Origin of the sequence: Porphyromonas somerae (genome assembly GCF_022845615.1) — a bacterium.
Classification (GTDB): domain Bacteria; phylum Bacteroidota; class Bacteroidia; order Bacteroidales; family Porphyromonadaceae; genus Porphyromonas_A; species Porphyromonas_A somerae.
Genome location: NZ_AP025559.1, coordinates 518,177 through 575,847 on the forward strand (window position 1 = coordinate 518,177; position 57,671 = coordinate 575,847).

General features: G+C 47.4%; 49 protein-coding genes, 2 tRNA genes and 3 rRNA genes (2 of these 54 running past the window's edge). 39 read left to right on the forward strand and 15 right to left on the reverse strand.

Annotated features, from left to right (window positions below):
• The 5 genes from MWL85_RS02230 to MWL85_RS02250 form a co-directional block, all read right to left on the reverse strand.
• Positions 1 to 150: the 5' portion of a HesA/MoeB/ThiF family protein gene (locus tag MWL85_RS02230; protein WP_018029250.1), read on the reverse strand. The gene continues 615 nt to the left of window position 1, outside the view; 150 of the gene's 765 nt are visible here — the first part of the coding sequence; the start codon lies at positions 148 to 150; the stop codon falls past the left edge of the window.
• 344 nt (positions 151 to 494) lie between these two features.
• Complete coding sequence (locus MWL85_RS02235) at positions 495 to 1,655, reverse strand: cytochrome d ubiquinol oxidase subunit II (protein WP_244401250.1); 1,161 nt, start codon at positions 1,653 to 1,655, stop codon at positions 495 to 497.
• A gap of 12 nt (positions 1,656 to 1,667) precedes the next feature.
• Positions 1,668 to 3,251: a cytochrome ubiquinol oxidase subunit I gene (locus MWL85_RS02240; RefSeq protein WP_244401251.1), complete on the reverse strand. Its 1,584-nt coding sequence runs from the start codon at positions 3,249 to 3,251 to the stop codon at positions 1,668 to 1,670.
• Between the two features lie 61 nt (positions 3,252 to 3,312).
• Positions 3,313 to 3,636 carry a DUF4492 domain-containing protein gene (locus tag MWL85_RS02245; RefSeq protein WP_244401252.1) on the reverse strand — a complete coding sequence of 108 codons (324 nt, stop codon included), beginning with the start codon at positions 3,634 to 3,636 and terminating at the stop codon, positions 3,313 to 3,315.
• Positions 3,637 to 3,830: 194 nt separating this feature from the next.
• On the reverse strand, positions 3,831 to 4,457 hold the full coding sequence (locus tag MWL85_RS02250; RefSeq protein WP_244401253.1) for a porin family protein: 627 nt from the start codon (positions 4,455 to 4,457) through the stop codon (positions 3,831 to 3,833).
• Positions 4,458 to 5,248: 791 nt separating this feature from the next.
• Between MWL85_RS02250 and MWL85_RS02255 the strand changes: the two genes are divergently transcribed.
• The 9 genes from MWL85_RS02255 (at position 5,249) to MWL85_RS02295 (ending at position 18,548) form a co-directional block, all read left to right on the forward strand.
• Positions 5,249 to 7,525: a TonB-dependent receptor family protein gene (locus tag MWL85_RS02255; protein ID WP_244401254.1), complete on the forward strand. Its 2,277-nt coding sequence runs from the start codon at positions 5,249 to 5,251 to the stop codon at positions 7,523 to 7,525.
• 67 nt (positions 7,526 to 7,592) lie between these two features.
• Positions 7,593 to 10,985 carry a SusC/RagA family TonB-linked outer membrane protein gene (locus MWL85_RS02260; RefSeq protein WP_394802109.1) on the forward strand — a complete coding sequence of 1,131 codons (3,393 nt, stop codon included), beginning with the start codon at positions 7,593 to 7,595 and terminating at the stop codon, positions 10,983 to 10,985.
• A 5-nt stretch (positions 10,986 to 10,990) separates the two neighbouring features.
• On the forward strand, positions 10,991 to 12,526 hold the full coding sequence (locus MWL85_RS02265; protein ID WP_021903585.1) for a RagB/SusD family nutrient uptake outer membrane protein: 1,536 nt from the start codon (positions 10,991 to 10,993) through the stop codon (positions 12,524 to 12,526).
• Positions 12,527 to 12,531: 5 nt separating this feature from the next.
• The gene (locus MWL85_RS02270; protein ID WP_244401255.1) at positions 12,532 to 13,536 is read left to right on the forward strand and encodes a putative zinc-binding metallopeptidase; all 1,005 of its coding nucleotides are present in this window, start codon (positions 12,532 to 12,534) and stop codon (positions 13,534 to 13,536) included.
• A complete protein-coding gene (locus MWL85_RS02275) occupies positions 13,533 to 14,570 on the forward strand; it encodes a DUF4302 domain-containing protein (RefSeq protein ID WP_244401256.1) in 1,038 nt (345 codons plus the stop codon). The genes MWL85_RS02270 and MWL85_RS02275 overlap by 4 nt, the downstream gene beginning before the upstream one ends.
• Before the next feature lie 11 nt (positions 14,571 to 14,581).
• Positions 14,582 to 15,205 (forward strand): hypothetical protein, encoded by a 624-nt coding sequence (locus tag MWL85_RS02280; RefSeq protein WP_244401257.1) that lies wholly within the window; start codon positions 14,582 to 14,584, stop codon positions 15,203 to 15,205.
• Positions 15,202 to 16,404, forward strand: coding sequence for a DUF4856 domain-containing protein (locus MWL85_RS02285; RefSeq protein WP_244401258.1), 1,203 nt, complete (start codon positions 15,202 to 15,204; stop codon positions 16,402 to 16,404). Before MWL85_RS02280 ends, MWL85_RS02285 begins: the two co-directional genes overlap by 4 nt.
• Positions 16,405 to 16,431: 27 nt before the next feature.
• Positions 16,432 to 17,607 (forward strand): hypothetical protein, encoded by a 1,176-nt coding sequence (locus MWL85_RS02290; RefSeq protein ID WP_244401259.1) that lies wholly within the window; start codon positions 16,432 to 16,434, stop codon positions 17,605 to 17,607.
• A 14-nt stretch (positions 17,608 to 17,621) separates the two neighbouring features.
• Entirely contained in the window at positions 17,622 to 18,548 is a 927-nt protein-coding gene (locus MWL85_RS02295) for a hypothetical protein (RefSeq protein WP_244401260.1), read from the forward strand.
• Positions 18,549 to 18,937: 389 nt separating this feature from the next.
• Here MWL85_RS02295 and MWL85_RS02300 read toward each other — a convergent pair whose 3' ends face one another.
• On the reverse strand, positions 18,938 to 19,282 hold the full coding sequence (locus tag MWL85_RS02300) for a PAS domain-containing protein (RefSeq protein WP_018029307.1): 345 nt from the start codon (positions 19,280 to 19,282) through the stop codon (positions 18,938 to 18,940).
• Between the two features lie 179 nt (positions 19,283 to 19,461).
• On the opposite strand from MWL85_RS02300, the gene MWL85_RS02305 reads away from it, so the two are divergent.
• The 15 genes from MWL85_RS02305 (at position 19,462) to MWL85_RS02375 (ending at position 33,577) form a co-directional block, all read left to right on the forward strand.
• Positions 19,462 to 20,592 carry a mannose-1-phosphate guanylyltransferase gene (locus MWL85_RS02305; RefSeq protein ID WP_021903579.1) on the forward strand — a complete coding sequence of 377 codons (1,131 nt, stop codon included), beginning with the start codon at positions 19,462 to 19,464 and terminating at the stop codon, positions 20,590 to 20,592.
• A gap of 3 nt (positions 20,593 to 20,595) precedes the next feature.
• Positions 20,596 to 21,348 (forward strand): JAB domain-containing protein, encoded by a 753-nt coding sequence (locus MWL85_RS02310; protein WP_244401261.1) that lies wholly within the window; start codon positions 20,596 to 20,598, stop codon positions 21,346 to 21,348.
• Between the two features lie 39 nt (positions 21,349 to 21,387).
• Positions 21,388 to 21,945 (forward strand): FHA domain-containing protein, encoded by a 558-nt coding sequence (locus MWL85_RS02315; RefSeq protein WP_021903577.1) that lies wholly within the window; start codon positions 21,388 to 21,390, stop codon positions 21,943 to 21,945.
• 180 nt (positions 21,946 to 22,125) lie between these two features.
• Entirely contained in the window at positions 22,126 to 23,124 is a 999-nt protein-coding gene (locus MWL85_RS02320) for an AAA family ATPase (RefSeq protein WP_021903576.1), read from the forward strand.
• Positions 23,125 to 23,134: 10 nt separating this feature from the next.
• Complete coding sequence (locus MWL85_RS02325; protein WP_018028775.1) at positions 23,135 to 24,007, forward strand: DUF58 domain-containing protein; 873 nt, start codon at positions 23,135 to 23,137, stop codon at positions 24,005 to 24,007.
• A 35-nt stretch (positions 24,008 to 24,042) separates the two neighbouring features.
• Positions 24,043 to 25,011, forward strand: coding sequence for a hypothetical protein (locus tag MWL85_RS02330; RefSeq protein ID WP_244401262.1), 969 nt, complete (start codon positions 24,043 to 24,045; stop codon positions 25,009 to 25,011).
• Positions 25,008 to 25,988, forward strand: coding sequence for a vWA domain-containing protein (locus MWL85_RS02335; RefSeq protein WP_244401263.1), 981 nt, complete (start codon positions 25,008 to 25,010; stop codon positions 25,986 to 25,988). The genes MWL85_RS02330 and MWL85_RS02335 overlap by 4 nt, the downstream gene beginning before the upstream one ends.
• On the forward strand, positions 25,988 to 27,025 hold the full coding sequence (locus tag MWL85_RS02340; protein ID WP_244401264.1) for a vWA domain-containing protein: 1,038 nt from the start codon (positions 25,988 to 25,990) through the stop codon (positions 27,023 to 27,025). Before MWL85_RS02335 ends, MWL85_RS02340 begins: the two co-directional genes overlap by 1 nt.
• Positions 27,022 to 27,762: a tetratricopeptide repeat protein gene (locus tag MWL85_RS02345; protein ID WP_244401265.1), complete on the forward strand. Its 741-nt coding sequence runs from the start codon at positions 27,022 to 27,024 to the stop codon at positions 27,760 to 27,762. Before MWL85_RS02340 ends, MWL85_RS02345 begins: the two co-directional genes overlap by 4 nt.
• Positions 27,762 to 29,564 carry a BatD family protein gene (locus tag MWL85_RS02350; protein WP_244401266.1) on the forward strand — a complete coding sequence of 601 codons (1,803 nt, stop codon included), beginning with the start codon at positions 27,762 to 27,764 and terminating at the stop codon, positions 29,562 to 29,564. Before MWL85_RS02345 ends, MWL85_RS02350 begins: the two co-directional genes overlap by 1 nt.
• A 4-nt stretch (positions 29,565 to 29,568) precedes the next feature.
• Positions 29,569 to 30,327 (forward strand): tetratricopeptide repeat protein, encoded by a 759-nt coding sequence (locus tag MWL85_RS02355; RefSeq protein ID WP_244401267.1) that lies wholly within the window; start codon positions 29,569 to 29,571, stop codon positions 30,325 to 30,327.
• Positions 30,328 to 30,333: 6 nt separating this feature from the next.
• A complete protein-coding gene (locus MWL85_RS02360; protein ID WP_244401268.1) occupies positions 30,334 to 31,029 on the forward strand; it encodes a phosphatase PAP2 family protein in 696 nt (231 codons plus the stop codon).
• Between the two features lie 5 nt (positions 31,030 to 31,034).
• Entirely contained in the window at positions 31,035 to 32,135 is a 1,101-nt protein-coding gene (locus MWL85_RS02365; protein ID WP_244401269.1) for a phosphotransferase enzyme family protein, read from the forward strand.
• A 3-nt stretch (positions 32,136 to 32,138) separates the two neighbouring features.
• A complete protein-coding gene (locus MWL85_RS02370; protein WP_244401270.1) occupies positions 32,139 to 32,516 on the forward strand; it encodes a diacylglycerol kinase family protein in 378 nt (125 codons plus the stop codon).
• Positions 32,513 to 33,577, forward strand: coding sequence for an adenosylcobinamide amidohydrolase (locus tag MWL85_RS02375; RefSeq protein WP_244401271.1), 1,065 nt, complete (start codon positions 32,513 to 32,515; stop codon positions 33,575 to 33,577). Before MWL85_RS02370 ends, MWL85_RS02375 begins: the two co-directional genes overlap by 4 nt.
• A 6-nt stretch (positions 33,578 to 33,583) precedes the next feature.
• Here the strand turns inward: MWL85_RS02375 and MWL85_RS02380 are convergent, their stop codons facing one another.
• Genes MWL85_RS02380 through queC form a run of 3 tightly spaced genes read right to left on the reverse strand, consistent with a single transcriptional unit; the run spans position 33,584 to position 35,279 of the window.
• On the reverse strand, positions 33,584 to 34,189 hold the full coding sequence (locus MWL85_RS02380; RefSeq protein WP_244401272.1) for a 7-carboxy-7-deazaguanine synthase QueE: 606 nt from the start codon (positions 34,187 to 34,189) through the stop codon (positions 33,584 to 33,586).
• On the reverse strand, positions 34,186 to 34,632 hold the full coding sequence (locus MWL85_RS02385; protein WP_244401273.1) for a 6-pyruvoyl trahydropterin synthase family protein: 447 nt from the start codon (positions 34,630 to 34,632) through the stop codon (positions 34,186 to 34,188). The genes MWL85_RS02380 and MWL85_RS02385 overlap by 4 nt, the downstream gene beginning before the upstream one ends.
• A complete protein-coding gene (gene queC / locus MWL85_RS02390) occupies positions 34,629 to 35,279 on the reverse strand; it encodes a 7-cyano-7-deazaguanine synthase QueC (RefSeq protein WP_244401274.1) in 651 nt (216 codons plus the stop codon). The genes MWL85_RS02385 and queC overlap by 4 nt, the downstream gene beginning before the upstream one ends.
• Before the next feature lie 1,235 nt (positions 35,280 to 36,514).
• On the opposite strand from queC, the gene MWL85_RS02395 reads away from it, so the two are divergent.
• The 3 genes from MWL85_RS02395 to MWL85_RS02405 are packed head-to-tail and all read left to right on the forward strand — an operon-like array spanning position 36,515 to position 38,644.
• Positions 36,515 to 37,348: an enoyl-ACP reductase FabI gene (locus MWL85_RS02395; protein WP_021902994.1), complete on the forward strand. Its 834-nt coding sequence runs from the start codon at positions 36,515 to 36,517 to the stop codon at positions 37,346 to 37,348.
• 6 nt (positions 37,349 to 37,354) lie between these two features.
• Positions 37,355 to 38,002 carry a DedA family protein gene (locus tag MWL85_RS02400; protein WP_244401275.1) on the forward strand — a complete coding sequence of 216 codons (648 nt, stop codon included), beginning with the start codon at positions 37,355 to 37,357 and terminating at the stop codon, positions 38,000 to 38,002.
• Between the two features lie 6 nt (positions 38,003 to 38,008).
• Complete coding sequence (locus MWL85_RS02405) at positions 38,009 to 38,644, forward strand: DsbA family oxidoreductase (RefSeq protein WP_244401276.1); 636 nt, start codon at positions 38,009 to 38,011, stop codon at positions 38,642 to 38,644.
• On the opposite strand, the gene menA is transcribed toward MWL85_RS02405, so the two are convergent.
• The 5 genes from menA to MWL85_RS02430 form a co-directional block, all read right to left on the reverse strand.
• Positions 38,636 to 39,520 (reverse strand): 1,4-dihydroxy-2-naphthoate octaprenyltransferase, encoded by an 885-nt coding sequence (menA, locus tag MWL85_RS02410; protein ID WP_244401277.1) that lies wholly within the window; start codon positions 39,518 to 39,520, stop codon positions 38,636 to 38,638. The two genes, MWL85_RS02405 and menA, sit on opposite strands and share 9 nt — an antisense overlap.
• Positions 39,520 to 40,872 (reverse strand): aspartate kinase, encoded by a 1,353-nt coding sequence (locus MWL85_RS02415; protein ID WP_244401278.1) that lies wholly within the window; start codon positions 40,870 to 40,872, stop codon positions 39,520 to 39,522. The genes menA and MWL85_RS02415 overlap by 1 nt, the downstream gene beginning before the upstream one ends.
• Before the next feature lie 16 nt (positions 40,873 to 40,888).
• Positions 40,889 to 41,578, reverse strand: a complete 690-nt coding sequence (locus MWL85_RS02420; protein ID WP_070708011.1) for a cell division ATP-binding protein FtsE — start codon at positions 41,576 to 41,578, stop codon at positions 40,889 to 40,891.
• 61 nt (positions 41,579 to 41,639) lie between these two features.
• Positions 41,640 to 42,974, reverse strand: coding sequence for a tRNA lysidine(34) synthetase TilS (gene tilS, locus MWL85_RS02425; RefSeq protein WP_244401279.1), 1,335 nt, complete (start codon positions 42,972 to 42,974; stop codon positions 41,640 to 41,642).
• A 4-nt stretch (positions 42,975 to 42,978) separates the two neighbouring features.
• On the reverse strand, positions 42,979 to 43,878 hold the full coding sequence (locus tag MWL85_RS02430; RefSeq protein ID WP_244401280.1) for a M48 family metallopeptidase: 900 nt from the start codon (positions 43,876 to 43,878) through the stop codon (positions 42,979 to 42,981).
• Between the two features lie 96 nt (positions 43,879 to 43,974).
• On the opposite strand from MWL85_RS02430, the gene MWL85_RS02435 reads away from it, so the two are divergent.
• Together MWL85_RS02435 and MWL85_RS02440 are read left to right on the forward strand one after the other, a co-directional pair.
• Positions 43,975 to 44,502: a hypothetical protein gene (locus MWL85_RS02435; RefSeq protein WP_244401281.1), complete on the forward strand. Its 528-nt coding sequence runs from the start codon at positions 43,975 to 43,977 to the stop codon at positions 44,500 to 44,502.
• 22 nt (positions 44,503 to 44,524) lie between these two features.
• Entirely contained in the window at positions 44,525 to 45,121 is a 597-nt protein-coding gene (locus MWL85_RS02440) for a cob(I)yrinic acid a,c-diamide adenosyltransferase (protein WP_244401282.1), read from the forward strand.
• Between the two features lie 8 nt (positions 45,122 to 45,129).
• On the opposite strand, the gene MWL85_RS11560 is transcribed toward MWL85_RS02440, so the two are convergent.
• Positions 45,130 to 45,264: a hypothetical protein gene (locus MWL85_RS11560; RefSeq protein WP_262914450.1), complete on the reverse strand. Its 135-nt coding sequence runs from the start codon at positions 45,262 to 45,264 to the stop codon at positions 45,130 to 45,132.
• A 9-nt stretch (positions 45,265 to 45,273) separates the two neighbouring features.
• Between MWL85_RS11560 and MWL85_RS02445 the strand changes: the two genes are divergently transcribed.
• From MWL85_RS02445 to MWL85_RS02490, 10 genes are all read left to right on the forward strand, one after another.
• The gene (locus MWL85_RS02445) at positions 45,274 to 45,465 is read left to right on the forward strand and encodes a hypothetical protein (RefSeq protein ID WP_244401283.1); all 192 of its coding nucleotides are present in this window, start codon (positions 45,274 to 45,276) and stop codon (positions 45,463 to 45,465) included.
• A 77-nt stretch (positions 45,466 to 45,542) separates the two neighbouring features.
• On the forward strand, positions 45,543 to 46,235 hold the full coding sequence (gene trmD / locus MWL85_RS02450) for a tRNA (guanosine(37)-N1)-methyltransferase TrmD (protein WP_244401284.1): 693 nt from the start codon (positions 45,543 to 45,545) through the stop codon (positions 46,233 to 46,235).
• A gap of 17 nt (positions 46,236 to 46,252) precedes the next feature.
• Positions 46,253 to 47,767, forward strand: coding sequence for a glutamine-hydrolyzing GMP synthase (guaA, locus tag MWL85_RS02455; RefSeq protein WP_244401285.1), 1,515 nt, complete (start codon positions 46,253 to 46,255; stop codon positions 47,765 to 47,767).
• Positions 47,768 to 49,108: 1,341 nt separating this feature from the next.
• Positions 49,109 to 50,645: ribosomal RNA gene (locus MWL85_RS02460) — 16S ribosomal RNA — on the forward strand.
• A gap of 255 nt (positions 50,646 to 50,900) precedes the next feature.
• Positions 50,901 to 50,974: transfer RNA gene (locus MWL85_RS02465), tRNA-Ile, on the forward strand.
• A 68-nt stretch (positions 50,975 to 51,042) separates the two neighbouring features.
• Positions 51,043 to 51,116 (forward strand) — tRNA-Ala (locus MWL85_RS02470).
• A gap of 298 nt (positions 51,117 to 51,414) precedes the next feature.
• Positions 51,415 to 54,306: ribosomal RNA gene (locus MWL85_RS02475) — 23S ribosomal RNA — on the forward strand.
• 173 nt (positions 54,307 to 54,479) lie between these two features.
• A 5S ribosomal RNA gene (rrf, locus tag MWL85_RS02480) occupies positions 54,480 to 54,588 on the forward strand.
• The 16S, 23S and 5S rRNA genes sit together here with 2 tRNA genes alongside, the layout of an rRNA operon.
• A gap of 592 nt (positions 54,589 to 55,180) precedes the next feature.
• Positions 55,181 to 56,809, forward strand: coding sequence for an ABC-F family ATP-binding cassette domain-containing protein (locus MWL85_RS02485; protein WP_244401286.1), 1,629 nt, complete (start codon positions 55,181 to 55,183; stop codon positions 56,807 to 56,809).
• Between the two features lie 23 nt (positions 56,810 to 56,832).
• Positions 56,833 to 57,671, forward strand: the 5' portion of a protein-coding gene (locus MWL85_RS02490; RefSeq protein ID WP_070707054.1) for an N-acetyl-gamma-glutamyl-phosphate reductase. Its footprint extends 142 nt past the window's final position; the window shows 839 of its 981 coding nt (coding positions 1–839); its start codon is at positions 56,833 to 56,835; its stop codon lies beyond the right edge, outside the window.

Below are 57,671 nucleotides of genomic sequence, written 5' to 3' on the forward strand. Positions count from 1 at the left end.
GACCAATGTGATAGTTTCAAATCCTATGCGCAATAGCGTTTCTGCGATATTACTTCCTATCCCTGCACCAGCAAGTAAGACTCGAAAATCTTTGATTCTCATTTGCTCTTCATCGGATATGTAGATTCGATTTCGTTCGTAGCGTTTCATTTGAATACTATTTTGATTACTTGTTTATGCGGGCAAAGTTCTTATTGTTTGCTTTTCTATGCAATACCCAAAAGGGTAATTCTTCGTGCATTTGCAATATATTAACCATTTGTCTGCTTCAGCCTATGATTTGTGGCGTCAATTGATAGCTGATTGTAAAGGAAATGTTTGATACGAGAAACAAAAATATTTGATACGAGAAACAGAAGCGTTTGATACAAGAAATAGAAGCCGTCTTTATTGGGAGCAAAGTCCTGGACACCCTTTTTCAGACAGCTACATAAAAAGGAAGGGGCTCAGCCAATACGGCTGAGCCCCTTTGAACTATCTAAGCGAGTGAGATATTAATAGTGGTTACCATTCTTCATCTCCTCTTCGTCAAACTTATGGAAGTCTAGCTTACGCCATGCATAGAAGATGTAAGCCAGTACGAATGGGATCACTAGCGATGCGTAAGCCATTACCTCTAGTGTGTATTGGCTAGAGCTACTATTGCGAATCGTTAGTGAGCTCTGTAGGTCAGCAGTAGTTGGGTAGTAAGCTGTATTGTTCCAACCTGCCATCAGTAGCAGCACCGTCACTACGAGCACTACACCGATGCCCTCGTACCAAATTCCCTTATTAAAGTGAGGCTTGAAAACGGTCAGTAGGATACCCGCCAGTACTCCCACTACTCCTAGAAGCATTACTACCAGTAATACTGGCTGCTGTAGGAGGTTATTAAGATACTTGTACTTCTCCATAAACACCTCTCCAGTAGCAGGGTCTACTGCAAAGCCTTGAGTGGTTAGTAAAAAACCAAGGAAGGCGAGGAAGAATACGAGGAAGATAATCGCATTTGGAAGGATACGCTTGCGAGCCGCCTGATTGAGCTCCTCATCGCGTACGTTATTGACGAAATAGAGTAGCCCAGTGGTACGGGCAAGGAATAGCACTGCAAGTCCTAGAACAAGGTTCCAAGGATTGAGCACCGCCTCAAGTCCGTGAAGCATCACGCCATTGTAATCCTGCCATGTAGAGACAGAGAGGTTGCCACCAAGATTGGTGAGGTTGGTTCTATCCACTACGAAGTTGGCACCAGTGAAGAAGGTACCTACGGCAGCACCGATGAGCAATGGGCCGAGTACTCCATTGAGGAATAGTGCCCACTGATAGGTCTTCTTGCCAAATACATTACCCTTCTTATTTTGGTACTCATAGGATACTGCCTGAATAACGAAGCAAAATAGAATGAGCATCCACACCCAGTATGCTCCGTAGAAGCTAGTGGAGTAGAAGAGTGGGAAGGATGCAAAGAAGGCACCTCCAAAGGTGACTAGTGTAGTAAAGGTGAACTCCCACTTACGACCTGTAGAATTGACCAGCATCCTCTGCTGTAGTGCGTTTTTGTGCAGTGAAAAGACGAAAGTCTGACCACCCTGTACAAAAAGTAGAAACACGAGAAGACCGCCAAGCAGTGAAATGATGAACCACCAGTAGTCTTGTAGAAAAATTAACTTATCCATACTGTATCCCGATTATTTCGCCTCGTTTTGAGAGTCGTTTGAAACATGATTTTTTGGTCCCTTCTTGATCGCATGGATCATAATACTTAGCTCGGCAATGAGCATCAGTGTAAAGAGGACGAGGAAGAGGGTAAAGGTGGTCTTCACTGCACCTGCTGCAATGTTGGAGACAGCGGCCTGTACAGGAAGAGCATCCTGAATAGTCCATGGTTGGCGACCAACCTCTGCTACTACCCAGCCTGCTTGTGAAGCGATATAGACTAGTGGGATACTAATGATCATTACCCAGTGGTACCAACGCATATTCACAAATTTCTCCTTATTGCGTCGGAGCATAATCAATGGCACTAGGCAGACCAAAATAAATAGCATTCCTAGCCCTACCATGATGCGGAAGCTGTAGTAAAGCATTGGGATATTGGGGATCAGGTCCTCAACATTATCGAAGTAACCATATCCAAAGTGCTCATAATTGGCATCTAGGATCTCTTTCTGAGCAGCTGCCTCAGCCTCGTTGCCAGCCTCTTTGGCAGCACGATAGTCGGCAAGTGCTTGGATAGCGATCTTACCTCTCTGGATGCGCTCCTCGGCAGATAGCGCAATGGTACCATCGGGCTTGGTATAACCACCCTCTAGTATGTTTTTGATACCAGGTACATAGGCGTTGGGGTCGTTGAAAGAAAGAATTGAAAGCCCGCTAGGAAGTGCAATATTAAAAGCGTAGTCGCTCTTATCACTTGCCCAGTCGGCTTTTTTCTTGTCGCTATTCACGATACCAATGACGCTAAGAGGTGCCTTTTCGCTACCCTCATACATGTTCTCCATAGCAGCGAGCTTCATAGGTTGGTAGGTAGCTACATGACCTGCAGAGAGGTGACCTGTGGCGATGGTAAGAATCGCTGATACCAAACCAAGGGTGGCTGCTAGCTTGATGCTCTCAAGTGCAAACCTTTGATTGCGCTTGCGGAGTAGGTAATAGCCGCAGATACCCATAACCACGATAGAGCCTAGCATCCAGCTAGAGATCACTGAGTGGAAAAACTTTGAGACAGCCACAGGAGAGAGGGCTACATCGCTGAAGCTGATCATTTCGTGACGCACTGTGTCGGGATTGAGTGCTGCACCGGTAGGATATTGCATCCACGCATTGGCCACCAAGATCCAAACGGCAGATAGTGTAGCACCACCAATGGTGAGCCAGGTAGAGGCGAGGTGGAACTTCTTCGACACCTTGTCCCATCCAAAGAACATCACTGCAAAGAAGGTGGCCTCCATGAAGAAGGCAAACATTCCCTCAATCGCTAGGGGAGCTCCGAAGATATCACCAACGAAGTAGCTGTAGTTGGACCAGTTGGTACCAAACTGAAACTCTAGAATAAGACCAGTGGCAATACCTGCTGCGAAGTTGATTCCGAAGATCTTTTGCCAAAACTTGGCAGTCTCCTTCCAAAAGTCGTCCCCAGTACGGTAGTACTTAGTCTCGGCGAGTGCCATAATGAATCCCATTCCTAGTGTGAGCGGAACGAAGATCCAGTGGTACATCGCTGACATCGCAAATTGTAATCGCGACCAATCGATAAGTGCACTTAGTAACATAGTAGGTAAAAATAATGCTTATATATTGTTGTTGTATTATATTATTTAATGTGTGTGGCGACTACTCCTCACCTCCCTCAGGTGTGATCGTAGGGGTAGCAGTTGGCTCAATAGCCCTATTCACAAGCTCATTCCGCACATACTCTTGTCGGCCCTCCTTAGTCTTGGACTGCTCCTTGAGAAAGTTGGGGAAGAAAAATAGCCTGAGTACGCCAAAGAGGATCAGCAACTTAATGATATTGAGTATCCAGAGAGGCTTACCCCACGTCATACTCCTTAGCCCTTCTTTCCATAGCTGTATCAGTTTGGGAAAAAAGCCTTTCTTGAGGGGGACCAAGCTCTCTCCACTAGTGGCTTGCTCATTATTATTAACTATCTCTTTCACGGTAGGCTTGTTATTTCTTTTTCTTATGGTAATGAATTCGTGTGCTAAATTATAAAACATTATGCACACTACCAAATAATAACCCCCTTATTTTGTTGTTTTTTCACATTGTCGCCTATCTTGTTATACAAAACGGGGCTTTTCAGACGAAAAGCCCCGCATGCTAACAACTATAGGTTAGCCGATAGTATCACTTAGAATAGGACTCTAGCAGTTACAGAGAATCCCTTTTCCTTGGTGTTGATGTAGTCATTAAAGACCTTTGCTGCTCCCTCAAACTTATAGCTATCGCTCATTGCTGCATTGAATGTAGCAGAGATCTGTAGATACTTGAGCACCTCTACGCCGATACCAGCATTGAGACCAATTCCTAACTTATTAGCCTTGATATCGTTTGAGTTTTCAAGCTTGATATCACCGATATTGGTGTTAAATGCATAGTTAAAGCTAGGACCAGCAAGAATGAAAAAGCGAGCTGCAGGGATGCTGAATACATAGCCTTTCACATTGACAGGTATCTCAATAAGGTTGCTCTTTAGGCTTAGAGCATCCTTACCTGCCATATCAAAGTTAGCACCCTTTTGTGCATAAAGTACGCCAGCCTCAAGTGCTAGTGGAAATATGGGGAGCTCGTATTCAACCATAGGGCCGATGTGGAAAGCGGTGAATAGGTCGCTCTTGTAATCATCTGCCTTGGTGCTGAACTTGCTGAAGTTGGCACCACCCATCACGCCCCAGCGGAGGCCGCCTTGAGCTTGTGCCGTGAGTGAGCTAGCAAGTCCTAGGATAATAACCGAAACAACGGTATAAATTCTCTTCATAATCGTTCTATATTTATGATTAATAAACTATTTGTCGTCGCAAAGATATTCAATTTTTATGAGCCGATAAAACGAATAGTCAAGGTCGACACATTATAATAAGGTATTATCCAGTGGTATTCATTGGAGAGCCTATGGGGAGAGCCCCCCTTGTCTAGGCAAGAAAAAGCGTAGGTTCAAAACCACCTCAAAGCACCTCCAAATTCCTCTATGCTAGTAAGGCTAAAGTGGAGATGCAACTAAGCAATCGGTTAGTTGCAACTAAGCATTTGCCGAGATGCAACTAACCGATTGCTTAGTTGCATCTCGGCAAACGCCTTTGTATGGCATTGATTTACAATCGGTTGTAAATGGGGCTACAAACACCCCGTTTTAGCTAGGTTTTTCACTTTGCTCATTTAATGCGTAACCACTATCTGATAATCAGGGCTGAAATGTTAGGATAAACTTGCCGTATGGCAGGCCCTCTTCCAAGTGCCTATTAGGGTTCCCAGACCTCTAATGCTTGCCTAGGTGGTATTGCCTATTTTACTTTGTGCATCATTCTCATAAAGCACGTCATTCAGCAACGTCAAGTAGGGGATATCCCAAATCATTTGACCATTCTAGTTATATTGGTTGTGTAGACTATCCGCATTAATCATCGTGACATAAGAGAATAAAATACCTATATGTGGGTATTGTGGGAATATTGTTGCCTTTATATCTTTGCAGTGCTAAATAATTTTTGAATATATATCTCAGATAATTGGGATATTTTTATTAAGAACCATATTCGCCATACGCTAGTTATGCTTTTTCGACGTTCGACGATTATTCTCATTTTATTCTTTTCTTGCGGTTTAGTTTATGCCCAAGAAAAAGACAGTAATACTGTTTCTCAACAGACTTCTCAATCAGTTGATACCCTTGGAGCTATTAGAGATGATGGCCTTATTGATGAGGTGGTAATTTACTCTCGTCCGATATTAGGTAGCAAGTTTCAAGCAAGGAACCGCACTGGTTCTGCTTACTTTTTGTCTCCTAGTGAGCTAGCTAAGTTCAATTATACCGACATCAATCGCATGCTCAAGAGTGTGCCGGGCGTCAATATGTATGAAGAGGATGGCTTTGGTCTTCGCCCCAATATCAGTTTGCGTGGAACCAAGGCCGAGCGGAGTGAGCGCATTTCACTTATGGAGGATGGTATTCTGATTGCTCCCGCTCCTTACTCTGCACCAGCAGCTTATTACTTTCCGAGTGTAGCGAGGATGAGTGCTGTGGAGGTGCTGAAAGGGAGTAGCCAGGTGCAGTATGGTCCTTTTACCACGGGCGGTGCCATCAACATGCTTTCGACTCCTATCCCTACCCACTTTACCGGGAAGTTCAATGCCTCTTACGGTAGCTTTGATACCGCCAAGGGACATATCATGATCGGTGACCGTAGGGGTATATTCGGATATATGGTGGAGTATCTTCGCCATCAATCCAAAGGATTTAGGAGAGATGAGCCTGATGAGCGTATTGGTTTTAAGCGCAATGATGTAGTGGCGAAGTTCGGGATTAGTACCGATCGTTTTTCGGGTGTTAATCATAATGTAGAGCTGAAGTTGGGCTGGGCGAATGAGGATTCTGATGAAACCTACCTTGGACTTAGTAGTGAAGACTTTGCTCTACGCCCTTATTTCAGGTATGCAGGTGCCGATAAGGATCACCTCAAGACACAGCACTTTCAGAGCGTTTTGAGCCACATATTGATGGCAGAGAATGGTCTAAAGATTACCTCCAACCTATACTATAATTACTTTTTCCGTAATTGGTATAAGTTGAATGACGTGAGGGTAGGTTACCTGAAAGAGGAAAAGCGCTCCATTGGTCAGGTGCTGGCCGATCCAGAGACCAATCACGAATACTTTGAGATCCTTACGGGGCAGCGTGATTATATTGGTGAAGCACTTATGGTGCGTGCCAATCGGAGGAAATACTTCTCTAGAGGCATTCAATCCAAAGCAGAGCATAAGTGGCGCCTAGGAGAGAGCTACCTTACTGTAGAGGGCGGCATTCGGTATCATGAAGATGGTGAGGATCGCTTCCAAGAGGACGACGGTTACTCTATGCAGTCGGGTGAGATGAAGCTCTTCCGCCCAGGAGACCCTGGAAGTCAGTCTAACCAAGTAACGACAGCCCGTGCATGGAGCGGTTATATCTTAAATACATGGGCATGGAACAATCTAACGATTACCGCAGGTTTACGCTATGAAGATGTGGTTTTGGAGAAGCGGAATTATACCAAGCAGGATCCAAGGCGGTCAGGTCGTATTCGTATTGAGACCCCTAATTCGGCTCGAGTGTGGTTACCTGGGGTGGGGGTGAACTACAAAATCATCCCCGAAGTATCGGTATTTACAGGCGTACATAGAGGTTTTGCCCCTCCAAGTGCCGTTTTGGATCAAAAGCCTGAGAGCTCCACCAATGTGGAGGCTGGTTTGCGTATAGCTATATCTGGCTTGCACTTTGAGGTGATTGGCTTTAATAATAACTATCAAAATATGCTTGGAAGTGACCTTACAGCAGCCGGTGGGCAGGGGACGATGGATCAATTTAATGTCGGTGCCGCACTGGTCAGGGGTGTAGAGGCATTACTCAGCTGCGACCCTATGCCTCATCATTGGTTGGTACGTGTCAATACGCAACTCTCCTATACCTATACCGACACCAAAATGAAGAACGACTTTACCAGCTCCGCGTGGGGTGATGTCCATGCAGGTGATGAAATACCCTATATTTTTAAGCACTCATTCAATGGGCAATTGGGGGTCACCTCCAAGTGGGTAGATCTCAATGTGGGTGTGCGTTTCAATGGAGATATGCGTACGGTGCCAGGGCAAGGGCCAATGGCACTTAGGGAGACTATTCCGCACCATACTATTTGGGATGCCACCATTCGAGCAAAGGTATATAAGGGTGTTACACTCACGCTAAATGCCATTAACTTAGCGAATAAAGCCTACGTGGTATCGCGTCATCCTTCAGGGATGCGTGCCGGTCACCCAAGAGGTATTTATGGGGGCGTGGAGGTGAAGTTTTAATCAGCTAATTTGTAGTATAAGTATATTCAGTGGGTTGGTATGATGCCACTGTGAGTGATCAATAGATATGATGATGAAGAAGATATTCCAGCGACAGCACCTCTCAATGCTTCTAATCCTTTTGCTCTTTTGTAGCCAAGGGACCCTCTTAGCACAAGAGAGCAATGAGAGAGAAACCGTTACTGGGGTGGTGAGTGACCAAACAAGCTTACCCCTTCCTGGCGTGCTTGTGGAGAATAAAAGCAATGGGAGTAGGGCGGTTACCAATGCAGAGGGTAGATACAAGGTGTATGGCACCAAGGGGGATAAGCTAAGTTTCCGCTTCGTAGGCATGGTAACTAAGGTGGTCACTGTAAGTGGATCCATTATGAATGTACAGCTGAAAGAAGATCAGACTCAGTTGGACGAAGTGGTGGTGACTGGTTACCAAAAAGTGCGTAGCAGAGTCTACACCGGTGCCGCAACCGCTGTGAAAATGGCGGAGATAAAGCTTGATGGCGTGCCTGATATGTCGAGGATGTTGGAAGGGCGTATCCCTGGTCTATCGGTACAAAATATATCCGGCACCTTTGGTGCTGCCCCAAAGATTAGCATCCGTGGTGGTGCCACCATCCTAGGTGATGCACAGCCTCTCTGGGTGATAGATGGTGCTGTGTATGAAAATATGGTACCACTGACTATGGATCAATTGGCCTCTGGTGATGCTGTGACGCTGATAGGTTCGGCGGTATCTGGTCTCAATCCTTCCGATATTGAGGATATTCAAGTGCTCAAAGATGCCTCTGCCACTTCGGTCTATGGTGCGCGAGCCCTTAATGGGGTGATAGTGATCACTACGAAGTCGGGCAGAAGGGGGATGCCACTAAGCGTTACCTATGCCACCGAAAATGCCTTTAGGCTAAAGCCCTCCTATAGGGAGTACGACCTCTTGGATTCGCAAGAGACGATGTCGCTCTACCAGGAGATGTGGGATAAGGGTTACTTTGGCGTCAAAGAGTCTTTATATGGCCGAAGGGGCGGTATATACCATCAGATGTATCGAGATATTCTAACCGTAGACCCTAATACCGGCAGTTATCTCCTGCCTAATACTCCAAAGGCGAGGCTAGAGTTTTTGCAACGCGGTGAGTATGCCAATACCGATTGGTTTGACCTCCTCTTTACCTACCGCCCCACCACTCGACACACCGTTACTCTATCGGGAGGTGGCGACCATGTAGCTACCTATGCCTCTATTGGTTATTACCATGATGGCGGTTGGACCATTACGGATGGGGTGCAGCAGCTCACTGCCTACCTCAAGAGCACCTTTTACCCAAAAGAGGAGCTTAAGCTGACTCTTAGTGCCAATGGCAATATCCGTAATCAGAGAGCCCCGGGTACCATGCCACTAAGGCGGAATAGCCGGATCGGTGCCTACGAGCGCGACTTTGATATCAATCCATTTGCCTATGCGCTTAGCACTAGCCGTACATTAACCCCTTATGATGCCAATGGAAATAAGGCCTACTACCGTAATAATTGGGCTCCTTTCAATATCCTATCTGAATACGAAAATAATCAGATGCAGATGCGGGTGATAGACTTCAAGTTGCAAGCCGAAGGGAGTTATAAGCCTATCCAAGAGCTTGAGGTGGGAGGCCTCGTCTCTATTCGAAGGGCAGCAACCAGTACCCAGCATGAGGTGAAGGAGCAGTCTAATGTGGTATTGGCCTATCAGGCAGCAGAGACTCCTACAGTAGCCCATGAAAACTTCTACCTCCTTAACGACCCAAATAACCCTGCCTTGCAGCCAAAGGTGGCTCTTACTCACGGTGGTATCCTCAATAAGACCGAGGTGGGGATGACCAGTTTTTTGGGTCGCTTATCGGGCGACTACAATAAAAAGGTAGATGAGCACGATATCCGACTCTTTGGTTTCAGTGAGTTGCGTAGTACCGAGCGCTTTATCACCCCTTTCCAAGGTTATGGAATCCAGTACGATAAAGCCAATCAGGTCTACCCCAACCCCAAAGTCTTTGATAAGCTCGCGCAGGAGAATACACCCTACTTCTCGCACAGAAGCATGGTGGATAGGGGCGTTACCTTCTCGCTCAATGCCACTTATGGCTATGCAGGTAAGTACATCTTTAATACGGTGCTCAATTACGAAGGTGCCAATACTTCGGGCAAGGGAGCTAAGGCTCTCTGGTTGCCCACTTGGAATATAGGTGCTAAGTGGAATCTCGATCAAGAGGAGTGGCTCAGAAACCACCCAACCATCTCCAAACTGGCACTCCGCGCTAGCTACGGCCTTACAGCCAAGATGAATGAGGAGGCGATCAATACCAGCAATATCTTCCGGATGGGCATCACCAATCGGCTCCACTTGGAGGATAGAGAGAATGCACTCTTACTTGACCAATTGGAGAATAGAGACCTCACGTGGGAAAAGATGTATGAGCTCAATGTGGGGCTCGAAGTGGGTATGCTAAATAACCGCATCAGCGGTACATTGGACCTATACCAGCGCAATACCTTTGATCTTATCGACCTCGTCCGTACCTCAGGGGTAGGGGGGCAGTACTATAAATATGCCAATTTTGGTGACATGACCACCCGAGGTGTGGAGCTAGGGATTCACTCCAAAAACATTGTTACAGAAAAGTTTTCCTGGAGCAGTAGTCTCACCATTAGTGGTATGAGCCAGATGATTACCCGTCTACTCAATTCGCCTAATGCCTTTGATATGGTAGCAGGTCGGGGTAGGGGCAATCTAGTGGGCTATCCCAAAGGCTCACTCTTCTCTTTCAACTTCCAAGGTCTTGACCCCAATGGATTACCTACCTTCGACTTTGGCCTTTACCAAAATAGCCAAGAGCATGCCCGGATTGTTGGTGCCGACTTTTTGGATACAGAGTTCAATAAGAGCTATCTCCTCTATCACGGCCCTATAGAGCCACAGGCAATGGGAGGTCTAATGAATACCTTTAGGTACAAAGAGTGGGAGCTCTCTCTTTTCATCACTATGCAGGCTGGGAATAAGATTCGGATCAATCCTACGTTTGACCCCCTCTATGCCGATCTCAACATCTTTTCTCGTGACTACCGTGATAGGTGGCTGAGCCCAGGCGATGAGTACCATACCGAGGTGCCAGTACTCCCATCGCAATCTCTTATAGGAGCCATTGGGAGGGAAAATATTGAGCGAGCCTATAACACCTACAACTTCTCGCAAAATAAAGTGGCCGATGGTAGTTTTGTTCGCCTGAAGAGTATCTCACTATCTTACACTGCCCAAAAGGAGCTTCTTGAAAGAATTCGCTTGAAAGGCCTATCAGTTAGGCTGAATGCCACCAATCCGCTGATGCTTTATGCCGATAAAAAGCTCAATGGACAAGACCCTGAGTACTACCGTACTGGTGGAGTATCCCTCCCCACACCCAAGCAGGTAACCGTATCAATGAGCATAACGTTTTGAAAATCATGAATAGATATCCATGGATCATAGGTGCCCTGCTAGGGCTAATCACATTCGCTAGCTGTACGAAGTACCTAGATAAGAGCCCCAATTCCGACCTCAATATAGAGGTCGACAACGAGGAGAAGATCGCCGAGCTACTCACCGGTGCCTATCCCACAGCTAGCTATATTCCATTCCTTGAGCCCCGAACAGATAATGTGGGCTTCCGACCTTATGGTGAGCAGAATAGGCTCAATGAGGCAATGTACTTTTGGGAAGATTATGATCAAGAGGACCTGGATACGCCGTTAAATTATTGGAACGCTTGTTATCGAGGTATAGCTCAGGCCAATATTGCACTCGAGCTACTCACAAAGTACCCCAAGACAGAGCGTGTCAAGGCACTCTATGGCGAAGCTTTTTTACTAAGAGCTTATCTCCACTTTATGCTGGTGAATATTTGGGCAGAGCCTTATAGAGGAGCCGATGACCTCCATCCTGGTATCCCCTATCTGAAAAGCCCAGAGAAGCATGCCATGGTCGATTATGATAGAGCAACTGTAGCAAAGGTGTATGAGGAGATCGAGGCCGATCTCAAGCTGGGTATTACGCTGGTCAACGACCGCTTTTACCGCCACCCCAAGTTTCACTTCAATAAAAAAGCTGCCTATGCCTTTGCCTCCCGCTTTTATCTGCACAAAGGGGAGTGGCAAAAGGTGGTAGACTATGCCAATTATGTCTTGGGTGGAGACCCAAAAAGAGAGTTAAGACATTGGACGGAGTATCAAAAGCAGTACGAATTTGCACGCCCACAGCTATTCAAAAGCTATGCAAGTGCATTGGAGCCTGCCAATCTACTCCTCTCCACTACCGAGTCGAGGTGGGCTCGTGAGCTTCCACGAGTGCAGTATGGACCTACTAAGGAGAGCGTAGAGGCCATCTTTGATAAGAAGGGGATTGAAAATGGTGGTAACTTCAAGCGACTCAACCAATCCAGTAGCTACCTCTTTACCCCCTCCCCCTTGCCACTGAAGGTGGGCCGATACATCTCCAAGTTTGATGAGGTGAGGAGTAACCTCGATAGTGGGCTCAAGCCGAGAGGGCTCTATGTGACCAATGTGTTATTTACTACTGATGAGGTGCTGCTCAATCGTATGGAGGCATTGGCGATGCTCGGTGAGTACAATAAGGCCATTGACGACCTACAAGAGTACACACGAGGGAAGTTCGGCTTTACCCCCTACGTAGAGCGTTCTATCTACCTGACCACCAACCCCCAAAATTATCAGGTCTATAGCCCCTATTATCCCCTTACCATCAAGCAACTTGCATTCGTAAAGCTAGTGCTCGACTTTAGGCAAAAAGAGTTTTACCAAGAGGGGCTTCGGTGGTTGGATATTCGTCGCTTCCACCTCTCTGTGGCTCGTGATAGCAAGAGTAAGTATTACTTTCCCCTTGAGAAAGACGACCCACGCAAGCTTCTACAAATACCCAATGAGGCCATCAAACGAGGGCTCCAGCCCAACCCACGTGAGCGAAAAGAGTTAGATAGAAAGTAATTGATATGAGACCCAATAAGCAAACCAATAAGCAAACCAATAAGCAGCTAATCACCCTGCTGCTCCCATTGATGATGATAATTGCTGGGTGCCAAAATGCAAAGCTAAGCGATACAAGCGTATTGGCTCCTGCAGCAGAGACCACCAATGAGAGTGAGCTAGACCAATGGATAACCCAATCCATTACCCAGCCCTATCAGATAGAAGTGCTCTACCGCTGGAATGAGAAGGAGCTACTTGGTACCTACGTTTACCCTCCCCAAGAGGAGAAGGTCAAGAGCGTGCTAGAGACCGTGAAGTATCTATTCCTAGAGAGCTTCGAGCTACCAGCCATCGGAGACCTTCACTACCTCAAGGGCAAACTCCCCATCCGTATCAAGATGTATGGCGGTTCCAACCTTGATCCTAATGGGGTAGAACTGCTCTACAACCCCCTAGGCACACCTGTAGAGATGTGTATCTACAATGTCAATAGCTTCGACCCGAGTGACCCCGAAAAGGTCTTCCTACTGATGCGAAGTGTCTTTCATCAGTTTGCCAAGCGGATGCTAGAGCTCTACCCCTACGATAGAGACAAGTTTTACCGAATTAGTGGGCATAGATACCTATCCTCTACCGAGCCAATAGCCATCCCACTAAGCTACCAGCAGAGCTACAAGGAACGGTTTGGTCTGGATACCTATGCCGGTAGGCGAGGATGCTACACAATGTACGCCTTGCTCTCTCCTGAAGACGACATGGCTGAGATGATAAGTGCCACCCTGCTCTCTACACCCCAAGAGATTGAGTATCTTTTTGAGGAGACAAGTATCCCTGACGGCGACCCCAACCCTGAGGTAGCAGAGAGGTATGCAAGAGAAGCCGCTTTGGCACATAATGAGTTGCTAGAGAAGCAAGCCTTTCTCAGCCAGTACATCAAGGTACATTGGGGATTGGATCTCACAAAAGCCGAGGTGACTATCCTACGTAGAGTGGCGCAATTTATTCAAAGCAAAGAGGAAGAAGAATGAAAAAGATATACTATACTACTATTATTCCCCTCACCCTTGCACTAGCTACCTTAGCTAGCTGTAATGGAAAACTGCAACAGGCATTCCATGAGAGCCCATCGGAGCGTGTGCAAGCTAGTATCTCATCGCTTCACGAGGAGCTTACAAGTAGCCCTAGTGGTTGGAGTGTTCTTTACTTTCCCCACTGCGATTCACTCCTCTTTTCCAATCCCAATGAGCTGATTGGCCAAACTGCCTTTCGTGGTCGTTTGGGTTATGGTGGTAGCAGCTTTGTGATGAAGTTTAGCAAAGAAGGCACTGTGGAGATGAAGGCAGACTTTACCGAAGCGAGCTGTGCCGAACCTAAGGTAAGCAGGTATGCCATCAAAAGAGGTAGCTACACTCAGCTTACCTTTGAGACCTTCAATTATATTCATGAGCTAGTCAACGACTCCTTCAGAGGATCAACCGACTTTCTCTATCAAGGAAAAAATGAATATGGTCAATTGGTGTTCCGAACTGCCGGCACTATCTTGCCCGCAAAGGAATACATCATCTTTACCAAGCTCAAAAGCGATGAGGACCCCCTTGTAAAGGCCTATCAAAACCGTCTCTTTTTCGAGGAGATGCAGAATCCACAGCTCTCTATTAGGATGGGTGATAGGGTGTACTTTGAGAGTGACAACTACATTAAAACTAAGGCTGAGACCAATCGCCCATATATTAAGGAGTTGATCACCAAGAGATACTACCTATTTCTCTACAATAAGAAGCGTAACCCAATCCCTGGTTATCCTTCACTTCAGATGGTGGGGCTAGGATCTGGTTATGCTGGAACTAGTGAAGGGATCACTTTTAGAGCTGGACTAAGATACAGCAAGGATATTGTGTTTATGGACTTTGAGCGGATAGATGATCGCTTCGAAGCGGAGTTGGTAAAGGTCTACAACCCTCACACTCGGGTGACAAGCTTAGAGAGTAAACACCTACATCCCGAAGGTATCCCCACAGGTGTGAAAGCTGTGATATGGGATGCCCCGATTATTAAAGATTAATATTCAATGATATGATAGATAATTTGAAGAAGCTTTTTCCACTACTGAGTGGTACACTCCTTCTGCTCTGTGCAATGAGTTGCCAGCGCAGCTATAATGATCCCGAACCTGAGGACTATGCCACCCTTTTCCCCTTTAAGGGTATTGAGAAGCCAAAGATCTCGTACGAAGATCAAGTGCGTCAGGTTTGTGACCCCTATGAGGCATTAGAATCTTATAGTTACCCAGGGGTGGAGATTTCTGAAGGAAAGCGTAAGTACACCGTGACCCTTACCTGCCAATTTACCGAGCGTGGTGCGGTGCCCGATGAAGTTAATAGCCGATTTGTGGTAAAGTACATTGGCGAGGATAAGCAAATTCATATCATCGGAAGTAGTGCAAGTGTATCGGGTGCCGAGGAGATCATGACCCTTGAAGAGCCTTACGAAGTGACAATAGAGGCAGAGTCGGGGTATCCTATGTACCTTAGTGTCAATGGCACCGCACCTCGTGAGTCCAATATCACCGCCAGCATTAGGGCTGTGTCGGAAGATGGGCTAACCGTAGTAAAAGAGTTGAAAGTGAGTCAAACACAAAATAGAGAGGGGCAAGACTATATTAGCCAGCCCTTCTGTGAATATATCATACTACCATGAAGAATTGTCTAAAGTATGCTTGGGTCTTTCTCCTTTTCGCTCTCTCAACATCGGGCTTATCAAGTTGCCAGAATAGATGGGAGGGGGAGACGGTGGAAAGTGCTTACAAGCTACCCGAATATCCCGATCCAGAGTATAAATTCAGTAGAAATGGGCGAAGTAGTGTCGATTACTACGAGTGTACTCTCCTAGATGAGCCCCTTCAGATTATCTACAGTACCTTCCTTCGGGAGGCGCGTATCAATAACGAAGGTAGTCGCAATACCGTTTACAACTACTTCCATCAGGGTCTTTATGGATTGGTAAGCCCACAATCGGTGGTTGCCTCATCTGTGCTCCACCAAGCCGATAGGGCTGAGGTGATCAATGATGTTGAAGATTGTTTTAGGGCGATTGAAAAGCTTAGTGGCCTAGGTACAGAGGCTCCTAATCTGACCCGTAACCAGAGAGCCTCCATCGGAGTGGCGGGGTATGTCGGCACCCACATTGGCGATGATTATATATTCTTTGCCACTCAAGATGGATTGGTTCCAGCAGAATATTATAGGGAGCTAGTGCGTGGCGCTATTTACCTTGATTTAATTCTTAATGTACACCTTGCAAGTAGCCTCTATGCACCTGGAGAATTGCTCACTCGTCATGAGCACACCTACCTCCCCGATGGTCATAATTACACCGAGCTGGAGCATCATTGGGACCTAGCTTTTGGCTACTACACCCATTTTTGGCAGCCTCTTGTGAGCAGTATCAATCTGCCTCTACTGGGCAAGAGCCGTATCCAGCTATACAATGCTTTTGCTCTGGGGCGCTGGGCATTGACCAACTATAGGTACGATATTCTGCAAGAGCAATTGCAATTGATTCGCATAGAGCTCTCTAAAGTGGTAGCAGTCCGTGCTCTACAATTGCTTCAGGGGAATATCACAATGGCCAACTATCGAGAAGAGCCAGAGAATGCTCTATTCTTCCTTTCCCAAGGTGTAGGAGCCCTTTACTCCCTCCAATTTGCCTGCAATAAAGAGGGGCAACCGCTCTTTTCCTATAGCGAAGTGAAAGCGATGCAAGAGCAGTTGCTTGCTGGCAATGGGCTATGGGATAGAGACCAGCTCATCGGCAGCGATGGCAATACTGGCCTTCTCCATACTATTACTAAAGAGGTGGCTCACCGTTTTGAGCTCCCTTTGCAGGAGATTAAGTAGATCACCCGAATACAATCAAGCAGTTATATGAAGTTCAAAAATATCCTATCTACCCTCCCCCTCCTCCTTATCTTGGTTCTCAATGCTCCTAGTGCATTGGCTCAAGAGCTTAATAAGGAGCTATTGAAAAATGGGGGATTCGAAAAGTTTTACCGCAAAACTCCTCTTGAGGGCGAAGAGCCACAAGAAGAGTATATGTGGCGAAAGATCTATCCTCACCATTGGCGCTTTGATGATACTTTAGCTGGCACTAAGGTGCGAGGAGGTCACTCAGGTGGCTACTGTATTCTTTTTTATCTCAATGGTGGAAGTATCAGCTACCACGATAACGACTATTCCCAAGTGGGGCATATCCCCAAGAATAATATTATCCCCATTGAAGCTGGGGGCGAATATCAATGCTCCTTCTGGTACAGAGGCGACTATGTATTTAGAGCTAAAGTATGTGTGGTGATAGAGTGGTATAAAGATGACCAACTCATCAAAAAAGATACCAGCTTCAAACAATTCAAATACTACGTCCCCAAAGTGGGCGATAGTTGGCAGCAACATACTATCTCCGAGATCAAGGCCCCCGCCGGAGTCAATAAGGCAGCTTTTAGCTTAGTGGTAGAGGGCTCGGAGGGCAGTAAGTTCTACATCGATGATATCTCCTTTATGCAGGTGAAGAGAGGCGAAGAAGAGCCACAGCTACCAGCACCAGCCAACCTTTCGTCCAAAGCGATGCAGCACGAAATAACACTCACTTGGAGAGCCATTGCAGAGCCGGGAGTCACCTACCAAATACTTTGCGATGGGGAGCCAATAGGCGAGACTACCGAGACCAGCTTCATACATAAGCATCGTAAAGCCAATACCATATACAGCTACAGCGTTAAGAGCATTAAGGGTAGCCTTTTCTCACGCCCTTCAGATGTCATCAAGGTGCGCACAGAGGGGTACCGACGCTCACCCAATGACCCTACACGTGTGCCACATCTCTATATGATCTCTAAAGATGGCGAAGCACCAAGGCAGTTACCACTATTCTATACCGATCTCATCCTCGAAGGAGCCGAGATTAAGTACCAACTTGATGGGCAAGAGGTAACGCCTTCTGACGATTTTCTCCAATTAGATCCTGGAGAGCACTCCCTCATTATCTTTATTAAAGAAAAAGATCGTGAGCCGATAGAAATCACTTATTTCATCACCGTAAAGTAAGCCTGTAGAGAGATATGAAGCAAAGATTGTTACTACTACTCAAAAGCGCCCTTCTAGCTATACTATTGTGTAGTGCTTGCCAAAATAATAAGGCGCCCCATGAGCTAGAGCCTATCAAGGTCGGTGAGCAAGACCTCACTGAGGTGTCACTCAATAAGCAGACCACCCATACAATTATACTACAAGGAGGTACCGGAAAATACATCGCCAATGTGGAGAGTTCCAAGATCGCAGGCGTCTCAATTAGTCGCGACACCCTCCGCATTACAGGCCACCTCGAGGGCGAGACCTTCGCTACCATCCTCTCGGGCGACTACCGCCGTAAGCTACCCATACATGTGGTGGTGCCCCCAGTGAGTGTCAATATGGAAGAGGTGCGCCTCTACCCCACCGACGAAAGTCGCTTCATCTCACTCCAAGGTGGAGGGGATAAGGCAAAGCTGGTGATCGACGACCCAGAGGAGGTAATATCGGCAAGGTGGAATGCCAAAACCAGTATTCTAGAGGTCGATGCACACCATGAAGGGGTGGCGGTGGTGCATCTCATTTCAGAGGATGGCAGCCAAAAGAGCGTCACTATCACGGTCAGATGCAGTGGCACCGACCACGGAGTAGGCCTCTATGGCACCACTTCGCGGAGCCTCTACCTAATGATGCGAACAGGCATGACCCTCAAAAGAGGTAATCGAAGCTTCACCATATTCAATGCTGCACAGCCCTACCAAGCAGAGAGGGTGGTTACCCTTTCACCCATCCCAACGGCACCTCACGTAGGAGAGAAGGTAAAGCTACAGATAAGCCTTAATAATCCACAGGAGTTCCGCCATACCAAGGTGAGAGAGGGCAGCCACTCTCTAATCGTGGAGCAGGTAGATGCTACGAAGCAGTTGGTTACCCTCCGAGGAAAAGGTTTTAAGGTGATTATGCCCTACATCAAGTGATGTAAAATGGGCATCTTAGCCGAATCCCCACTATCCGGGGTATTCGTAATCTTTAGAGCACTGCAAATAAATAGGATAAAAAGGGGGTGAAAAGTTTAATTGTAACTAAGCAATCGGCGAGATGCAACTAAGCAATCGGTTAGTTGCAACTAAGCATTTGCCGAGATGCAACTAACCGATTGCTTAGTTGCATCTCGGCAAACGCCTTTGTATGGCATTGATTTACAATTGGTTATAAATGGGGCTACAAAGACCCCGTTTTAGCTAGGTTTTTCACCTCATTTTGCAGTTTGAACACTGAAAAGTGGAGCTCTTCGTGGGTTTATAAAAAGATTCGGTGCTAGACGAGCCCGACATGGACGAATAGCCTAGTTCACTACCACCTTAATTTACTCAGTTTTGGGTTTGCGGATATAGTGGGGCATCTCCTCGGGGATGATCATAGAGAGCTCGATAAATCCAGCGTAGGCACCCTCTTGGTACCACGGGATTTGGTAGATGAGCTTTTTGCGTGATCCCTTTGTGATGGTGTAGACGTGCTTCTCCTCGTGCGTCATCAGATGCTCCAGTAGGGAGCGGGCTGGCTCTGGGTGGCAGTCGAGTACGTTTTTGCCGATAAGGTCTTGCCCAGGCTTTAGGTTGACCTCTCTCGATTGTCCGTTCATCTCAATGATCTTTCCCTCTTTATCGCAGATGGTGACTGCGATATCAGCTTCTTCAAAGTATGGTATCATAGTGCTATATAGTGTTATATATATAATGTGTATCTACTGATTGGTGTGCCAAAGGTACACAAGATTAGGGAATAATTGATTACCTTTGTAGCAAGAATGGAGGTGGCAGACCATTGACTTCCGTAGGAATATCATAATTGGCCTCCCTCTCCTTTCTCGATTGACCTATATTCAGACCGATGATCATGACTCAAGCAGATAACGTCTACGCAAATCTTTATTGTGTGATACTGGCCGGTGGCGTGGGGCGTAGGTTTTGGCCCTATAGTCGAAAGAGCTATCCTAAGCAGTTTTTGGACTTCTTCAATACAGGGGAGAGTTTGTTGCAGATGACCTATCGGAGAATGCAGCGCTGCATCTCTCCAGATCGTATTTTGGTGGCGACCAATATTCAGTATGAAGAGATTGTGCGGAAGCAGCTCCCTAACCTCCCGATGGAGAATGTGCTTTGTGAGTCTCAAAATCGCAATACTGCCTCCTCTATCGCCTATGCTACTCGGCACATTCATGCCATCAACCCTGATGCTGTGGTGGTGATTACCCCTTCAGATCATTTGGTGACGGATGAACCCTCTTTCCACACCTTGATAGGTGAGGCGGCCCAATATGCCTCTTGCACCGAGATGATCGTGACCCTCGGGATTAAACCAACTTATCCGGAGGTGGGCTATGGTTATATCCAAGCTCTGGAGTCGCCCGTTGAAGATGGGGGTGAGATGCTTAGCCACTGCTATCCAGTGAAGACCTTTATCGAAAAGCCTAATAGTGAGATGGCTCGGATCTTGGTGGATAGTGGGGAGTTTTATTGGAATGCTGGTCTCTTTGTGGCAATGACATCAGTGCTGATTGACGAAGTAAAGTCCCATGCTCCTGAGATAGCGGAGCGACTTTATAGTAAGCCCGAGGTGTGGGGAACGGCACGGGAAACGATCTATGTGCACGAGGTATTTCCCTACTGCCCCAATATCTCTTTTGACTATGCCGTAATGGAAAAGTCACAGAAGGTGCTGATGCTGGTGGCTGATATGGGGTGGACCGATGTAGGAACGTGGTCAGCTACCTACCAGCTCACCGATAAGGATCAGAACGCCAATGCCACTATTGGAGCACACCAAACGATTTACAATGATAGTAGGAGCAACTTGGTGGCGATTAATGATCCAGAGAAGCTGGTGGTGCTACAGGGAATTGATAGTATGCTGGTGGTGGAGACCGATGATGTGCTACTGATTTGCCGACGTGGTGAAGAGGATAAATTGCGTCAGGTGGTAGCAGAGGCACACGGGCTCAATGAAAAGTATACCGATTGAGTGATGCCTAAGAGAGACGAAGGAGGAGAGGCACCCCTCTACTCCCTAGACCATATACGGATGACCGACCTCAAGGAGTCGGAGCGCCCAAGAGAGAAATTGCTAACCCATGGGCCTAGAGCTCTGAGTGATGCAGAGCTGATGGCGATCCAGTTGGGAACTGGCTTGCAGGGAACGAATGCCCTACAGCTCGCCCACCTGATTTTGGAGTCGGCAGATAACAATCTATATCGACTCTATGAGTCTCTGCGTACAGGGTGTGCCATCCCTATTAAAGGAGTGGGTATGGCGAAGAAAGCCAATATCCTCGCCTGCTTAGAGCTAGGTATGCGGACGGTGAACCACAAAAAGAAGTTGGACGATGAGGGAAAGCAGCTCACCAATAGTCAGATGATTTACGACTACATCTATACCGACCTGTATAATCTCTCGCACGAGGAACTTTGGATAGTGCTTTTCAATCAGCGACTGATTGCACAGCGGAAGATTAGGATTTCAAAAGGGGGGCTCACCAATTCAACCGCCGATATTCGGGTAATATTGAGTACCGCTCTCCGGCTTGAGTTACCGGCTTTGGCACTCGTGCACAACCATCCAGGAGGAAGTCTGCAACCTAGTCACGACGATGACGATGTCACGGATCAGCTCTACAAGGCGTGTCGGCTGATTGGGATAAGTATGGTGGACCATGTGATCTTTACCGACAATGGCTACTATAGCTATCTAGATAATGGGCGCCTAGGTGTGGAATTATAGTGTTAAGTTATTAGAGAATATATATCCATTTATATAGCCATGTCTACAGTGATTACTTGCCCCTATTGTGGGGCCTCTTTGGAGGTCACTATCGGTCATCACCAAGATAGTGCCGAGCGTGTGGTCTGCGATGAGTGCAAGCAACCGATAGCTGTGTATAAGACGGCTGCTGAGGCACTACAGCATAGAGATAGATCCATCAAAGCGGTTAGTATTGAGGAGGCCGACTTCTCGGAGGAGGGTACCTATCTGGAGATTATTGAGACGGAGTTTACCAAGCCTCAAACGATTCAGATTCCTGAGGGGCGAAGCCTCTTCGGTCGGTACAACCCTAGATCTTCCGCGAGGCTACAGGTGCTGACGGCCGACCCGAGTATTGATCGGCAGCACGCTTACTTTACGCTCTCCAAAGATGGTCGGCTCGAGGTGATGGATAATGATAGTATGACCGGAACCTTTGTGAATGGTGCTGAGATTGATCAGGGGGAGCGACGTCGGCTCTCTCAGGGCGATGTCCTTACTTTCGGAGCTACTACAGCCATCGTTCATCTTCCTCACGGCGAGGAGGATGAAGGGGATGAGTGGCTTCTCTTTTGATGCTATTTTATAGTCGGCCCCTTCCCTTTTAGCATTCTTTATTACCTGATATTTAGAGAGGAGCTGATAATTCCTTATCTTTGCTAGCAATAGGTAGGGAGGGAGTGTTGTGTATTATAGTATGAAGGGGAGTCACCCAATGACGACCCCCCTGGTAAGTCAGATAATTAATCGATTTAGATGGAGGAAAATAGAGTGGACGTGAGAGCTCTCTCGGAGCTAATAGAGCGTGAGAGTCACTTCTTGGATCTCTTGGAGAGTGGTATGAGCCGTGTGATTGTAGGGCAGAAGCACCTACGTGAGAGTCTTTTGATTGGGCTATTGGCCGACGGTCATATCTTGCTAGAGGGTGTTCCTGGTCTTGCCAAGACTTTGGCGATTAAGACTTTGTCCGACCTGATGGATGCAAAGTTTAGCCGAATACAATTTACACCCGACCTGCTCCCTGCCGACGTGATTGGTACGCAGATTTATAGCCAGAAGAATGAGCGTTTTAGCGTGAAGCATGGTCCTATCTTTGCCAATCTAGTTTTGGCAGATGAGATTAACCGTGCACCCGCTAAGGTGCAGAGTGCCCTCTTGGAGGCGATGCAGGAGCGACAGGTGACGATTGCCGAAGAGACCTTTAAGCTCCCAGAGCCCTTCTTGGTGATGGCGACACAAAACCCGATTGACCAAGAGGGAACTTATCAACTACCTGAGGCACAGAGCGACCGTTTTATGCTCAAGGTGGTGGTGGGCTATCCTACCAAGGAGGAGGAGCAGCAGATTGTACAGTCTCAGATCCGCAAGATGAAGCCTGAAGTGACGCCTGTGGTGACTACCGATCAGATACTTAAGGCTCGCGAGATCGTTCATCAAGTCTATATTGATGAGAAGATTCATCGCTACATCGTGGATATCGTCTTTGCTACACGCTTCCCTCAGGAGGCTGGTATGCCTCACCTCGCTGGTATGATCAGCAATGGAGCCTCTCCACGTGCTTCGATCAACCTCGCTTTGGCGGCGAGAGCTTATGCTTTTATCAAGCACAGAGGCTTTGTGATTCCAGAGGATGTACGAGCTGTCTGCCACGATGTGCTACGCCACAGGATCGCTTTGAGCTATGAGGCGGAGGCGAATAACCTTGTCTCGGAGGAGATTATTAGCGAAATCCTCAATAAGGTTCAGGTACCTTGATACTTAAGTGATGGAGACACAAGATCTCTTAAGTAAAATACGTAGAATCGAGATAAAGTCTAGGCGACTTTCACAGAATATATTCTCTGGTGAGTATCGCTCGGCCTTTAAGGGACGAGGTATGTCTTTTAGTGAGGTGCGGGAGTATCAGCTGGGGGATGATGTGAGGGATATCGACTGGAATGTGACCGCCCGCTATGCTCGACCTTATATCAAGGTGTATGAGGAGGAGCGTGAGCTGACGATGATGCTTCTGGTGGATGTCTCTGAGAGTGGACTTTTCGGTACGGTGGAGCGAACCAAGCGTCAGCTGATTGCTGAGGTGGCGGGGACGCTCGCTTTTAGCACCATCACTAATAATGATAAGGTGGGGGTGATCTTCTTCTCCGATAGAGTGGAGAAGTACATTCCACCAAGTAAGGGAAGGAAGCACGTGCTCCATATCCTCACGGAGATTTTGCGTCTGGAGCCTAAGGGTAAAGGGACCAACTTATCTGAGGCACTCATCTTTGCCAATAATGTGCAGAAGAAGCAGTGTACGCTCTTTATCCTCTCCGACTTTATTGATGAGAGTGAATATGAGTCAACCCTCAATGTGGTGAGCCGTAAGCACCAAGTATTGGCGATGCAGGTCTTTGACCCGAAGGAGGCGGAGCTCCCCAATGTGGGGTTGCTACGAGTGCAGGATGCAGAGAGTGGCGAGGTGACGATGATTGATAGTTCGTCCAAGCGGATTCGTGAGATGTATCGTAGCTACTGGGAGCAGCTCACCAATCGGATGAGGGAGGCACTCACTAAGTATGATATCACCTTTGTGAGTATGCCGACCAATCAGGATTATGTGCCGGCACTGCAACGACTATTTAATAAGAGTATTCGGTGAAACATAGGATATATATAAAATGTATAGGGTGGCTGATGGCGCTACTTCTTACCCCTCTCTCTCTCTTGGCAATGGAGGATGGAGGGGAGGTGCGCATTATCCCTACATTGGAGCGGTCGGCCATCTTGATCGGTGAGCAGGTGAAGCTCAATGTGAAGGTGGTCTATCCTCGCTCGGAGATGATGCGGCTAGTGCTGCCAGAGGATACGTTGGTATCGGGTGTGGAGATCATAGAGAGTCAGTTGGTGGATTCTACTATGATCAATGATCGGCTACAAGAATTGATTTATGATGTGGTGCTCACCTCCTTTGACTCTGCCAACTATCAGCTCAGAAATATTTCTGCACTGGTAGGCGACTCATTATATACTGCGGGTGACCAATTGAGCTTGGTGGTGAATACGGTGCCCGTGGACCTGGAGCACCCCGACCAATACGCCGATATTAAGGGGCAGTGGAAACCCTCATTCGTTTGGCAAGACTACCTTATTTATCTCTATATTCTATTGGGTGTCATAGCACTTGGCGTGGCAACGTACTTCCTAGTGAGGTATCTAAAGAAACGCAAGAAGAGTGTCGATGAGGTGCGTGAAGAGGTGCCACTACTTGATCCTTATGAGGAGGCGATACAGAGTGTGGCAGCCCTGAAGAGTGAGGAGCTTTGGCAGCAGAATAGAGTGAAGGAGTACTATACTAGGCTCACTGATATCTTGCGTCGCTATATCTTCCGTGTCTATGGTATCACCACACTGGATATGACTAGTGCGGAGATATTAGAGGCCTTTAAGTCGCAAGTAGGTCGAGATAAGATGTATACCGAGCTTGTAAGGATTTTGGAGACAGCCGACTTGGCTAAGTTTGCAAAGTATCAGCCTGGCTCGGATGAGAATATTAGCTTGCTCTCTGCTTCTGTAGCATTCATAGAGGCACAAAGGGAGGCACAAAGGCCTTCGGAGACTACGGAGGAGAAGAGTGTAGAAGAGGGAGGAGGTGTGGAGCCATGACGTTTGCTCATCCTTATTTCTTTCTATTATTGCTGCTAGTGCCTCTTGCTATAGGACTTTACCTATGGCGAGAAAAGCGACCAGCTACCTTTACGCTCAGCACTATTGGTGCCTTTAGAGGGCGTAAGGTGTGGTGGCGTACACGGCTCTGTTGGTTACCTTTTGCATTGGCATTATTGGCATTTATCTCTGGGGTGGTGGCTTTGGCACGCCCACAGAGTAGCAATGCCTATTCTACAGAGAGTACGGAGGGGATTAATATTGTGTTGGCACTTGATATCTCGGGGAGTATGTTGGCAAAGGACTTGCAACCCAACCGTTTTGAAGCGGCAAAGAGTGTGGCTGGGGAGTTTGTCAGCTCTCGCCCTTATGATAATATCGGGTTGGTGGTCTTTGCGGGTGAGAGCTATACGCAGTGTCCACTTACTACGGACCATGCAGTACTCCTCAATATGATTAATGGTGTGGAGATGGGGCTGGTGAATGATGGTACCGCAATAGGAAGTGGCCTAGCAACGGCAGTGAATCGCCTCAAAGAGATCAAGGAGGGGAGTAAGGTGGTGATACTCCTTACGGATGGTACCAATAACTCTGGTACTATTGCCCCTGTGACTGCTGCTGAGATCGCTGCTAGCTTTGGGATACGTGTTTATACCATTGGGGTGGGGACTATGGGGGAGGCACTTTATCCAATTCAGACTTATCTGGGGGTAGAGTATGTCAGTATGCCAGTGGAGATTGATGAAGCGAGCCTTAAGCAGATAGCTTCTGCTACTGGAGGTCAGTATTTCCGAGCTACCGACAACAATAGCTTGCACAAGATATATGAGGAGATAGATCAGCTGGAGAAGGTGAAGCTAAAGGTGGAGAGTTTCACCCAGAAGGAGGAGCTATTTCCACCCTATCTATGGGCTGCTCTGATACTGTTGTTTGCAGCACTGTTACTTCGTAGTACGCTATTTAGGAGGATGCCATAATGAGATTTTTACACCCATATATACTTTTCCTTTTGCTGCCATTGCTGGTGGTGGCTCTATTCCTCGTATGGAGAATGAGCCGTCAGCGAAAGGAGCTGAAGAAGTTTGGTGAGACCGAATTGGTGCGTCTCTTGATGCCCGACCTATCTCTACGGCGTAAGCTGGCAAAGGACTTGGTGCTTATACTCAGTCTATCGATGCTGGTGGTGGCACTTGCTCGACCCCAAATGGGCTCTAAGAGTGAGACGGTAAAGCGTGAGGGCATTGAGCTGATGGTGGCGATGGATATCTCCAACTCTATGCTTTCGGACGATGTGAAGCCCAATCGCTTGGCTCGTGCTAAAGCAATCGTTTCGAGAATTATTGACAAACTGGATAATAATAAGATTGGTCTGGTATTCTTTGCGGGGGATGCTTATGTGCAGCTCCCAATCACAGGGGATATGATTTCGGCCAAGATGTTTTTGGATAATGCCTCTCCCGATCTCATTCAGGTGCAGGGTACTCAATTGGAGCAGGCGATTAGGCTCTGTGTACGTAGCTTTTCAAGTGATGAAAAGGTGAAGCGTGCCATCGTATTGATTACCGATGCCGAGAATCATGAGGGCAATGTACTTTCGGCGATTGAGGAGGCGAAGAAACAGGGGATCTTGGTCAATGTGCTAGGCGTTGGCTCTACTGACGGAGGCCCAATCCCTATGCCGGAGGGTGGTTACCTCCAAGATGCCGAGGGTAAGATGGTGATTACGAAGCTCAATGAGCAACTCGGAATGGAGATCGCCACTGCTTCAGGGGGAATCTACGTGCGTGCCAGTGATGTGTCACAGTCTGTAAGAGCCTTGGAGGAGGCCCTCAACAAATTGGAGCAGGCGGAGTTGGAGATGAAGGTTTATACCGCTTATAATGAACTTTATTATATCCCTTTGCTACTTGGATTGCTTCTGCTGTGGATTGATTTCTTATTGCTCGACCGGAAGAATAGATACTTCAGACGGGTGCAACTCTTTGAGCGTACCTCAGCTAAAAGTAAGGAATGATGAAAAGAATATTATTGTTATTAGGTTTACTGGTCTCCTTTTCCCTCTCTGGCTATGCCCAGAAAGAGGTGCGTCAGTTGGCAAGGAGTGGCAATAAACTCTTTCAAAAGGAGCAGTACGATAAGGCGGAGCTGGAGTACCGCAAGGCATTGGAGATAAATCCAAGTGACAAGGTGGCGAACTTCAATCTCGCCAATACCCTTGTGCGTACGGAGCGAGGCGAAGAGGCGGATAAGATCTACCAGGAGATGCTTAAGGAGATAAAGATACTCCCGAAGGATGAGGCGGCTGATGTGGCTCATAATGCTGGTAACTTGGCGATGGCGAAGAAGGACTATGCCAAGGCTATTGAGATGTATAAAGAGTCGCTCCGACGTCGACCAACCGATGAGGAGACGCGTTACAACCTTGCTCTTGCTCAAAAGCTATTGGAGCAACAGCAGCAAGATAATAACGAGGAGAATCAAGATAATAAGGATAATCAAGAGCAGCAGCAACAGGACAACCAGCAACAGCAGAATCAGCAGGATCAACAGCAAGACCAGCAGAAGGACCAGCAGAAGGACCAGCCTAATAAGCAGCAAGAACAGCCTCAAAATGCTGAAACAATGAGCCAAGACAATGCTGAGAAGATCCTTCAAGCCTATCTACAAGACGAGAAGGATACGCAGCGTAAGGTGGAGCAAATGAAGCAGCAACAGCAAAGGGGCAAAAAGTCAAGACCTAAAAATTGGTGATGATGATACGATACAATCGATATGTATTATTGGTAGTTCTTACTCTGCTCTCCCTGAATGTGTGGGGGCAGGATAAGGTGGCTTTTGATGTGGAAGTACCGAGCCATATTATAGCAGGACGCCCATTTAGAGTGGTCTTTTCAGTAAATGCATCTGCCAAGAATATCAGCTTTAATGCACCGTCGGGGCTGGAAGTGGTCTACGGACCGGCCGTGAGTAGCAGTTCGAGTATGAGCATCGTGAATGGTAAGCGAAGCTCTAGTCGAACCACTAGTTTTACTTACACACTTCTAGCGGAGAAAGAGGGCAATTACGTCCTCCCTGAAGCAAAGGTAGAGGTTTCTGGTGCCACTTATCGTACCGCTTCCCGGCGTATTACCGTATTTGGAGCGGATACAGATACGGAGGTAAATAATGGCGGAGGCAACGCCTCTCCTAGCATATCGGCTGAGGATCTCTATATCGTAGCTATCCCTAGCAAAACTCAGGTGTATGAGCAGGAGGCGGTTCAGATTACTTATAAGCTCTATTCACGATTAGAGAATACTCAGTTCTCCAACTTCTCCTTTCCAGATTACGAGGGCTTTGTACAATACGTACAGGACGATGGCTCGCAAGCCTTCTTCGAGGCGGAGCAAGTCAATGGTAAACTCTACTATGCGGCCACTTTTCACTCGGTAGTACTCTACCCGCAGAGAGCAGGCAAATTAGTCATTAAGCCGGCAGAGTTTGAGATGGTCGTGAGTATGCCGATCTCTAACCCCAAGCGAGATATCTTTGATGCCTTCTTTGATAACTTCCAGCAGCTACGTAAGAAGATCAAGACAAAGCCTGTGACGATCGATGTAAAGCCATTGCCACAGCCTAAACCCGATAACTTCTCGGGAGCGGTGGGGCAGTACTCTCTCAATATGGAGGTGCCTACTAAGGTGCTCAAGACCAATGAAAGCTTTACAATGAAGATGTCGCTGGAGGGCAAGGGAAATATCAAACTAGCAAAGATCCCTGAGCCCATTTTCCCTGAAGGTTTTGATACCTACGACCCAAAGGAGAGCGATGATACTGGCGTAAGAGGTGGTGAGACACGAGGAACAAGAGCAAAGGAGTACTTTGCCGTGCCAAAGCATGTGGGTGACTTCGTGATACCAGCTATCCCCTTTACCTACTTTGACCCTGCCAAGGGGCAGTATGAAACCATCACACTCCCCGAAACAAAGGTGCATGTGGATAAGGGTGAAGCGACAGATGTCTCTGCCGTATCGGGTCTCTCCAACAAGGAGGATGTGAAGTATCTGGGGAAAGATATTCGCTACCTCAAAGGTGCGAAACGAGCCACTACACTTGATAAGACCAATGGCACTCTCTATCTTATTGTCTATATCGCCCTTGTAGTACTACTGCTTGTAGCTATCTTGATAGATCGGAAAAAGGAGGCCTACATGGCCGATACTGTATCGAATCGGAGCCGACGTGCCGGTAAGATGGCACGGAAGTACCTCAAGATAGCCTATCAGATGAGGAATAAGGGCGAAGACTCGGCTTACTACGAGGCATTACTGAAAGGGTTGAGTGACTTCTTAAGTGCTAAGTTGCATATCCCGCTCTCGGAGCTATCCAAAGAAAACATTGCGACTGCCATGAAGGAGCGTGGAGCCAGTGAAGAGCTAGTAGAGGAGGCGATTAAGACGCTTAGCACATTGGAGGTGGCTCGCTACTCTCCGAGCGAAACAGAGGAGCGTGAGCAACTCTATGACCAGGCCGCTTCTGTGATAGATGGGGTACAGAAATTAAAAGGGAAGTGATGTTATGAGACGCAAACTACTATATTCTTTATCGCTGCTATTCCTCAGCCTACCACTCTTCGCCTCTTCGTTTCAGGAGGGAGTGGCAGCCTACAGTGATGCCGATTATCCTAAAGCAATTGAATGCTTTACTAAAGCACTTGAGGAGGGGGAACCATCGGCGGAGATATACTATAACTTAGCCTCGGCTTACTACAAGAATAACGACCTACCTCTCGCTATCCTCAACTTTGAGCGAGCCTATCGTATCGACCCTTCCGACGGGGATACCCGATTCAATCTTGAGCTGGTCAGCTCCCAGATTGTAGATGATATGGAGCCCACTCCTAGGCTCTTCCTGAGCCGTTGGTGGGATGATATCTCTCACTGGTGCTCACTCTCAGTATGGAGGATGTTGGGGCTTATCTTTTTTGCTATTGTGATGGTTGGCGTGTTCTTCTACTTCAGAGGACGTAGCAGGTCGCAACGGCAGATAGGATTTTACGGAGGATTGGTTGCCCTTTTACTCACCATCCTGACCAATGCCCTTGCCTATCGCTCCTATCTTTTTACGCATGAAGATAAGGAGGCGATACTAACGAGCAGTATTATCACCGTAAAGAGCTCCCCCGATGCTTCTGCCAAAGATATTGTGGTGGTGCATGGAGGCCTTAAGGTGGTAACACAGCAGACGCTCTCGGGGTATGCCGAGATCAAACTCCCCGATGGTACAGTCGGATGGGTGCCCAACAATACCTTTGAAATCATTAATAACTTTCGCTAGATAAATATGGTAGAATCCCTTGTTAGTCTGGAGCGTGATGCTTTTTTGTGGCTCAATAGTCTCCACAGTCTTTACCTAGATAGTGTGATGTACTTCATCTCGGATAAGTGGCCGTGGATCGTGTTCGTGGTGCTCTTCCTCGTATTGATGTCTTATAAACAGAAAAAGGGAGAGGTGATCCTCTTCTTGCTTGGGATTGTGCTATTAGTGGTTTTGGCGGATGGCCTTTCATCGGGTATCATCAAGCAGATATTCCAGCGTGAGCGGCCTACGTACCATCCACTGACTGAGGACGTAGTGAAAACAGTGCTAGGGCATCGAGGAGGTGGCTATGGCTTTGTCTCGGGCCACACTACCAACTTTTTCGCCTTCTCACTTTTTGCCTCGTTGGTCGTAAGGCACCGACTATTTACAATTGTTTCTTTCATTGTGGCGGCTACGGTGGCCTACTCACGTATCTATCTAGGTATGCACTTCATTACCGACGTGTTGCCCGGCCTGTTACTCGGTTTGGCTTGTGGCTGGGTCTGCTATTGGCTCTATAGTGAGAGTCGGGTTGCATTTCTCGATGTGCCACGCCGAGAGGCACGACACAGCTTTGTCCGTCCGATCGGTCGAAGGCAGACAGTAGGTATTCTAATGGCTTCCTTCTTTGTCTTGATTTGGGTTACAGCACCCTTTTTCTTTCAATTTTATGGCTAATATTTATGGATTATAAAGAGCTGGGTCGCGCTGTCAATCAATTTCCTATTACCGAAGATGTGATGGGGATTATCCCTATTGGCAATGGGCATATCAATGATACTTATGCCATTTCTGTGAATACTCCTGAAGGCGAGAGGAGAAAGTACGTCTTGCAACGAATCAATGACCAGATCTTTGAGGATGTAGAGACCCTTCAGAGCAATATATTTGCCGTCACTTCCCATATCCGGCGTCACCTAGAGCAGCAAGGAGAGAAGGATATTGATCGGAAGGTCCTCACCTTTATCAAGACAAAGGATGGTAAGAACTATGCCTCTGTAGAGGGAAATATGTGGCGCTTGTGCTACTATATCAAGGGGAGTAAGAGCTATGAAAGTGTATCGCCCAAGCTAGCTTATGTAGCGGGAAAAGCTTTTGGCGAGTTCCACTCCATGCTCTCCGATTTGCCAGAGGGGCAGTTGGGCGAAACCATTCCCAACTTCCACAATATGAGCTTCCGCCTACAGCAGTTTAGAGATGCGGTAAGCGAAGACAGAGTAGGTCGTGTGGCAGAGGTACAGGATTTGATAGAGGAGATAGAGCAACGTGCCGAGGCGATGACGGTGCAAGAGCGTCTCTACAAAAATGGTTCTCTCAAGCTTCGCACTAACCACTGCGATACCAAGGTTAATAATATCCTCTTCGATGAAGCTACCGACGAGGTGCTCTGCGTGATAGACCTAGACACTGTGATGCCAGGATTTGTGCTCTCCGATATTGGCGACTTTATCCGTACCGCGGTGAATAGTGGTGAGGAGGATGATGAAAACCTCTCCAATATCCAAGTCAATATGCCAGTCTTTGAGAGCTATATTCGTGGATATATGGAGGAGGCCAAGGCATTCCTAACACCTGTAGAGATAGAGTTGTTGCCTTATGGTGGTAGACTGCTCACCTATATGCAGACCGTTCGTTTCCTCACTGATTACATCAATGGCGATACCTACTACAAAACGCATAAGCCAAAGCACAACTTGATACGCACCCGTGCCCAATTTGAGTTCCTTCTCAAGTTGGAAGAAAAGCAAAAGGAGATGGACCATTTTATGAAGAGCTGGCTATAAGCGATGAAACCCAACGCCCCTAAAGCTCATCCACTGAAAAGAGTTATCAAAAGCTTCCATTATGCCCTTCGGGGTATATGGGAGCTTTTTCTCTATACGCCCAACGCACGTATCCACCTCCTTTGTGCGATAGCAGTGGTGATATTGGCAGCAATACTAGGTGTGAGCAAAGTAGAGTGGTTGATTCTTGTGCTCACCATCTTCCTGGTATTCTCTATGGAGGCGATGAATAGTGCCCTAGAGAAGCTGGCTGATAGGGTGAGTCCAGAGTACTCTCCTCTTATCCGAGATGCCAAAGACTTAGCTGCAGGGGCGGTTCTACTCGTAGCTATTGGTGCCGTTATTGTAGGATTAATCATATTTATTCCCTATCTATTTTGAGCCTCATAGCAGATAAAAACTTGGTCGGCACCACTATCTGTGGTGATAGGATATACCTAGCTGGTGAGGCACTGGTAGTGGCTCTTGAAGGGCGTAAACGGGTGGCAAGTAGTTCGCCACTGAATGGAGGTTGCCGCGAAGGAATGAAGTACCTCTACAATTACTCCTACAGTAGCTCCCCATTGGTGCAGAATAAAGTGGTGACCAAAATGGAAGCTCCCAATCTGTGCGAGCATTATCGACTACTCACCAAAGAGCTTGGTTTACCAGTGGAGCAGACAGTGGCAATGGGAACCGCTGCGAAACTAGAAGAGCGTGCCGAGGTAATGGATTCCTTCCATGGAATTCAAGTAGAAGCTATCGTGACTGCTGGTATTGACCACAATGGTGGCCGAGCGGGCGACCCGCCCTCCTATGACGAACTGACTGGCGAGAATCTATTGCCACCCCCTGGTACCATCAATATCATGCTCTTTATAGATGCACAGCTACCAGAGGGGGTGTTGACACAAGCCATCATCACTGCTACAGAGGCCAAGAGTGCCGCACTACAAGAGTTGCAAGCTGGTAGCTGTTACTCACGTGGCTTAGCTACCGGTTCAGGCACCGATACCATTATGGTGGTCTCCAACCTAGAGGCTCCCACTATGCTCTATGATGCAGGATTGCATTCATGCCTAGGCTCTACTATCGGACGAGTGGTGAAGGAAGCAGTTCAAAAGGCACTTAAGTTTCACGGCATCGGGATGACTCCCCAGCGACAAGGCAGTTTGCTTTGGCAAGGAAAGCGGTTCGGGATCACTTGTGAAGTGCTCAAGCAGCGGTATCTAGCCCTCTATGGAGTGACTCCGCAGAGAGAGCAAATTGATCAATTATTGTGTAGCAAAGAGGTGATCGCCTATATCGCTCCCCTGCTACACCTAAGAGACCAAATGGGGTGGGGCTTAATCCCCAAAGAGACCTATCAAAGAGTCTTATCCGACTACCTCAATGCTTTTATCCAATCTCAAGGCAAAGATCCCCTCGCTTCCCTGCTGGTAGAGCTCATCAAAGAACTCTAGCCTTTCCTATCGGATGCCAATGAGCTTATGCATCTGAAGGGATAGCGACCAACGAGGGTCCTCCTCAATCAGTTGCTGGCAGTAACGAATATTATCGGCCACCACTTGCTCCCCGTCAAAGATGGGCGAGAGGTAATAATGCATCGCCTTTGGGAGCCGTTCAATTTCAGGCAGAGGGTTCCCTTCAGCTATCGGAAATCTCAGTTCCCCCACCGCTCTATCACGATAGTTCTCCGTCACCTTATCCCACTTTACTTTTGGTGAAAGGGTAATATAGTCCAAACCTCTAGGAGCCGGCACTAGACCATTACTCTCGAGGGCTTGCCAGTAGCCAGCCGATTTGAAAAAATCCACGACCTCCTCAGTGAGTTGCAGAGTTGGCTCCCCGCCCGTCCATAGCAAGTTTTTGCAGGTCGGGTATCTCTTCTTGATCTCCTCCAGTAGCTCCTCTGGTGTGCACTCCATCTCCACCCGATCAAAAGCAGTATCGCAGAAGTCGCAACGCAGATTACACCCTGTAAGGCGAATGAAAATCATCAGCCGACCACTATTCGCCCCCTCCCCTTGCAAGCTCTGAAAGAGCTCCACAATCCTCAGCCGATGCTCCATCATTCCTCAATGCGAGCTGTGGCGGCACATTTACGCGTCTCCTCTACTCGGCACTCCACCAGCCTACAGCCCCATGGCTCTAGGAGGGGTGGGGCGATGGTCGATAGCATATATTGGGCAATGTTTTCCGCCGTTGGGTTAAAAGGCACTGCCACAATACTCTCGGGGCTCAGCTGCTCAAGCGTCGGCAGGTATGGGTCCTCCACAAAGAGAAGAAAGCGATGGTCCCAATGCTCTTCCAGCCATTGGCAGAGCGTCTCCTTGATCACCGAAAAGTCCAGCACACGCCCCAGTTCGTCCAACCCCTCCATTGCCTCTATCACAAAGTAAAAGCGATAGTTGTGTCCATGGAGGTGGCGGCACTTACTCTCGTGATTCATCACCCTATGGCCGAAGCAGATATCGTGGTATCGCTCAGCCCTTATTCTGTACTCCTTTCCGTTCATAGGTAAGGTATGGGATCTACAAGTCCATTATCTCTAAATGCCTCCTGTCGCTCCCTACAGGTGCCACACGCTCCACACGCCTTCTCGCCCCCCTTATAACAGCTCCAGGTGTGGCTATAATCCACCCCCAACTTAGTCCCAATCGCCACAATCTCTGTTTTAGAGAGCCCAGTATAGGGCGCCTCCACCCGCACGTGGTGATAGGTCCCTTGCACCATCGCCTCATTCATTCCCTTGATAAAGGCCGCTGTACAATCGGGGTAAATATCATGGTCTCCAAAGTGATTGGCGATAAATACCTTGTCCATACCTCGGTCCTCTGTAAAGGCACAAGCGATAGAGAGCATCACCCCATTCCGAAAGGGGACCACGGTGCTCCGCATATTCTCCTCTTCGTACTCCCCAGTAGGGATCTGCTCCGCCCCCTCTAATAGAGAGCTATGTATCATCTTCACAAAGTCCAAATCCACCACCTGGTGCTCAATGCCAAGCAGCTTACAGTGATACTCCGCACAAGGCACCTCTTGCGATTCATGGTTCGACCCATAGCGAAAAGTGAGGGCTAAACCGATCTCCTCCCGCTTGTCATAGAGAAGCGTGGTGCTATCCACCCCTCCCGAAACTACTATAATTCCTTTCTTACTCATAACAGCTACAAAGATAAACAATAATTTTGAAGTGGAGTGGCTCTGCTTTTTAGCCAAATTTGATTTGGGTGCCCTTATTAGGCAAGACTGGAAAGTCGTGAGTTAGGAGACGCAGATTTTACAGGGTTTGCGTTTGCCCACCTCTGAAATTCTGACGGCTTTTATTCTTGCTTTACAGTTGTTGAGTCCTTTGCACTCCCTTCTCGCATGATAGGCCTTGGAGTATTTCCCTGTACAGATGTATACGGTTCGTGTTTGCTGACTCCTTATCTCTGTGGGGTTGGCGGTGACGGAGAATAAAAGCAGCAATAGGGTGACGGTTAAGGAGCGAGTAAAGCTGTTCGTAGTCATGGTCATCTGTTATCTAGTAAGTTGGAGGTCATTGTTCACATTTGATATAGACCTAACGATTACAAAGATACCAAAAACTGCACCACTTTTCTATCATCTTTTCATGGATGATTCAGAGGTTGCGTATTAGAAAAACCTTATTGAGTGGTTTTCGTCTGAGTGTCTATACTTTTAGAAATAGAGGAAACAGTGTGTCTACTCTTTCAGGAATAACAGATGAGTAGTGTATACTATAGTAGGAATGCGTTCTAGTAACCACGCTTCATTCCGTATGCGTGCGGAATCCATTCCGCAGGGCTACGGAATCCATTCCGCACGCATACGGAATACGTTCCGCAACCTAGCGGAATATCGGCGAACTGCAACGCTGGAATTATAATGATATATTTGACTATGTTTTGCTATGCTCTCATGACAGGGGTTACGCATTAGAAAGAGACTTAGAAGCGTCACTTGCACGAATGATCATTTACAAGTTGTAGAGGATAATGGAGTAAGGACCTCGGTAGAGGTCCCTCTTAAATAGGCACAGGTCGGAGGGGCAAAGCCCCGAACGACCTGTGTACAAGGGCATTTTTTTCATCTCCATGACCCCGGCTGAGGGGTCAGACCTAGATAAGGTTGTCCGACCCCTCAGCTGGGGTCGTAAGGGTGTTTTGCACATCGTTATACACAGGTCTTCGGCACTACGTGCCTTGACCTGTGCCTATTTAACACGGACCTCTCAGCCGGGGGCCTCCCCAATAGTACACCTGTGAATGCCCTACGGCTAGGGTTATCTAATGCGTAACCCCTGTACACTTTATGCTGTCAATGGAGAGTATGCTCAAAATTGGTATCTTTGTTTGTAGTTTAATATTAAGAATTAGCAATAGATATAGTATATGGCTTACGGTTTACTTAAGGGGAAAAGGGGAATTATCTTTGGTGCTCTGAATGAGCAGTCAATTGCGTGGAAGGTGGCACAGCGTGTGGTAGAGGAGGGGGCGAGCATTACCCTGACCAATACACCTGTAGCGATCAGAATGGGCACGCTTAATGACCTATCTCAGGAGACGGGGGCAAAGGTGATTGCCTGTGATGCAACGAGTGTGGAGGATCTTGAAAAGGTCTTTAGTGAAAGTATGGAAGCCCTTGGTGGTAAGATTGACTTTGTACTACACTCCATTGGAATGAGCCCCAATGTGCGTAAGGGGATTCCTTATGATGATATCAATTATCCAAACTATACGAAGACGCTTGATATCTCGGCTCTTTCGCTTCACAAGATGCTGACCGTGGCAAAGAAGATGGATGCAATCAGTGAGGGAGGCTCCGTGGTGGCGTTGACTTACATTGCCGCACAAAGGAGTTTTGTGGGCTATAGCGATATGGCCGATGCCAAGGCACTCCTAGAGTCAATCACTCGCAACTTTGGGCTGATCTACGGCAAGGAGAAAGGGGTACGCATCAATACAGTGAGCCAATCGCCTACAGTGACTACTGCCGGTAGCGGTGTAGAGGGAATGAACCTCTTGCGTCACTTTGCGGAGAAGGTATCTCCACTGGGAAATGCCGATGCGGATGATTGCGCCGACTATTGTGTAACGCTCTTTAGCGACCTGACACGAAAGGTGACGATGCAAAACCTCTTCCACGATGGAGGCTTCTCCTCTACTGGAATGAGTGCCGATGCCTTGGCTCAGTACACCAAAGGAGAGCTAGACAATATCGACTAATTGCTTATGGAGAGCCTACCGTTTATTGAATGGGCTTTGGAGAATCTCAATTATCTCACCATCATGCTCCTGATGGCGATTGAGAGCTCCTTTATCCCTTTCCCAAGTGAGGTGGTGGTGCCACCAGCAGCCTATATGGTGGCATCTGGTAGTAGTGATATGACCTTTGGCGGGGTGGTGATTTTCGCTACTCTCGGGGCATTGATTGGAGCCTTGATCAACTATCTAATCGGAGTATGGTTGGGCCGTCCGCTCGTGCATCGTTTTGCACGGAGTAGGGTGGGGGCTTTCTTCCTGCTTTCGGAGGAAAAGATCGTGAAGGCCGAGACCTACTTTGTTGAGCATGGTGCGATCTCTACGTTAGTTGGTCGTCTAGTGCCAGGCATTCGGCAGTTGATATCGATTCCTGCGGGAATGTCGGGGATGAAGGTTTCCCCTTTTCTTCTTTATACCGCGTTGGGTGCCGGTGCGTGGAATCTAGTGCTGGCTCTGATTGGTTGGTACTTGGAGAGTGTGGTGCCGCGAGAGGAGCTGATGCCTTATGTGGAGCGTTATAGCCATGAGATTGGCTTGGTTATCCTCGGGATTGTGGTACTAGCACTCCTCTATATGACGATTAAGGCACTTCGCCGTCCGAAGGAGAAAAGTGTATAATATAATATGATGACGATTGATTTTTGGGGCGATATTACTTGTCCCTTTTGCTATATTGGTGAGGTACTCTTGAAGCACGAACTAGGGGCTGGTGGGTACGAAGATCAGGTGGAGGTAAGATGGCGAAGTTGTCTTTTGGCACCAGAGTTGCCTCTTGATACCTCTTTTACATGGCTTGAGAGGATGGAGAAAGTGGAAGACCCTGAGGAGTTGCAACACTTCCAGAAGAGTCGATCGGTGCTGAATCATTTGGCGGAGAAGTATGGTCTGGAAAACAACCTAGAGTCCGCTTGTTCGCATAATTCTCAGAGGGCTGCAAGGCTTTTGAAGGTGGCTACGAAGGAAGGTCGAATGCTAGAGGTAGCAACTCTTTTTGGGCGTGGTTACTTCTGTGAAGGAAGAGACTTTAGCAAGTTGGAGGAGCTGAAGCTGGTAGCAATAGAGGCCAATTTACCTGCAGAGGCTGTTGCTGGCGTACTTGAGGGTGACCTCTATCTTTCGGAGGTGAAAGAGGATCAGGTACTTGCAGCTCAATACGCTTACAATTTTGTCCCAACTATTTACTTCGGTGATGATGTAATGCTGGAGGGTGTCGTCACTCCCGAGCAGATTCGTGAGGCACTTCAAAAGACCTTAAAGTAAGAGGATGAGCATGGTCACTACACCCATGATGAGTGTGGTGATATTGGTGTAGCGGAGGAGTTTATTGAGGCTCTTCCCTCTGAGTCGATAGATTGCCATCACCCCATTGGCGTAGAGTGCCACACCGAGTAATCCAATAATAATCGCTCCGAGCCAGCTTCCCTCTGTGATAAGTCCTATGACGATCAGCAGAAGCGATAGCACTGCATTGATGAGGTAAAGGAGGGGCCCCGACCCTTTGCCCATTCGAACAATCAACGTCAGTTTGTGGCTCTCTAAATCTTCCTCGTAGTCGCGATAGTTATTGCAGACTAGTATGTTGGTCTCCCACAACCCAATACCTAGTGCCAGCAAAAGTAGATATAGCTGGGGCCGAGCATCGGCAATGACGTAGTAGCTGACAAGGATAGGCACTAACCCATAGAAGATAACTACCGCAAGGTCGCCTAGTGCGGTCCTTGCCAATGAGTATTTCCCTGCGGAGTAGGCAATGGCACACAAGATGACTACTGCCCCTACGAGCAATAGCCACCACCCCCTTTGGGAGGCAAGGTACAAGCCCGAACCGGCACAAATGGAGAGCGAGATGCCTAGGGCAATGAGCATTTGCCGTGGGGTGACCTCTCCAGTGGAGAGAAGACGAGTGAATCCTAAGCGGTGGTCGGTATCCTCTCCGCTTTTATAGCCAAAGTAATCATTGGCGAAGTTGCTAGAGATCTGTGCCGATACCGCTACGAGAAGGCAGAGAAGGAAGTAGCCCCATTGCATTACTCCGTCGCTTACTACGGCCCCTAGTAGAAGCAACATTGGTGCAACGGACGCCCCGAGTGTGTGGGGGCGTGTAGCATAAATCCATTTGTGAACCTGGTCGTTCATTATATTTCCTCTTGAAAGAGGTGCTTACTCAGTAGCTTCAGTGCTCTTACCTTGTCTTCGCTACGAATTAAGATAGAAACTCCATAGTTGGAACCTCCGTAGGAGATCATTCGCACGGGGAGTTCACTCAGCGCCTCCACTACTCGACTCTCAAAGCCTACATTCTTCCAATTCATATCGCCGACAACGCTGATGATGGTCATATCCTCATCTACGGAGACATCGGCAATCTTTCGTAGCTCTAATAGAATCTCCTCGAGCCGATTGGTATTATCTATCGTGAGAGTGATGGCTACTTCACTAGTGGTGATCATATCCACGGCAGTCTGGTAGCGCTCAAAGGTCTCGAATACCTTCCGCATAAAGCCCTGGGCAAGAAGCATACGAGAGCTGAGGATACGAAGGGCTGTGATACCATCTTTTGCTGCGACTGCCTTTAGTGACCCTTCTTTGATGCGATTGGAGATGATGGTGCCTTTTGCCTCAGGCTCCATGGAGTTGAGCAACCGCACTGGTATATTTCTCATCTTAGCGGGGTGGATACAGGCGGGGTGCAGTATCTTTGCCCCAAAGTAGGCCAATTCGGCCGCTTCGTTGAAGTGCAGATGACGCACAGCCGTCGTATGGTCGACCACCCTCGGATCGTTATTGTGTAGCCCATCAATATCGGTCCAAATTTGTATCTCTTTGGCATCGAGTGCTGCACCTATCAGTGCTGCAGTGTAGTCGCTTCCACCGCGTTTTAGGTTATCTATCTCTAGGTAGGCATTCCGACAGATGTATCCCTCGGTGAGGAAAAGACTTTGCTTGGGGTAATGGCTAAGTAGCTCAATGAGTTGCGACTGAATCTCAGGTAAATTGGGCTCACCCTGTTTGTTCGTTACCATATACTCCAGTGCTGGTAGCTTAATAGCTACGATTCCTCGCTCTGCTAGATGAAGTCGCATCATCTCTACGGAGATGATTTCGCCTTGAGCCAATATCTGACGCTCCTCAAAGTCGGTAAAGTACTCCTCTTTGAAACTTCTGAGAAAGTTCATCTTCTCAGCAACGAAGGTCAGCGCTTCTTCTTTATGGGCGGGCTGTGAGTAGAGCTCCTCGATAACCACTTGATACTTCTCTTGTAGCTCTTGGATCTTATTGAGTGCCCCTTGGGTGTTGCTATTATTGAAGAGCTGGCTGATCTCTACCAGCATATTGGTGACCCCCGACATAGCACTTAATACCACCACTTTACGCTCGCTTCCGCTGATGAGGTCGCCCACATTTCTTATCCGTTCGGCAGAACCTACAGAGGTGCCACCAAACTTCATCACTACTAGATCTGAAAAGGAAGTTGAGTTGTTATTCATTTCACTCTCAAGTCTATTATAGGTCCTGTTTCAACTGCATCTCTTGCAGCTTTCCTCCCTCCACCTTCACAATCCTTGCGGGGAACTTCTTCACGAGTGCGTAGTTGTGTGTGCTCATCAAGATTGAGGTTCCTGCCTCTCCGATTTCTCGTAAGAGCGTGATGATCTGCTCGCCAGTAATGGGGTCGAGATTGCCGGTGGGCTCATCTGCCAATATCATTTTTGGCTTATTGAGGAGGGCTCTAGAGATGACGATGCGTTGCTGCTCACCACCTGATAGTTCGTGGGGCATCTTGTAGCCTTTACTCTCTAGCCCTACCTGCTCTAGTACTTCGGAGATTCGCTTTTGGATTAGCTTTTTATCTTTCCACCCAGTTGCTCTGAGTACAAACTCTAGGTTTTTCACCACAGAGCGGTCGGTAAGCAGTTGGAAGTCTTGAAATATGATGCCCAGCTCTCTTCTTAGAAAAGGGATCTGCTTACGCTTTATGTGCTTTAGGTCAAAGTCGCCAAACCGCCCCTCTCCCTCTGAAATTGGGAGGTCGGCGTAGATGGACTTCAGAAGTGTTGACTTTCCTGATCCTACACGACCAATCAAATAGACAAATTCTCCTGGTTGCACCACAAGTGAAGCCCCATTTAGGATGATATTCTCCTCACGCTTCACGATGATATTTTGCAGTGATAGTAATGCTTGTTCCGACATCTCTTTATTCTTTTACTTCTCCTATTGTATCTCGCTTAACTCTGCTAAACGAATGACAAATTTACCTATTTCCTCTCACATTGCTTGTGAGATTCCTAAGGATCGCTCCAAAAGCTGCTCCCGAAGGCTCAAATCCAATACCGATAGAGTCGCTGAGACTTTGGTATCTCGCCTGCTGGCTCACTTCAAATGGAACCACCGCAATCACCTCGCCATCGCACTCTAGGACTGGGCAAAATGGTCTGTAGTACTCTGGAAGTCCCTTTTCACCCAAATACCTAAAGAGTGATTTGCTTCCCGACTTCATGCCATAAGGGGTAAAGCGATCCTCTTTACGCCCCATACGCACCACCACCTTCCTTTCTGCACATTTCGTGTGAAGTCGCAGTGCTACTGATCCAACACTATTCCACTGAATGGCTCCAATTTGTGGATGGTTCCAATGGTCGGATAGTTGCTCGGTGGGGTATTCCTCAACTGGTTCGGTGATGAGGTAGAACTTGTCTCGATAGACTTCGGCATAGCCAAAGCCAATGTTAAATGCAATGGTCTTGGGATTGTCCCAACTATTAATGAGATCTTCAGCTTGCGTGGGGGTAAAGCCGTGGTCGAGAAGCCACCTTTTGAAGAGATAGGGCTCCTCTACATTCCGAATATCTATGCTCTGCTCCTCAGTATTGAAATGCCGTGATGCAAATTGCTCCGTTGCTTGCTCAATATACTCTTGCTCCTCTCTGAAGTGGGCCATACTCTCTAGCAGAGAGCTAGGAAAGGAGGGGTTGAGTTGCTCAAAACTAGGCAGTAGCTGGTGCCTAATATAATTGCGCTTGATGGTGGTATCGTAGTTGGTGCTATCAGTGACATACTCAAGCTGGTGAGCAGAAAGGTACGCCTTCAATTCGCTTCGCCACGTGGTGAGAAAGGGTCTGAATAATTGGCCAGAGACTACCTGCATTCCTGCCATCCCCTTACCTCCAGTGCCTCTGGATAGGTTGAGGAGAGCCGTCTCTATCTGATCATTAGCATGATGCCCCACTGCGATCCAAGCACATTGATGGGCATTTCGTAGTTCCTCAAATAGTTCATAGCGAAGCTCTCTTGCTGCCATTTCTATGGAAATCCCAGCTCCTCTTGCCCTGCCATAAGTATCAACGTCTGCAAAGTGGCACTCAGCCTCGGGAAGTTTATTGGCCAGATAGTCCGCAACGAACTGCGCATCCCGATCACTCTCCTTACCCCTTAGGTGGAAGTTGATGTGGACCACCACAAGTTTATAACCCATGTAGTAAAGGAGGTGGGAGAGTGCGATGGAGTCGGCTCCACCGCTCAGTCCCACGAGTACTTTATCCTTTTCATTGAGGACCTCTCGGATAATGGCTCTTGCTTTGGCCAGCACAGTCTTAGTACCTTAGTTTAAGCGGAGTTTGTCGTCCTTTATTGATATCACTAGTTAGTTTGCTGTGGTTGGCCGGTTTCACAGGGGCACTCTTGCCACCACCTTCAATAAAAGCCTTCACGCGTGGCAACTCCTCTTGAATCTTTTTGATGCGATTGGCATCGTTAGGGTGCGTGCTCCAAAAGTCAGATTGCTGCCCTTTCCCTTTATTGTCCCCAGCCATATTGGTCCAAAATTGAACCGCTTGATTGTAGTCATACCCTGCAATAGCCATCAGGTAAAGACCTATGATGTCGGCCTCGTACTCATGCTTGCGGCTGTAGGGTAGGGTAAAGAAGGCTGTGGAGCCTACATCGTATAGAATTCCTCCCATCTGCTGAGTGAGCCCACCCTTGCCCGCTAGAAGCAAACTGAGTGCCCCAGCTCCATACTGCTTAAGAATCTGCTGACTCATCCGCTCATTGGCGTGTTTGGCAACGGCGTGAGCTACCTCGTGCGAGATAACGGTAGCGAGTTGGTCATCAGTTTTAGCAATAGGTAAAATGCCCTCATACACCACAATCTTACCTCCTGGCATACAAAAGGCATTGATTTGTCGGTCGGCAATGAGGTTGAATTCCCATCTGTAGTTATCTGCATCGGCAGCCATCCCTACACTCCTTAGGTAAGTGTCTGTCGCCTTGGCTATTCTCTGTCCAATCGCTACGACACGTTGGGTCTGTTTAGGGTCCTTGCTCTTTGGGGCTTTAGAAATAAATTGAGCATATTGTGCAAAGCTAGTGGAGAGTACTTGTGAATCGGGTACCAAGTCGATTCGATTCCTGCCACTAATGGCTACTGTTGAGCAACTGCCAATACCGATAGTTAGCAGTATTCCTATGATCGTAATCTTAATTCTATTCATAATATCTACATCGTTAGTTGAATGTCCTTATTATTCTTCAAAGGTATTCATTTTTTTTGAGTTACCGTAATTCAAAAATTGTGTACTTTTGTCCTGATGAAGATGTATAGTCGGTTTAGCCCCTATCGGTGGCGTGTTTTCAGAAGGTTGAGGTATGGACGTGGAAGAGGAGTGCATTCGCCCAAAGGGTATGCGATGATTCTTTCGCTAATTCGTCCGTATGCCATCTATTATCATTTTGAGCAATATCCAAAACTATTTGCCAGCCCATTGGCACGCTTGGTTTATCGCTTAGTGGCTCGCTGTGATCTGGATGCAGTGGTGCTTCCAGTGGGAGACCCATTGATAGAGGTGGTGAAGTTGGCCAAGTCTACCCTTCAGGTCAGCACTCAACCTTCCCCACTTTTAGGGCGAACGCTATGCATAGCACGTGGTATGGAAAGACTACCCGCTCTTGAGGAACTCAATAATGGACTGTTGCTTTTCTTGCCCAGGCCAACTACAAGGGCACAGATAAAAGAGTGGGTTGAAAAGCTACCCTCAGGGCTGATATTAGACCTTTACGAGGCAATATTGGTGGTGGATATGCCGAGAGTTAAGTATCTTTACAGAACGACAATGTAGTAAACTATATAAATGAGATATTATGGAAGAGAAAGAGATAAAGAAAAGTTCCGTTTATACGCGATCTGGTGACAAGGGAAAGACTTCCCTAATGAGTGGACAACGGGTCTCTAAAGGTTCGCTGAGACTGAACACTTATGGTACGGCCGATGAACTCAATTCGTTTGTGGGGTTGCTGCGGGCGTTGACTCCTACCGAGATAGGTCAAGATGCGACGCTCGAGATGATTCAAGATCGACTTTTCACGTGTGGCGCCTACCTAGCTGCCGATTTTAGGGGACAAAAGCGAGAGTATGATGTTCCTTCGGGTGTCACCCCAGAGGATATCCTCCACTTGGAGCGTCAGATCGATATTATGGACTCTCAGCTTCCAAAACTGAAGGAGTTTATTCTCCCTGCTGGTGGTCAAGCTGCTAGTGTTGCCCACATCTGTAGGACGGTAGCAAGGCGTACTGAAAGGGTAATCTACCAACTCCTCGATGCCGACCCTGAAGCAGAGATAGAAGCTGGCGTAAAGAACTTTATCAATCGTCTGAGCGACTACTTCTTTGTGCTGGCACGCGTTTTGGCTCGCCACGAAAATGGTGAGGAGGTCACTTGGAAGCGCTTTAGAGATTAAGCTGATCCCTAGTGAAGGTCTACTTTAGCCGTCTCGTCCCTTTCCGTCCCTTCATCGCGATCAATCTGCTTGGTTGTATCGTAGTGAGAAGTGATCATCGTGGCAAAGTCGATGAGTCCCTTATCCGGCACGAAAAGATTCATACAGCACAGATGCGAGAACTCCTTTATGTGGGCTTTTATCTCATCTATGCTGTTGAGTGGTTGGTACGCCGAATAGCCGGAGGTGCTGGAGCTTATTGGCGAATTGGCTTTGAACGTGAAGCCTATGCCTACCAGTCTCAACCCTCATACCTTCAAGAGCGAAAGCACTTTGCGTGGCTCAGCTATTGGCGTGGAAGGTAGAGCCACTCTCTATGTTGCGTATATATGTGTGTCGTTTATAGTCTGTTTCTTTACTTTTAAGTAACTTTGCCCCATATATGAGGGTAGATATACTGACCGTTTTGCCAGAGATGTTGGAGGACTTTGTGCATACCTCCATCCTTAAGAGAGCCCAAGATAAGGGGCTGGCTGAGATTTACGTGCACAATCTTAGAGACTACACCACCGATAAGTGGCGTAGGGTGGACGACTATCCATTCGGCGGTGCTGCCGGTATGGTGATGCAGATTGAACCAGTGGACAATGCCATCAAAGCCCTGAAGCAGGAGCGTAGCTATGACGAGGTGATCTATACCTCGCCCGATGGCGAAATCCTAACGCAACCATTGGCAAATACTCTCTCTTTGGTGCAAAATATCATCATCCTTTGCGGTCACTATAAAGGTATCGACCACCGTATTCGTGAGCATCTCATTACTCGAGAAATATCCATTGGCGACTTTGTACTTACTGGGGGCGAGCTCCCAGCTGCCGTTATCACCGATGCCGTGGTTCGCCTTATACCAGGTGTGCTAGGCGATGAACAGAGTGCACTGAGCGATTCTTTCCAAGACAACCTTTTGGCTCCGCCCATCTATACCCGCCCTGCAGATTACCAAGGCTGGAAGGTGCCAGAGGTGTTGCTCTCAGGCAATCCTGCCAAGATCGAGGCATGGGAAATGGAGCAGGCACTTGAAAGGACGCAGAGACTGAGACCTCATCTATTGGAGAAAAGAGAAATTGACAACTGATAATAGTGATATAGATTATGCTTGATAAGATTATCATCCTAGACTTTGGGTCGCAGACGACTCAGCTGATTGCTCGTCGCATACGCGAATTAGGCGTCTATTGTGAGGTGCACCCATACCATTTTGTTCCTAAGACCGAGGAGAGCCTCAAGGGTATTATCCTCTCTGGTAGCCCTTACTCCGTCTCTCAGCCAGAGGCGTTTCGGATAGATCTTAGCAAGCTACCAAAGGTGCCTCTATTAGGGATCTGCTATGGGGCTCAGTTCATCGCTAGCCAGTTGGGTGGAGCAGTAGGGAAATCTGCTACTCGTGAGTATGGAAGGGCTCACTTGGATATTCTCGCCGAGGATCCCCTTCTCAAAGGACTTTCCTCCAAGAGTACCGTTTGGATGTCACACAGTGATACCATTACACAACTGCCTACAGATGGCCAGCGATTAGCAAGTACCGAGACGATCGAAAATGCTGCTTATCGTATTAAGGGCAAGGAGATTTGGGGCGTGCAATTCCATCCCGAAGTGGTACACTCCGAGGAGGGGACTAAGTTGCTGGACAACTTCCTTTCTATCTGCAAAGTGGCTAAGGAGTGGACCCCTGCCTCATTTGTTGAGAGCACGGTGGCAGAACTAAGAAAACAACTCGGAAACGACAAGGTGCTGCTCGCCCTAAGTGGTGGCGTGGACTCTAGTGTGGCAGCAGTTTTGCTCAATAAGGCAATTGGCGACCAATTGACCTGTATCTTCGTGGATCATGGTTTACTTCGAAAGGGAGAGTTTGAGCAAGTGCTGGACGATTATAAGCATCTCGGGCTGAATGTTAAGGGGATAGACGCAAAGGATTACTTTTTCCGTCAACTTGCCGGCGTCTCTGATCCAGAGAAGAAACGCAAGATTATTGGCAAAGGCTTCATTGATGTCTTTGAGGTAGAGGCGAGCAAGATCCAAGATGTCAAGTGGTTGGCACAAGGAACGATTTACCCCGATGTGATTGAGTCGATCTCAATTACAGGGCAAGTGATTAAGAGCCACCACAATGTGGGCGGTTTGCCAGCAAAGATGAAGCTGAAGTTGGTGGAGCCTCTCCGGCTGCTCTTTAAAGATGAAGTGCGAAAGGTAGGCCTCGAACTGGGTATGAAGCACGATATGATTTTCCGTCATCCATTCCCTGGCCCAGGTTTAGGCATCCGTGTCTTAGGTGATATTACCCCCGAAAAAGTGCGGATTATTCAGGAAGCAGACTATATATATATATCACTACTCAAGGAGTGGGGGCTTTATGAAGAAGTATGGCAAGCTGGAGCCATCTTATTACCCATCCGCTCAGTTGGTGTGATGGGCGACGAGCGTACTTACGAGTATGTATGTGCCTTGAGAGCTGTCACCTCTATCGATGCAATGACGGCCGATTGGGCGAAGCTCCCTCACGAGTTCCTCGCCAAGGTCTCCAATGAGATTATTAATAATGTGAAGGGCATTAATCGTGTAGTCTACGACTGCTCATCTAAGCCACCAGCAACCATTGAGTGGGAGTAATCTCCAATATCCACTAAATATAATATGCGGAATATACCTCGGTATGTTCCGCATATTTTTTTAGCAGTAAGTTTTTATCTGATACAGTTACAGAGAATGTTGTACGAAGTGCCATTCTCGCACATTTGACGCAAATGTGCTGAGACTTTGAACGAAGGATGAGATGCAAGGCCTGAGGGTGAGGGCAAGGTGCCGTAAGGCATCAAGGCCCAACTAGGCCGAAGGGAGCGTACTCACGTACGTGACCTAGACCGAATTCCGAAAGCAACGCCGCAGATCGCCTTCGTGCAACAGTCTCTTACAGAACCAGTTTTGCACATTGAATTACGAAGCAATGTAAACTGTGTTTTGGCGGTACTACAAAACAGTTGATGCTCAGGCGTATATTTTGGCGTTTTCCGAGATGCAATTAAGCAATCGGTTAGTTGCAACAAAGCAAATGATTAGTTGCAACTCAGCAAATGCTTAGTTGCATCTCAACTTTTGCTCTCTTATCTAGCGAGTGAGACTTCATGAAATAGTCATATATATAATGAGAATGTTGCACGAAGTGCCATTCTCGCACATTTGAATCAAATGCACTGAGACTTTGAACGAAGGATGAGATGCAAGGCGCTGAGGGTGAGGGCGCTGGGAGCGTACTCACGTACGTGACCGAGCCCGAATCCCGAAAGCAACGCCGCAGATCGCCTTCGTGCAACAGTCTCATAATAGGTGTTTAGGGCTTAGATCGTATACCAGCTGTAGGTTGCTTTAAAATAATTATGCGTTTTTTTTTTTTATTTGAATATCAATGACTTACTGTATTCTGTGCGATTTTCTTGACGGATATATTTGGTGGAATGGGAAATTGTTTCTATCTTTGCAACCGCAAACGAGAAATGAGACCTCTTAGTGGCCCAGTGGGGTGGTAGCAGAGGTTTATTTTTAGCCCCAAGGTTTTGGGTGTTGGAGATTAAGTTTCTTGGAGATTAGGTGCTGAGATTTGGTGGATTGAAAAATTCTTTCTATCTTTGCATTCGCAATTCAGAAACGGGGTGCTCAGGTGTGAGTGTCGAAAAAAGTTTCTTGAATATTTGGTCGAATGAAAAATCGTTTGTACCTTTGCAAAACCAACCGCTGAAAAGGCGGTTAATGGAAAAGAGTTCATAGACATATATTAAGACAAGGACATCACAATTTTGTGATGAAACAAACAAGTAGTACAAGGGACATTGTAAAACAAGTCCACGTCAAAATAACTTGATTGTAATCTTTATAGTATACGACTAAACGTGATAGTGAATAACGAGCTAGAGGATTTTAATTAGCTTCTTTGTTACGAAGACATAAAACTTTTTGACAATGGAGAGTTTGATCCTGGCTCAGGATGAACGCTAGCGATAGGCTTAACACATGCAAGTCGAGGGGTAACATGGAGAGAAGCTTGCTTCACTCTGATGACGACCGGCGGATGGGTGAGTAACGCGTATGCAACTTGCCTCTTAGTGGGGGATAACCCGGAGAAATCCGGACTAATACCGCATATTCTTAATTTCTCGCATGAGTTATTAAGGAAAGATTTATTGCTAAGAGATAGGCATGCGTTCCATTAGTTAGTTGGTGAGGTAACGGCTCACCAAGGCATCGATGGATAGGGGAGCTGAGAGGCTGATCCCCCACATTGGGACTGAGACACGGCCCAAACTCCTACGGGAGGCAGCAGTGAGGAATATTGGTCAATGGAGGAAACTCTGAACCAGCCAAGTCGCGTGAAGGATGACGGTCCTATGGATTGTAAACTTCTTTAGTAGGTGAGTAAGGATAGGTACGTGTACCTATTAGAAAGTAGCCTAAGAATAAGTATCGGCTAACTCCGTGCCAGCAGCCGCGGTAATACGGAGGATACGAGCGTTATCCGGATTTATTGGGTTTAAAGGGTGCGTAGGTGGCTGATTAAGTCAGTGGTGAAAAGCTATGGCTCAACCATAGTCTTGCCGTTGATACTGGTTAGCTTGAGTGTAGATGATGTAGGCGGAATGCGTAGTGTAGCGGTGAAATGCATAGATATTACGCAGAACTCCGATTGCGAAGGCAGCTTACAAAACTACTACTGACACTGAGGCACGAAAGCGTGGGTATCAAACAGGATTAGATACCCTGGTAGTCCACGCCGTAAACTATGATTACTCAGAGTATGCGATATACAGTATGCTCTCAAGCGAAAGCATTAAGTAATCCACCTGGGGAGTACGTCGGCAACGATGAAACTCAAAGGAATTGACGGGGGCCCGCACAAGCGGAGGAACATGTGGTTTAATTCGATGATACGCGAGGAACCTTACCTGGGATTGAAATGTATAGGCTGGCAGCTGGAAACAGCTGCTGTTCACTTCGGTGACTTATATGTAGGTGCTGCATGGTTGTCGTCAGCTCGTGCCGTGAGGTGTCGGCTTAAGTGCCATAACGAGCGCAACCCTTATCGTTAGTTGCTAACAGGTTAAGCTGAGGACTCTGGCGAGACTGCCGTCGTAAGGCGAGAGGAAGGTGGGGATGACGTCAAATCAGCACGGCCCTTATATCCAGGGCGACACACGTGTTACAATGGTGAGGACAAAGGGTAGCTACCTGGTGACAGGATGCCAATCTCCAAACCTCATCTCAGTTCGGATCGAAGTCTGCAACTCGACTTCGTGAAGCTGGATTCGCTAGTAATCGCGCATCAGCCATGGCGCGGTGAATACGTTCCCGGGCCTTGTACACACCGCCCGTCAAGCCATGGAAGCTGGGGGTACCTGAAGTGCGTGACCGCGAGGAGCGTCCGAGGGTAAGACCGGTGACTGGGGCTAAGTCGTAACAAGGTAGCCGTACCGGAAGGTGCGGCTGGAACACCTCCTTTCTGGAGTAGCAGAGTAGCTATTCCTCTAGTTTCGACTGTCCGTAGTTTGTATGTATGGATTGATAATCAAGAGTGAGTACGTGGTCTAGACGATGTTTAGATTGTGTCTATCTTGTTTGTTCCTTCGTCTTAGTATATTTTATCATACGGCAACCCTATTTTTATACTGCCTGCTTATGATGAGTATAAGTTAGTAAGGTTGAGGTGTAGAGATTGGGGGCTAGAGAGGAGCTCATTATTGATGATGAGTGATATAGACCCATAGCTCAGTTGGTTAGAGCGCTACACTGATAATGTAGAGGTCGGCAGTTCAAATCTGCCTGGGTCTACGAGTCTTACGAGAGGGATGATAAGCTAGCAAGAGTGCTACTTATGAGATAGGAAAGTATAGAGATATGGGGAATTAGCTCAGTTGGCTAGAGCACCTGCTTTGCAAGCAGGGGGTCATCGGTTCGAATCCGTTATTCTCCACATTTGGCGTCACATTTATGGTGACAAGCCGAGCGATCATAGACATATTGGCAAATATATAGATATTGAAACAATAGTAAAGAGACAAAGAGGATTCTGGAGATGGTACGCGAGTACTATCGAAGGTCTTTTCGAGATAGAGATGAGATCTCATTGTGTAAAGCAAATTCTTTCGATTTTTACTTGAGCGACAATGTTTAGTATACTTAATTAAATGCGAGAGCAAATAATATTTGTATTGTTATTATACAACATTATGCGTGGTGCTTTACGCAAGTAAGGCACTAGTATAAAAGGTTATAAAGTAAGTAAGGGCAGACGGCGGATGCCTTGGCTCTAAGAGGCGATGAAGGACGTGACAAGCTGCGATAAGCTGTGGGGATTGGCACATACGACGTGATCCACAGATTTCCGAATGGGGCAACCCAGTAGGTTTAACAGCCTACTACATGCTATGCATGAGCAAACGTGGGGAACTGAAACATCTAAGTACCCATAGGAGAAGAGAACAATTTAGTGATTCCCTTAGTAGTGGCGATCGAACGGGGACGAGCCCAAACCATTCTTGTTTCGGCAAGAGTGGGGTTGTAGGACTACAACATGTTACAGGCGGTAACGAGCAGAAGTGAGCTGGAAAGCTCCACCATAGAGGGTGATAGTCCCTTATGCGAAGTGAAGGCTTGGCTAGTAGTATCCTGAGTAGTGCGGGACACGTGCAATCCTGTATGAATCTGGGGGGTCCATCCCCCAAGGCTAAATACTCCTTAGAGACCGATAGTGAACGAGTACTGTGAAGGAAAGGTGAAAAGCACCTCTAGTAGAGGATTGAAATAGACCCTGAAACCGTCTGCTTACAAGCGGTTGGAGCTCCATTTGGAGTGACAGCGTGCCTTTTGCATAATGAACCTACGAGTTACTATATATAGCTAGGGTAAGAGCTTCAGGCTTGGATCCGTAGCGAAAGCGAGTTTTAAATGGCGATATAGTTATATATAGTAGACGCGAAACCAAGTGATCTACCCTTGACCAGGTTGAAGTTCAGGTAACACTGAATGGAGGACCGCACGGCAGAATGTTGAAAAATTCCCCGATGAGTTGAGGGTAGGGGTGAAAGGCTAATCAAACTTGGAAATAGCTCGTACTCCCCGAAATGCATTTAGGTGCAGCCTTAGAGTTTAAATATAAGAGGTAGAGCGACTGATTGGATGCGAGGGCTTCGCCGCCTATCAAGTCCAGACAAACTCCGAATGCTTATATGTACACTCTAGGAGTGAGGGCATGGGTGCTAAGGTCCATGTCCGAGAGGAGAAGAATCCGGACCATCTGCTAAGGTCCCGAAATGACAGCTCAGTTGACTTAAACGAGGTCACGATGCATAGACAGCTAGGATGTTGGCTTGGAAGCAGCCATTCATTTAAAGAGTGCGTAACAGCTCACTAGTCGAGGATTGTGGCATGGATAATAATCGGGCATAAGTTGTCTACCGAAGCAGTGGAATCATTTATGATTGGTAGGGGAGCATTCCAGCGTGGTTGAAGATAGATCGACGAGGTCTGTTGGACATTCTGGAAGTGCAAATGTAGGTATAAGTAACGATAAAGGGAGTGAGAATCTCCCTCGCCGAAAGACTAAGGTTTCCTCCTCACCGTTCGTCGGAGGAGGGTTAGTCGGGACCTAAGGGTAATCCGTTTGGTGATCTCGATGGAAGAAAGGGTTAATATTCCCTTACTCGGTATGTTAAGTGATGTGGAGACGGAGAAGTGAAAGTCCTGCCTACTGTTGGAATAGTAGGTTAAAGGGTGTAGATATTGATCTTGGTAGGCAAATCCGCCGAGAGAGTCGAACCTGATAGTATGTGAATCCTTCGGGTGCAGCAATATGGACGTAAGCAGGCTCCCAAGAAAATCCGCTAAACGTTAATAGCATATCGACCCGTACCACAAACCGACACAGGTAGTTGGGTTGAGTATACTAAGGCGCTCGAGTTAGCCGCGGTTAAGGAACTAGGCAAATTGGTCCTGTAACTTCGGGATAAAGGACGCCGTTGTGGCGACACAACGGCCGCAGAGAATAGGCCCACGCGACTGTTTATCAAAAACATATGGCTATGCGAATTAGAAATAAGAAGTATATAGCCTGACACCTGCCCGGTGCTGGAAGGTTAAGAGGAGAGGTCAAACGTAAGTTGAAGCCTTGAATTGAAGCCCCAGTAAACGGCGGCCGTAACTATAACGGTCCTAAGGTAGCGAAATTCCTTGTCGGGTAAGTTCCGACCTGCACGAATGGTGTAACGATTTGGGCACTGTCTCGACCGCGCGCTCGGTGAAATTGTAGTATCGGTGAAGATGCCGATTACCCGCAATGGGACGAAAAGACCCCGTGAACCTTTACTATAGCTTTACATTGCCTCTGGGTATTAGATGTGTAGGATAGGCCGGAGACTTTGAAGGGTGCACGCTAGTGTGCCTGGAGTCGCTGTTGAAATACGGCCCTTTTGATATTTGGATGCTAACTTGCAGGAGCAAGGACAATGTATGGTGGGTAGTTTGACTGGGGTGGTCGCCTCCAAAAGAGTAACGGAGGCTTCTAAAGGTGCCCTCAGACCGATTGGTAACCGGTCGTAGAGTGTAATGGCATAAGGGCGCTTGACTGGGAGACTTACAAGTCGCACAGGAAGGAAACTTGAGCATAGTGATCCGGTGGTTCCGCATGGTAGGGCCATCGCTCAAAGGATAAAAGGTACTCCGGGGATAACAGGCTGATCGCTCCCAAGAGCTCATATCGACGGAGCGGTTTGGCACCTCGATGTCGGCTCGTCACATCCTGGGGCTGGAGAAGGTCCCAAGGGTTGGGCTGTTCGCCCATTAAAGTGGCACGCGAGCTGGGTTCAGAACGTCGTGAGACAGTTCGGTCTCTATCTATTGTGGGCGTTAGATATTTGCGAGGGTCTGGTACTAGTACGAGAGGACCGTACTGGACACACCTCTGGTTTATCAGTTGTTTCGCCAGGAGCATAGCTGAGTATCCATGTGTGGTTTAGGATAAGTGCTGAAAGCATCTAAGCACGAAGCCCTCCTCTAGATTAGATATCTTTTAAGGGTGGTTGGAGACTACGACCTTGATAGGCTGCAAGTGTAAGTGCCGTAATGCATTTAGCTGAGCAGTACTAATTACCCGTAAACTTTAGGCCGAAGTGTAGTGTTGTGTAATTACAGTACGCATGAATAGGTACTAAATGTTGTACGCTTCATATATTGAGTAAGATAGATAGAATTGAGATATACATTCGAGATGTCATCTCAGAGTTTCTAAGAGCTATTGATAGTAGATAGCTATGATATTTGCCAGTATGTCACGATATAATTAGGTGACTATAGCACTAGGGATCCACCTCTTACCATTCCGAACAGAGAAGTTAAGCCTAGTCACGCCGATGGTACTTTTAACAAGGGAGAGTAGGTAGTCGCCATTTTACAGAGAGAGACACTTTAGGAAGTTTTTCCTAGAGTGTCTCTCTTCTTTTTTGTACTGTTCACTGCCACTTGCCTCTCCATCGCTGCTTCTGTAGCCATTCTCGGACGAGTCGGACGAGTCGGACAGATCGGACGAGTAGGGCAGGTCGGATAGGTCAGAAAGGTGGGCAACTGCTGACCAATGCGATGAAGAGGGCCATAGTATTCCTTAGCTTTATTTAGGGCTCTCTAGGGAGCAAGGTAGGTGGGGCTCTTTGGTATCTTTGTGCTTGTTTATTGCATATTTATTGCGTTTGTGGAGGTGACTTGTGCATTCCTTTTTAGTTTCTTCCTTTGGGTTGTGAGAACTATCCTTTCGGCTTCATCGTCATTTTTTATTCATTTCCAAAATACTATTTATTTCATATCTATAGTCAATTGTGATTGTGTTTCAGTTCGTATTCATTTATTTTGCTATAGGTATGTTGTTTTTTATATTCTTATATATTGGAATTATTTGTAGTATTATAGATTTCATGGTCATTCTTTCTGATAGCTAGATGTTATTTGGTATCTTTGCTTATAATTTACCATAATAGTAGTAAGTAAGAGATGATTCAACTAAGTGATCTAGCGATACAATTTGGGGGGCGTACCCTTTTTCAAGATGTAAATATGCAGTTTTTGCCAGGCAATTGCTATGGCATTATTGGCGCTAATGGAGCGGGAAAGTCTACGCTTCTTCGTATTATCAGTGGGGAGTTGGACCCTACTAAAGGGATGGTGTCGATGGCTCCTGGTGAGCGTCTTTCAGTATTAAGTCAGGATCACTTTGCTTTTGACCACCTTTCGGTGATGGATACGGTGCTCACGGGGCACACAGTACTTTGGGATATTATGCAGGAGAAGGATGCTCTCTATGCAAAGCCCGACTTTAGTGATGAGGATGGTATACGTGCGGCGGAGCTGGAGGAGAAGTTTGCTGAGATGGAGGGGTGGAATGCTGAGAGTGATGCGGCACAGTTGCTCTCGGGCCTGGGCATAAAGGAGGCTTTTCACTATCAGATGATGGGTGACCTGAGCAATAAACAGAAGGTGCGGGTGCTACTGGCAAGAGCACTCTTCGGTAAGCCTGATAACCTGCTATTGGACGAGCCTACCAACGACTTGGACCTAGATACGGTGCAGTGGCTAGAGAATTATCTGGTAGATTTTGAGAATACGGTGCTGGTGGTGAGCCACGACCGTCACTTCCTGGACTCTGTTTGTACACATACGGTGGATATCGACTACGGCAAGGTGCAGCAGTTTAGTGGTAACTATAGCTTCTGGTACCAGAGTAGTCAGCTTGCCCTTAGGCAGCAACAACAGCAGAATAAGAAGGCGGAGGAGAAGAAGAAGGAGTTGGAGGAGTTTATCCGTCGATTTAGTGCCAATGTGGCGAAGAGTAAGCAGACCACTAGCCGTAAGAAGATGCTGGAGAAGCTCAATGTGGAGGAGATTAAGCCCTCTACTCGTCGCTACCCAGGTATCATCTTCACCCCTGAGCGTGAGGTGGGTAATAAGATATTGGAGGTGAAAGGGTTGACGGCCTATGCTGGTGGCGATGGTGAGGAGACGCTATTATTTAAGAATATCAACTTCAATATTGAGAAGGGGGATAAGGTGGTATTCCTCTCGCACGACCCTAGAGCGATGACTGCTTTTTTCCAAATCATCAATGGCGAGGAGAAGCCAGCCGAGGGTACATTTGAGTGGGGGCAAACGGTAACGACTGCCTACTTGCCTTTGGATAATAGTGCCTACTTCAATACGGATTACGACCTGATTGAGTGGATTTCGCAGTTTGCACAAGATACCAATGAGGTCTTTCTAAAGGGGTACCTCGGACGAATGCTCTTCAATGGAGATGAGCTGAAGAAGAAGGCGAGTGTGCTATCAGGAGGAGAGAAGATGCGTGTGATGATCGCTCGAATGATGCTACAAGATGCCAATGTGCTGGTCCTCGATACGCCTACTAACCACTTGGACCTTGAGAGTATCCAGGCTTTTAACAATACGCTGATTAACTATCCTAGCATCGTGCTATTCAGTAGTCACGACCACGAGTTTATCAATACAGTGGCTAATCGTGTGATTGAGTTAGGTCCTAATGGTATCATTGATAAGATGATGAGCTATGACGACTATATCACCGACCCAATAGTCGCTGAACAGAAAAAGAAAATATACGGCGAGTAGCTGAATAATAAAGTCTAGTAGTTATGTATAAAGTAGGGATTGTAGGGAGTGAAGGTTATGCGGTGGGGGAGCTATATAACCTATTGGTACACCACCCAGATGTACACCTAGAGATGATCTATGCTCCCCAACGTGCGGGAATGAGTGTGGCGGAGCTATTCAATGACCTCAACTCTATGCGTACACTCAATTTTACTGATGAGCTACAGTTGGAGGGACTGGATGTGCTTTTCTTGTGCCTACAATCTGCAGCGAGTACCCGAGAGTTTTTGCAACGCTTTGAGATGCCTGAAGGGATGAAGGTGATTGACTTCTCCCAAGAGTATCGCCATACCGACCCTGAGGAGACGGGCTTTGTATATGGGCTGCCAGAGGCCAATCGTAGAGCACTTACCAAAGCTACCAAGGCTTCGGTGCCGGGGGCGTTTGCATCGGCTATTCAGACGCCTCTGATCCCGCTAGCTAAGCACCTGCTACTCAATAGCGATATCCACGTTACTTCTGTGGCTGGAAAAACGGAAGCACTCGCTCGTCCGCGTGTAATCTCTGGCATCACTTATGATATGCTCTTTGATAACTTCCACGTACTACAACCATTAGAGCATCGGCATATTGGTGAGATTGAGCGGACGCTACGTAATATCCAGAATAGCTTTGATTCGGAGATTGTCTTTATCCCTATGCGGGGAGACTTTAATAGGGGAATCTATACGACGCTTTATCTTGACTGTCCTCTTGATATTGATAGTGTGCGAGCAATCTACGAGGAATATTTTGATGATCACTCCTTTGTGCATATCGTCGATTCTTACCCCGATGTGCGTGATACGGTTAATACCAATGAGATGCATATCCATCTCTC

Excerpts from the sequence above, each read along its gene's own strand:
- MWL85_RS02310 (WP_244401261.1), top strand. The coding sequence starts at position 20,596 with ATGCCTAAGAGAGACGAAGGAGGAGAGGCACCCCTCTACTCCCTAGAC.
- MWL85_RS02270 (WP_244401255.1), top strand. The coding sequence starts at position 12,532 with ATGAGACCCAATAAGCAAACCAATAAGCAAACCAATAAGCAGCTAATC.
- MWL85_RS02330 (WP_244401262.1), top strand. The coding sequence starts at position 24,043 with ATGGCGCTACTTCTTACCCCTCTCTCTCTCTTGGCAATGGAGGATGGA.
- MWL85_RS02335 (WP_244401263.1), top strand. The coding sequence starts at position 25,008 with ATGACGTTTGCTCATCCTTATTTCTTTCTATTATTGCTGCTAGTGCCT.
- MWL85_RS02405 (WP_244401276.1), top strand. The coding sequence starts at position 38,009 with ATGATGACGATTGATTTTTGGGGCGATATTACTTGTCCCTTTTGCTAT.
- MWL85_RS02430 (WP_244401280.1), bottom strand. The coding sequence starts at position 43,878 with ATGAATAGAATTAAGATTACGATCATAGGAATACTGCTAACTATCGGT.
- MWL85_RS02325 (WP_018028775.1), top strand. The coding sequence starts at position 23,135 with ATGGAGACACAAGATCTCTTAAGTAAAATACGTAGAATCGAGATAAAG.
- MWL85_RS02435 (WP_244401281.1), top strand. The coding sequence starts at position 43,975 with ATGAAGATGTATAGTCGGTTTAGCCCCTATCGGTGGCGTGTTTTCAGA.
- MWL85_RS02420 (WP_070708011.1), bottom strand. The coding sequence starts at position 41,578 with ATGTCGGAACAAGCATTACTATCACTGCAAAATATCATCGTGAAGCGT.
- MWL85_RS02255 (WP_244401254.1), top strand. The coding sequence starts at position 5,249 with ATGCTTTTTCGACGTTCGACGATTATTCTCATTTTATTCTTTTCTTGC.
- MWL85_RS02365 (WP_244401269.1), top strand. The coding sequence starts at position 31,035 with ATGGATTATAAAGAGCTGGGTCGCGCTGTCAATCAATTTCCTATTACC.
- MWL85_RS02265 (WP_021903585.1), top strand. The coding sequence starts at position 10,991 with ATGAATAGATATCCATGGATCATAGGTGCCCTGCTAGGGCTAATCACA.
- MWL85_RS02250 (WP_244401253.1), bottom strand. The coding sequence starts at position 4,457 with ATGAAGAGAATTTATACCGTTGTTTCGGTTATTATCCTAGGACTTGCT.
- MWL85_RS02400 (WP_244401275.1), top strand. The coding sequence starts at position 37,355 with ATGGAGAGCCTACCGTTTATTGAATGGGCTTTGGAGAATCTCAATTAT.
- MWL85_RS02445 (WP_244401283.1), top strand. The coding sequence starts at position 45,274 with ATGCGAGAACTCCTTTATGTGGGCTTTTATCTCATCTATGCTGTTGAG.
- guaA (WP_244401285.1), top strand. The coding sequence starts at position 46,253 with ATGCTTGATAAGATTATCATCCTAGACTTTGGGTCGCAGACGACTCAG.
- MWL85_RS02295 (WP_244401260.1), top strand. The coding sequence starts at position 17,622 with ATGAAGCAAAGATTGTTACTACTACTCAAAAGCGCCCTTCTAGCTATA.
- MWL85_RS02380 (WP_244401272.1), bottom strand. The coding sequence starts at position 34,189 with ATGATGGAGCATCGGCTGAGGATTGTGGAGCTCTTTCAGAGCTTGCAA.
- MWL85_RS02305 (WP_021903579.1), top strand. The coding sequence starts at position 19,462 with ATGATCATGACTCAAGCAGATAACGTCTACGCAAATCTTTATTGTGTG.
- MWL85_RS02280 (WP_244401257.1), top strand. The coding sequence starts at position 14,582 with ATGATAGATAATTTGAAGAAGCTTTTTCCACTACTGAGTGGTACACTC.
- MWL85_RS02485 (WP_244401286.1), top strand. The coding sequence starts at position 55,181 with ATGATTCAACTAAGTGATCTAGCGATACAATTTGGGGGGCGTACCCTT.
- MWL85_RS02415 (WP_244401278.1), bottom strand. The coding sequence starts at position 40,872 with ATGAATAACAACTCAACTTCCTTTTCAGATCTAGTAGTGATGAAGTTT.
- MWL85_RS02395 (WP_021902994.1), top strand. The coding sequence starts at position 36,515 with ATGGCTTACGGTTTACTTAAGGGGAAAAGGGGAATTATCTTTGGTGCT.
- MWL85_RS02260 (WP_394802109.1), top strand. The coding sequence starts at position 7,593 with ATGATGATGAAGAAGATATTCCAGCGACAGCACCTCTCAATGCTTCTA.
- MWL85_RS02315 (WP_021903577.1), top strand. The coding sequence starts at position 21,388 with ATGTCTACAGTGATTACTTGCCCCTATTGTGGGGCCTCTTTGGAGGTC.
- MWL85_RS02370 (WP_244401270.1), top strand. The coding sequence starts at position 32,139 with ATGAAACCCAACGCCCCTAAAGCTCATCCACTGAAAAGAGTTATCAAA.
- MWL85_RS02345 (WP_244401265.1), top strand. The coding sequence starts at position 27,022 with ATGATGAAAAGAATATTATTGTTATTAGGTTTACTGGTCTCCTTTTCC.
- MWL85_RS02385 (WP_244401273.1), bottom strand. The coding sequence starts at position 34,632 with ATGAACGGAAAGGAGTACAGAATAAGGGCTGAGCGATACCACGATATC.
- trmD (WP_244401284.1), top strand. The coding sequence starts at position 45,543 with ATGAGGGTAGATATACTGACCGTTTTGCCAGAGATGTTGGAGGACTTT.
- menA (WP_244401277.1), bottom strand. The coding sequence starts at position 39,520 with ATGAACGACCAGGTTCACAAATGGATTTATGCTACACGCCCCCACACA.
- MWL85_RS02300 (WP_018029307.1), bottom strand. The coding sequence starts at position 19,282 with ATGATACCATACTTTGAAGAAGCTGATATCGCAGTCACCATCTGCGAT.
- MWL85_RS02235 (WP_244401250.1), bottom strand. The coding sequence starts at position 1,655 with ATGGATAAGTTAATTTTTCTACAAGACTACTGGTGGTTCATCATTTCA.
- MWL85_RS02440 (WP_244401282.1), top strand. The coding sequence starts at position 44,525 with ATGGAAGAGAAAGAGATAAAGAAAAGTTCCGTTTATACGCGATCTGGT.
- MWL85_RS02350 (WP_244401266.1), top strand. The coding sequence starts at position 27,762 with ATGATGATACGATACAATCGATATGTATTATTGGTAGTTCTTACTCTG.
- MWL85_RS02275 (WP_244401256.1), top strand. The coding sequence starts at position 13,533 with ATGAAAAAGATATACTATACTACTATTATTCCCCTCACCCTTGCACTA.
- MWL85_RS02360 (WP_244401268.1), top strand. The coding sequence starts at position 30,334 with ATGGTAGAATCCCTTGTTAGTCTGGAGCGTGATGCTTTTTTGTGGCTC.
- MWL85_RS02290 (WP_244401259.1), top strand. The coding sequence starts at position 16,432 with ATGAAGTTCAAAAATATCCTATCTACCCTCCCCCTCCTCCTTATCTTG.
- MWL85_RS02240 (WP_244401251.1), bottom strand. The coding sequence starts at position 3,251 with ATGTTACTAAGTGCACTTATCGATTGGTCGCGATTACAATTTGCGATG.
- MWL85_RS02355 (WP_244401267.1), top strand. The coding sequence starts at position 29,569 with ATGAGACGCAAACTACTATATTCTTTATCGCTGCTATTCCTCAGCCTA.
- queC (WP_244401274.1), bottom strand. The coding sequence starts at position 35,279 with ATGAGTAAGAAAGGAATTATAGTAGTTTCGGGAGGGGTGGATAGCACC.
- MWL85_RS11560 (WP_262914450.1), bottom strand. The coding sequence starts at position 45,264 with ATGAATCTTTTCGTGCCGGATAAGGGACTCATCGACTTTGCCACGATG.
- MWL85_RS02285 (WP_244401258.1), top strand. The coding sequence starts at position 15,202 with ATGAAGAATTGTCTAAAGTATGCTTGGGTCTTTCTCCTTTTCGCTCTC.
- MWL85_RS02340 (WP_244401264.1), top strand. The coding sequence starts at position 25,988 with ATGAGATTTTTACACCCATATATACTTTTCCTTTTGCTGCCATTGCTG.
- MWL85_RS02320 (WP_021903576.1), top strand. The coding sequence starts at position 22,126 with ATGGAGGAAAATAGAGTGGACGTGAGAGCTCTCTCGGAGCTAATAGAG.